The following is a 55,905-nucleotide window of genomic DNA, read 5'->3' as shown; positions in this document are numbered from 1 at the left end:
GCCAGCAGGGAACCGCTGACATGTATGAGGACTTCACCAATTCCCCATGCGATCTGTCCTTCCGAGAACAAAGTGAAAGTTTCCGCGGAAAACGTGGAGAATGTCGTCAGCCCGCCGCAGAAACCGGTCATCAAGAACAGTCTGGCTTGTGGCGGCAGGCCGAGTTCAAGGCTCACGGCGCCGACGGCAAGTCCGATGATGTATCCTCCGATCAGATTGGAGGCGAGAGTTCCCAACGGTAATGTCGGAAAAACGGGATTCAGCAGCATTCCCAGCCACCAGCGCAACCACGCGCCGAGCATTGCCCCGGCGCCGACGGCGATGATGCTAACCATGCTCATGCATCGCGCTCCGGTAATATCGGGTACTGTCCGTAGTTTTCCCGGGCAAAAGAATCTATGGCCGCGGCAGTGAATCCGCGGCTGTTTCCGGAGCGTGCCGCGATGGCTTCCGCGGTCAAAGACGTGGTGTTTGCGAAAATCTTTGTGCCTGTCACGCAGTTTTTCCTGCTTAAAGCGAGACACAAAGGAGACAATAATGCCGCCTGCTTTGCACCTCAGTGGGTACTCAAGCAGGCATCATCAGCCGTGTGGCGGTTGTTATCGGGAGGAATGCCATCTCCCGTGACTCAAAGAATAATGGAATTGGCCCGCAGGCGCAAGATTCTCAGATGGTCACGAATTGGAAGTTCCGCAACGAATTTGGCCGTTCGCGATCGCGTTTGATTGGAAGCCGCGTTACACTAGCAAAAATTTATTGATGGCCATTCGTCAAGCCGGGCTGTTCTCCTGTCCGGTGGACGGCGTCGAAAAACATGCTGGATCCACAACTGTTACGCAGCCATATTGAAGATGTCCGCGTGGCGCTGGCGCGTCGCGGGCTCATCCTCGACGTTGTCTCCATCAAAGCGCTTGAAGACGAGCGCAAAGACCTGCAAGTCCGCACCCAGGAGCTGCAGGCGGCGCGCAACAGCAAGTCCAAGGCCATCGGCGCAGCCAGGAAGCGGGGCGAGGACACGGCGGCGATGATGGCCGAGGTCACTGGTCTGGGCGAACAATTGGCGGCCTCCGAGAACAAACTGGCCGACGTGCAGGCACGCATTCATGAATTTGCGCTGCATCTGCCCAACATGCCGCATGCCGGCGTGCCAGATGGCAAGGGTCCGGAGGACAATGTGGAACAGCGGCGCTGGGGCGCGCCGCCCAAGTTCGATTTTGCCCCCAAGGATCATGTCGAACTGGGCGCGGCGCTCGAAGGCATGGATTTCGACGTTGCCGCCAAAATCGCGAGCAGCCGCTTCGTCGTACTTTCCGGACCGCTGGCGCGCATGCAGCGGGCACTCATCCAGTTCATGCTGGACCTGCACATCCGCGAGCACGGCTACACCGAAGTGTATGTGCCGTTTCTCGTCAACGCGGATTCCATGCGCGGTACCGGTCAGTTGCCGAAGTTCAAGACCGATCTATTCCATGTGCCGCAACAGGATTTTTATTTGATTCCGACGGCCGAAGTGCCGGTCACCAACATTGCGCGCGATGCCATACTGGACGTAAAAACCCTGCCGCGCAAATACGCCTGCCACAGCCCTTGTTTTCGCAGCGAGGCGGGTTCCTATGGCAAGGACACCCGTGGCATGATTCGACAGCACCAATTCGAAAAAGTCGAACTGGTGCAGCTCGTTGAGCCTACAAAATCCTACGATGCGCTGGAGGCGTTGACCGGACACGCCGAAGAGGTGTTGAAACGGCTGGCGCTGCCTTACCGCGTGGTGGCTCTGTGCGCCGGCGACATGGGTTTCGCCGCCGCCAAGACCTACGATTTGGAAGTCTGGCTGCCGGGCCAGAACGCCTATCGCGAGATTTCCTCCTGCAGCAACTTCGAAAATTTTCAAAGCCGGCGTATGATGGCGCGCTTTCGCAGCCCCGAAACGGGCAAAACGGAACTACTGCACACCCTCAACGGTTCCGGCGTGGCCGCGGGCCGGGCGTTGATCGCCGTGATGGAAAATTATCAGAGCGCGGATGGCAGCATCCGCGTCCCGGAAGTGTTGCGGCCTTACATGGGCGGTGTTTCGTTGATTACACGACAGTCATAAACGAGGGATGACATGAAAATAGGCATACCCAAGGAGATTTACCCGGAAGAAAAACGCGTCGCCACGACGCCGGAGGTCGCGGAAAAGCTCATCAAGCTGGGATTCACCGTTGCTGTGGAATCGGGCGCCGGCCACCACGCCAACTATTCCGACGAGGTGTATCGCGGTGTGGGCGTCGAAGTGGTGGCCGATGCCGGGGCATTATGGTCCACCGCCGACATTATTTTCAAAGTGCGCGCACCGATGCTGGAGGAAGTGGAGTTGATGCCGGAGGGCGCCACGCTGGTGAGTTTCATCTGGCCGGCCCAGAATCCCGAATTGATGAAGAAACTGGCAGCGAAAAAGGCCACGGTGCTGGCGATGGATTGCGTGCCGCGCATTTCGCGTGCGCAGAAACTGGATGCCCTGAGTTCCATGGCCAATATTGCCGGGTATCGCGCAGTCATCGAGGCCGCGCACCATTTTGGACGTTTTTTCACCGGTCAGATCACCGCCGCCGGCAAGGTACCGCCGGCCAAGGTCTTCGTGATCGGCGCCGGTGTCGCCGGCCTCGCCGCCATCGGCGCGGCCACAGGGCTTGGCGCCATGGTGCGCGCCAACGATACCCGTCCCGAGGTGAAGGACCAGGTCAAGTCCATGGGCGGGGAATTTGTCGAGGTGAGCTATCAGGAGGAGGGCAGCGGTGTCGGCGGTTATGCCAAGGTGATGAGCGAGGGTTATCAGAAGGCCCAGCGCGAAACCTTCGCCCGCCAGGCCATCGATGTGGACATCATCATCACCACGGCGCTGATCCCCGGCAAGCCGGCGCCGAAGCTGATCACCGCCGGCATGGTCGAGTCCATGAAACCCGGCAGCGTCATTGTGGACCTGGCTGCGGAGCAGGGCGGCAATTGTGAGCTGACCGAGCCGGGCAAAGTGGTTGTCCGCCGGGGCGTGACGATCATCGGCTACACCGATTTGCCCAGCCGGCTGGCCAAACAGGCCAGCAGCCTGTATGCCACCAATCTGCTGCATCTGACGGAAGAGATGTGCCCGAACAAGGATGGCATTCTCAGCGTTAACATGGACGATGAGATGATCCGCGGCACTACCGCCATCCAGGCCGGCGAAATCACGTGGCCGCCGCCGGCGCTTAAAGTTCCTCAGGCTCCGGTGCCCGGCATGGCGACCGCGGCGGCGCCACATATGGCCGCGGCGGCCGGTCCCATGGCCAGGGCGCACGGCAAGAAGGCCATGCCCGCCGCGCTCAGGACCGCGCTCGCGCTGGGAGCGGGGGCGCTGGTGTTTTTCTGGATCGGCGCCTACGCACCGGCGGCGTTCATGGCGCATTTCACCGTGTTCGTGCTGGCGTGTTTCATAGGCTATATGGTGATCTGGAACGTCACTCCCGCCTTGCACACGCCACTGATGAGCGTGACCAACGCCATCAGCAGTATCATCGCCATCGGTGCGTTGATCCAGGTCTCCTCCCCCGGCTTTTTCATCACTGTACTGGCGGGGCTGGCGATCGCGCTCACGGCGGTCAACATGTTCGGAGGATTTTGGGTGACCCAGCGCATGCTGTCGATGTTCAGAAAATAATCAGGGAAAAACAAAAATGTCAGAAGGACTGGTAACCGTCTCGTATATCGGCGCGACCATACTATTCATCCAGAGCCTTGGCGGCTTGAGCAACCCGGAAACCGCGCGCCGCGGCAATCTCTACGGCATCATTGGCATGGCCATCGCCATTATGGCGACCCTGCTGAGTCCACGGGTCACACAGGGTGGCGCCGGTGCTCTGAGCGGGATCATCATCGCCATGCTGGCCGGCGGCAGCGCGGGAGTCTATGCAGCGCGCGTGGTCAAGATGACGCAGATGCCGGAACTGGTGGCGTTGATGCACAGTCTGGTCGGCCTGGCGGCAGTGTTCGTAGGCTACGCCAACTACGTCGATCCGACGGCGCACTTTGCCGGTGCCGAAAAGACCATACATGTGCTGGAGATCTATATCGGCATCCTGATTGGCGCGGTGACGTTCTCCGGCTCGGTGATCGCCTTCGGCAAACTCTCCGCCAAGATCAGCGGCAAACCCGTGCTGTTGCCAGGACGGCACTGGATCAATCTCACCGGTCTCATTGCCGTCATTATTTTCGGCAAGATCTTCCTCCACGCCGAAGGCGCAGGAGGATTGCTGCCGCTCATTTTGATGACGGCCATCGCGCTGGCCTTTGGCGTACACATGGTGATGGCGATTGGCGGCGCCGACATGCCGGTCGTGGTGTCCATGCTCAACAGCTATTCCGGATGGGCGGCCTCCGCCACCGGTTTCATGCTGTCGAATGACTTGCTGATCGTGGTGGGCGCCCTGGTCGGCTCAAGCGGCGCCATCCTCTCCTACATCATGTGCAAGGCCATGAACCGGCACTTCCTGAGCGTCATTGCCGGTGGTTTCGGCACGGAGGGAGGTACGCCGGCACTGGCTGGAGGCGCAAAACCAGCCGGCGAGGTGTCTCCGATCAGCGCCGCGGACACGGCCGCGCTGCTGCGCGAGGCGAAGAACGTCATCATCGTCCCCGGCTATGGCATGGCGGTGGCGCAGGCCCAGCATACGGTCTATGAGATTACCAAGCTGCTGCGCGACAGGGGCATCAACGTCCGCTTTGCGATTCATCCGGTGGCCGGCCGCATGCCGGGCCACATGAACGTGCTGCTGGCCGAGGCCAAGGTGCCTTATGACATCGTGCTGGAGATGGACGAAATCAACGAGGATTTCCCGGATACCGACGTGGCGATGGTGATCGGCGCCAACGACATCGTCAACCCGGCGGCGCAGGAGGATCCGCGCAGTCCCATCGCCGGCATGCCGGTGTTGGAGGTGTGGAAGGCCAGGACTTCCATCGTCATGAAGCGCAGCATGGCCTCAGGCTACGCCGGCGTGGACAATCCGCTGTTCTACAAGGAGAACAACCGCATGTTGTTCGGCGATGCGAAAAAAATGCTGGGAGAGGTGCTTGCCGCAGTAAAAACCTGAGCCGTTGCCACGGTTCAAGACGCCCCCCTGGAACTGTAATTTTTGCCTTTGGGCGCCTCCGGCGCGAGCAGAAAGCGTTCTTCTTTTTATTTTCATCAGTTGTCATTATAGTCAGTGTCAAATAACCGGTACGAGGCTACAAATATGATTAATTCCACTGGATACGCTGCGCATGCCGCAAAAGCGCCACTGGGGCCCTTCAACTTCACGCGGCGCGAACCGGGTCCGCATGATGTGCAGATCGAGATTCTCTATTGTGGCGTCTGCCACTCGGACCTGCATCAGGTGCGCGATGAGTGGGGTGGCGCGATCTTTCCTATGGTGCCGGGGCACGAAATCATCGGCCGGGTGGCGAAGACCGGCAAACGGGTCAAGAAATTCAAACCCGACGACCTCGTCGGCGTGGGCTGCATGGTGGATTCATGCCGGAAGTGCGCGGCTTGTGACGAGGGCATGGAGCAGTATTGCGAGAACGGCATGACGCTGACCTACAATGATCGATACAAGGATACCGGCGAGCCGACTTTCGGCGGTTATTCAAATAATATCGTTGTCACGGAAAAGTTCGTACTTAAAATTCCGAAGACCCTTGATCCCTGGGGGGCCGCTCCGCTGCTGTGCGCGGGCATCACCACCTATTCCCCGCTGCGTCACTGGAAGGTGAAGAAGGGCCGCAAGGTTGGTGTCGTGGGTTTGGGCGGCTTGGGCCACATGGGCATCAAGTTCGCCCATGCCTTTGGGGCAAGGACAGTGTTGTTTACCACCTCGCCAGGCAAGGCGCGGGACGCCAGGCGCCTGGGCGCGAAAGAGGTCGTCATCTCGAAAAATCCCGACGAGATGAAAAAGCACGCCAACAGTTTTGATTTCATTTTGAACACGGTGGCGGCGCCGCACAATCTCGACGCCTATCTCGAGCTGCTAAAGCGCGACGGCACGATGTGCCTGGTGGGCGTGCCTGACCAGCCGCATCCCTCGCCCAGCGTATCCAATCTGATCTTCAAACGGCGACAACTTGGCGGTTCACTGATCGGGGGGATCAAGGAAACCCAGGAGATGCTCAATTTCTGCGGCAAACACAATATCACCTCGGATGTGGAGGTCATCCCCATCCAGAAGATCAACGAGGCTTACGAACGACTGCTGAAGAGCGACGTCAAGTATCGCTTTGTCATCGATCTGGCGTCGCTGAAGCAAAAATAAAAAAAGCCGGCAGCGGCTTGTCCACTGCCGGCCGGGTGTCGAGTGACTAATCAGGCGCTGGTGCCGGCGACACCGCGTTGACGCAAGTGTTCAAGCAGTTGCGTACTCGGCTGGCCGTTTACGGCCAGGCCATTTTGCTGCTGATAAGAGCGGATGGCATTTTGGGTCCGTGGTCCGGCAACGCCGTCCACCTGGCCGTCATAGAGCCCCAGACGTTTGAGTGCCGATTGAATCTGCCGTACCGTGCCCGAGTCCACCGGCGCATAGGCATAATTTGAATACTGCGAGGAGCCTTGTTGCGCCGTCGGCGAGGCCGGTGGCGGATTGCTGGACTGACTCCACGCCGGCCTGCCAAGATTGACCTGATCAGGTTTCGTCAACGCCCCGGTCAAGCCGCCGGCGACCGCGCCCAGCACCGCAGCCTCGGGAACCGACAGGCTGGTCACCGCGCCCACGATGGCGCCCGCACCGGCACCGATCCCGGCGCCGCTTACGGTGCGGTCCGCGGTCGTGGTGCCGCAACCGGCCAGCGCCAGACCCGATGCTGCTACTGCCAGTAAGGTCTTTTTCATGGTGCTCTCCTGTCTCGTTGGGAGGACACCCTTATAGACAATAATCAATGCGCGCTGCAGCAATCGGCAGCCATATTTGTGAAGGCGCTCACATAATTTTTACGGCCGGAAAAATGTAGTTGAGGAAAAGAATGTTGACTCAGAAGCGATACAGCAAACCCGCCAGTATTCTTGTATCACTGTATCGCTGATTGCCGTCACCGTCGGCATGTAAATAGCGCGCCGACAGATCGAACGCCAGACTGGTGGTGAGTGCATAATTTAAACCCGCTTCGCCGCTGACGACATCGGCATCGATTCGGTAGGCGATCCGCGGAGGCAGATTCGTCGGGCTGAGCGCGCGATCGGGCGAGGCCGCGGTCGAAACGGCGAGAATAACCGGATTCTGACTCGCAGTGGAAACGACATCCCCCGTTTGCCAGGCCAGGGTGCCGTACAATGTGCCGCGGTCGGCGGGCTGCCAATCGAAATGGGCATAAAGCCGATGATCGTCATTGTCGAATATGTTGTCATTCCATGACCGCCGCACGCTGTATTGATAGCCGACGCGCACCACCAGTCGATCGGTGAGTTTCCTGCCCGTGGCGGCATCGATGAATGCCAGCCCGCCATCGCGCAAACTACTGCGCTCAAATTGAAGGAGCGTCGCACTCGCCGTCAGTTCGAACCATTCCGCATCGTAAGCCGCGCCGGGCTTTACACGATAGACGACTTTGCCGCCGAACGCCCAATGACTGAGATAATCCCACTGTGTGTAGCGTCGATAATTCACGCTGCCGGAAAATAGCAGGCCGCTATATTGCGTGACCGGATATGGCTGGCTGGCAGTGATGCCAAAGATGAGAATATTGTCGTCCAGTTTGTCCACGCGGTGCTCGGCGTTGCCGATATTGCTGTCGTGATCAACCGAAAGCTCGGCGTCATAATACGGCTGCGCCGCATTGACAGAGGCACAGACCGGCAGCCAGGCGCCGAGGGTGACGAACAGCGCAAACACCCCTGTTCTGGAGTCCCGCATTTGCGTATATTCTACTTCACAAACAGTCCATAACATCACTTCGCATAAAGGATGGCCGTGCTCATGAAGGGCAACACAGAGGATGTTGATCCTGTTCGTCGTTCACTGCTTGTGAAAATGCTTGCCGCCGGCGCGTTCACGACCGGCTGGGCGCGGAAGGCAATGACGGAAGCGCTGGGAAAGACACCGGGGATGCTGCCCCAAGGCAAGTCCATTTACAGCCTTGACGGTCGTGTGCTCGTGAATAATCAGCCGGCCACGCCCGATACCCTGATTACGGCCACCGACACGATAGAAACCGCGGAGGAAAGTCGCATCATCTTCGTGGTGGGTCAGGACGCCTTCATCCTTCGCGAGCGCAGCCGGCTTGAATTGGGGTCCGCTGGCGGAAGATTGGTGATCAACACCTTGCGGGTGCTGTCCGGCAAGCTTCTGTCCGTCTTCGGGAAGTCCGAACACACCGTGCATGCCGTGACCGCGACGATCGGCATCCGGGGCACGGGCCTGTACGTCGAATCGGAACCGGATCAAAGCTATGTATGCACGTGTTACGGCACGACCGAGCTGCAGGCCATCGACGACCCTTCCCAGCACGAGACCATCCAGTCCCACCATCACGACGCTCCGCGCTACATCCTTGCAAGCGGGGCGGCCGGCGCACGCATCCGCCCGGCACCGTTCAAAAATCACACCGACCAGGAACTCGAACTTATCGAGGCCTTGGTGGGCCGCGTCCCGCCGTTTGTGCTGCCCGGGGACTCCTACGCCACGCCACGTCGCACGGAGTACTAGAAGATCGAAGTGGCGCAGGGCGGCGTCATACGGGTTTCTTGACCCATCGAATTCATGTATATCGTATAATTCCGCTGAACTCATTCAGGAGAGGTGGCAGAGCGGTTGAATGCACCGGTCTTGAAAACCGGCGCGGGCGCAAGCCCGCCGTGGGTTCGAATCCCACCCTCTCCGCCATCAATTTCCATATCTGCACGCTGTGGATGCCGGTATGGCTGAAGAAATCTTCGCGGTGGTGAACGAACGGGACGAGGTGGTTGATTACCGCCCGCGCTCGGAAATTCACCGGTTGCGTCTGCGTCATCGCGCGGTCCATGTCTGGGTTTTGAATCGACGTGGCGAAGTGCTTCTGCAGAAACGCTCTCTGCGCAAGGACTGCTTTCCGGGTTTATGGGACTCCTCGGCGGCCGGGCATGTGGATCGCGACGAGGATTACGATGCCTGTGCGCGGCGAGAACTCGCCGAGGAGCTGGGCATCCATCCGCATCCATCCGTACTCAAGAGGTGGTTCAAAATAAACGCCTGCCCCGATACCGGATGGGAGTTTGTCTGGTGCTACGCCTGCCGTTCTGAAGGGCCGTTCAAGCCCAATGCGGATGAAATCGACACCTTGAAATGGCTGACACTGGAGCAACTGTTGCAGGCATTGAAACAGCAGCCTGATTTTTACGCCGGGACGGTGCCGCTGATCCTCGAGCGGCTGTTGCGCGAACCTATTTTTCTGGATTCCCTTTGATGACGACCACCGGTTTTGACGGCAGGACGTTTTGCCGGACGCTCACCTCGCGTCCCGGCGTTTACCGTATGCTGGATGCGGACAATCATCTGCTCTATGTCGGCAAGGCGCGCAATTTAAAAAAGCGAGTGAGCAGTTATTTCACGCGCGTCGCACGCTTGAGCCCGAAGGTCCGGACCATGCTGGCCAGAACAGCGACCATCGAAGTCACGATGACGCACACGGAGACTGAGGCGCTGCTGCTGGAAAACAACCTCATCAAGGAGCAACGGCCGCGCTACAACGTGACACTGCGGGACGACAAGAGTTTCCCGTGGATTTATTTGAGCAGCGATCGGGAATTCCCGCGGCTGTCTTTCCATCGCGGCCGCCGTTCCGGCCCCGGGCGCTATTTCGGACCTTATCCGAACGCCGGCGCGGTGCGCGCCAGCATCAACCAGTTGCAGAAATTATTTCGCATCCGCAATTGCGCCGACAGTTTTTTCCGTCATCGCACCCGGCCCTGTCTGCAATACCAGATCAGGCGATGCACGGCGCCCTGCGTGGGCCTGATCGCCGCCGACGCCTACCGCGAAGATGTGGCGCATGCGGAATTGTTTCTGCAGGGGCGCGGCAACGAAGTCATCGACATTCTGGTTCCGCGCATGGAGGACGCCGCGCAACGGCTGGACTACGAACTCGCCGCCCGCTATCGCGATCAGATTGCCGATCTCAAGCAGATACGGCTCAAGCAGCACATCAGCGGCGAACGCGGCGATTGCGATGTCGTCGCAGCGGCGGCGAATGATCAGGGCGGCTGCGTACAGATTTTCTTCGTACGGGGGGGGCTGCATCTGGGCAACCGGACGTTTTTCTTCAACAACAGCGAGGGCGCCGGTGCGGAGGAAATTCTGAGCGCCTTTTTGACGCAGTATTATCTCGGCGGCGAGGGCAAACAGGCGTTGCCCGCCGGCATTCTAATCAATTATCCATTGCCCGAAATCACCGCACTGGCGGCGGCGTTGTCCACGGTGGCGGGACATAAAGTGCGCATACAGCATGAAGCGCGCGGTGAAAATGCACGCTGGCTCGCCATGGCCGAGGAAAACGCCCGCCACGCTCTGACGCAGAGAGAGTTGATGAGTGGAGGGGAGCGTGGGCACCGGGAGGCGTTGCGGAAGGCGCTGGGATTGCCGGAATTGCCGGAGCGCATCGAGTGTTTCGATATCAGCCATACCCGTGGCGAGGCCACGGTGGGCGCCTGCGTGGTTTCCGGCCCCACGGGTCCCATCAAGTCCGATTATCGCCGCTACAACATTGAAGGCATCATGGCCGGCGATGATTATGCCGCCATGCGCCAGGTCGTGGAGCGGCGGTATGGGCGCGTGCAGCGCGAAGACGGGAAATTGCCCGACCTCGTGCTGATCGATGGCGGTCCGGGCCAGGTGGCGCAGGCGCTGTCGGTCTTGCAGGAACTGGGTATTGCGGATGCCGTCGTCGTCGGCGTGGCCAAGGGTCCGGCCCGCAAGCCGGGGCAGGAGACGCTGGTGCTGGCGCAGGGTGGCAAAACCCTGACCCTGCCGCCGGACTCCGCGGCGCTGCATCTCATCCAGCGCATTCGTGATGAGGCCCACCGCTTCGCCATTACCGGCCATCGCCAGCGGCGCGCCCGTCGGCGCAATACCTCAAGTCTGGAGGAGATTGACGGCATCGGCTCACACCGACGGCGTACCCTGATCCAGCACTTCGGCGGCCTGCGGGGTGTGGCCAGAGCGGGCGTTGAGGATCTTTGCCAGGTGCCCGGGATCAGCCGCGAACTCGCACAACGTATCTACGAGCGATTTCACGCGGTATGATGCCCGTGCCGCGATAAGCCGCGCACCACATGAACCTCCCCAATACGCTGACGCTGCTGCGGCTGTTTTTGATCCCGGTGTTCGTGGTGGTGTTTTATCTGCCCTTTCGCGGCTCGCACGCCGCTGCCGCGTTGATTTTCTTCTTCGCAGCGATCACCGACTGGCTGGATGGTTATCTGGCGCGCCGGCTGAAACAAACCTCACTGCTGGGCGAATTCCTCGACCCGGTCGCCGACAAGATCATGGTCGCGGTCGTGCTGGTGCTTTTGTTGCAACAGGATCCGACCGTGCTGCTGGCACTGCTGACCGCGGTTATCATCGGCCGCGAGATTGCGGTCTCGGCACTGCGGGAATGGATGGCGGAACTGGGTGCGCGGCGGCGCGTGGCGGTTTCGGTGCTCGGCAAGGTCAAGACCACCCTGCAAATGCTGGCGCTGATCCTGATGCTCTACCGGGTCCCGGTTGGCGGGATCGATACCTATGCACTCGGTCTGCGATTGCTTTATCTTGCCGCGTTGCTCACGCTCTGGTCGATGTTCGTCTATTTAGTGGCCGCCTGGCCGCAATTACGCGCTGGCGGGAAAAATGAAAAAACAAAGTTAAAAGCGAATTGAGCGGCAGGAGGTTGTTTTATATGCCTTGCACTGGATCCGCCCTTGACACCTCCGCCGGGGCTGTGAACAATACGACCTGACGCACGCGGGAATAGCTCAGTTGGTAGAGCACAACCTTGCCAAGGTTGGGGTCGCGAGTTCGAGTCTCGTTTCCCGCTCCAGATTGACCCAAGAAAACCCCGGCATCGGGGTTTTCTTTTTTAATCGGTGTGCTTCGGGGGTGCGCCTGGCGGGCACCCGACATTTATCAAGGCTGGATGGCAGAGTGGTCATGCAGCGGACTGCAAATCCGTGTACGCCGGTTCGATTCCGACTCCAGCCTCCACTTTCTGCATCAACGATCACCTATAATTTGCCAGTACGTGTCAGCCCGGGTGGCGGAACAGGTAGACGCAAGGGACTTAAAATCCCTTGGGGGAAACCCCGTGCCGGTTCGAGTCCGGCCCTGGGCACCAACTGGAGCGATGGTGGTGACTGTATCCGTGCGGTTGTTCGTCTCTTCCCCGAGACGGACCCGTGCGGGGCTTGCGCGCCGTTTCGTTCCGGACGAAGCGGTCGAGTCCGGCCTCGAGCGCCATAATGCGACACTCCTGAGGTGATGCCGCGACCTGTGAAAATATTCCTATGTGAATTCATCACGGGAGGGGGGCTTGCGGGCCAATCCCTGCCGCCCGCACTTGCCAGCGAAGGCGACGCGATATTGCGCGCGGCACTCGGCGATTTTTGCGCGTTGAACGACTGCAGAATCACGGTGACCCGCGACCCAAGAATGCCGGCGTTGGATCAGAAGGTGGAGATTCTCAACGTGCGGGTCGAACCCTGGGATTTGTGGCGGCGATGCATATCAGCGGCGGACGCGGCATTGATCATCGCACCCGAAACCGGCGGCGTGCTGGAGCGGTTCAATCGCATGGTCGAAGATGCGGGCAGGCTGTTGTTGGGGTGTACATCGGCGGCGGTGGCCGTGGCGGCAAGCAAGATCGCCACCATACGGGCGCTGGCGTCCCACGGCGTGGCGGTGCCGGAGACCGTGTATCTTGGACAGCGTCTTCCGGAAAGCGGGCGGGGATACGTGGTAAAGCCGGACGATGGGGCCGGCAGCGAAGATACATTTTTCTTTGAAGACGCCGAGGCGCTTTCGGAGTGGCGGCCGGCGGACGAGGGACGCGCATGGGTGATGCAACCTTACGTGCAGGGCAGGGCGATGAGTCTGGCACTGCTCTGCAGTCGTGGACACGCCGGGGTGCTGGCGGTCAATGAGCAAATACAGATTCACGAAGGGATGGAGTTGAGACAAACCGGCACGTTGGTCAACGCCCGTCCGCAGCAGAGGCCGATCATGCAGGGACTCGCCGATTTGCTGATGAACCTCATTCCGGGTTTGCGCGGTTTCGTAGGCGTCGATTACATTGAGACTGTTGCGGGCCCGGTCGTGCTGGAAATCAATCCCCGCCTGACCACCAGTTATGTGGCCATGAGCGATTCCCTTGGCATCAATACCGCACAATTGATCCTGGACGCATGCCTGGAACGGAAGGCGACGACGACCCGTACGCTGGGGGCCCGTACGGTGAGGGTGGAGGTGCCCCATCATGCATGAATCTGTAACCTGCTTCGCAGGTTGGGACATCGGCGGGGCGCATTTGAAGCTTGCGGTCGCGGACACGCAGGGCCGATTGCTTCATGTCGGGCAATATCCCTGTCGTTTATGGCGGGGGCTGCATGAACTCGACAGTCTGCTGTCGCGGCTTTGCCAGCGCTGGCGATTGAGGGGGGGCCTGCATGGCCTCACCATGACCGGCGAGCTGGCCGATGTGTTTGCCGATCGCGGAGAGGGCGTGCAAACTCTGCTGCGGATGGTCGTCCAGCACATTGATGCAAAGCGCATGCAGGTGTATTCATTGCACCGGGGTTTGTGCGATGCGAGGAACGCGCGGCGCGCCCATGCTGAAGTCGCATCGGCGAACTGGCATGCGACGGCGGCATCGGTGGCGAAGATTATGCCGCAGGCACTGCTGGTCGATATAGGCAGCACCACCACCGACATCATTCCCATCCGCAACGGCCGGGTGGCGGCGCGGGGGTTGACGGACGCCGGCCGTTTGCGCACCGGTGAACTGGTATACACCGGCGTGGCCCGCACACCGATCATGGCGGTGGCGCGGCGGGTGCGATTTCATGGTGCATGGCAGGGTCTGGCGGCTGAACACTTTGCCGGTATGGCTGATGTCTACCGGCTGACCGGCGATCTGCGTTATGACGGAGATGAAACCGCGGATCGCCGCGGCAAAAACCCGCGCGACTGCGCCCGTCGCCTGGCGCGCATGCTGGGATGCGACCTGCGCAATGCTTCAATGAAAGACTGGCGGCGGGTGGCGCGCCACATCGCCGGAATCCAGCAGGATGACATCGCGCGTGAAATGAAACGGGTGATGTCACAGTCTTCCAGACTTTCCAAGCTGCCGGTGGTCGGCGCCGGTGTGGGTCGCTTCATTGCCAAACGACTGGCGCGCCGGATGGGTCATACCTATATCGATTACGCTGAATTGATGGACATACCGCGCCGGTGGCGCGTTCATGCGGCCGTTTGCGCACCCGCCGTGGCACTGGCCATGCTGAGACAGGCATCGTGCTGAATGTCCCGCGCATAGTGGAGCTGTCCTACCATGAGGACAGCGCCGCCCGCTTTGACGCCTTCGCTGGCCGGCCGTGGTGCGTACTGTTGGACAGCGACCGCCTGTGTCAGAGGCAGGGCAGATTCGATATTTTTGCGGCCGAGCCCCGCCTTACGCTGATCACGCGCGGCCATGAGACTGAAATCTGTTCCGATGGAAAGACGAAGGTTTCCGACGCGGATCCCTTTGCACTTCTGAAACAGCATCTGGGCGAAACGCTGCCGGGCCATCCGGAACTGCCGTTCACCGGCGGTGCGATGGGGTATTTCGCCTACGACCTGGGGCGGCGCGTGGAGCATCTGCCTGACATCGCCATTCACGACATAGACTTGCCGGACATGGCGATTGGTTTTTATGAGCGTTGTGTGGTGATCGATCATCTCGGTAAACGCGCGTATTTCATCAGCCGTGCCGAAGACAACAGGCTGGATGACGAATGGCTGCGCCTGCTGGAGGTGGCCGAGCCACCCCCGACGCCCGTGGCGTTTCGTCCCCAGTTCCGCGTATTGTCGGCGGTCAAGCCGAATCTCAGCCATGCGCAATATGCGGAGCGCTTCGAACGCATCAAGCGTTATCTGCGCGACGGTGATTGTTACCAGGTGAACCTCGCCATGCGTTTCAGCGCGCGTGCCCAGGGTGATCCATGGGATGCCTACCGGTATCTCCGGCAGTTGAATCCGGCGCCGTATTCTGCATTTTTACGCGTGCCCGGCGGTGAGGTGTTGAGCTCGTCTCCGGAGCGTTTTCTTAATGTGAGAAACGGCGTGGTCGAAACCAAGCCGATCAAGGGCACTAGGCCGCGATCCGCCGATCCCTTGCGCGATCAACAAATGATGGAGGAGTTGCGCAACAGCCTCAAGGACCGCGCCGAGAACGTCATGATTGTGGATCTGCTGCGCAATGATCTCGGCAAGAACTGCCGCACCGGTTCAGTCAGCGTGCCGAACCTGTTCGCAGTCGAGAGTTTCGCCACCGTGCACCATCTGGTCAGCACTGTGCGGGGCGAGCTGGCAGAAGGACGACATCCAGTCGATCTGCTGCGGGGCTGTTTTCCCGGCGGTTCCATCACCGGTGCGCCCAAGCTCCGCGCCATGGAAATCATCGAGGAACTGGAGCCGCATCGCCGCAGCGTCTATTGCGGCGCCATCGGATACATTGGCTTCGACGGTGGCATGGACACCAATATCGCCATCCGCACGCTGGTCTGCCACGATGGTTTCATGCATGCCTGGGCGGGTGGCGGCATCGTCATGGATTCGCTGATGGAAGCGGAATACCAGGAAAGTCTGGATAAAGCGGCGGGCATGATCAGGCTGTTCATGAACACCGAGACCCAGGATGCCGTTTGATCTGTGGGTGGTGAAGGTCGGCGGCAGCCTGCATGATGCGCCGGAATTAAGGCGCTGGCTGCATGCGTTGGCACTGACGGGCGGCGGACGCCTGGTCGTCGTGCCCGGCGGCGGGCCGTTCGCCGATAAGGTGCGCGCGGCGCAAAAGCAGACGGGATTCGACGATGCCACCGCGCATGGCATGGCGCTGCTGGCCATGGAGCAATACGGCCGCGAGCTCGTCCGCCTGCAACCCGGTCTGCAGCCTGCGTCCCAGGACAAGGAATTGCGCAATATCCTCGACCAGCGCGAAGTGCCCGTATGGATGCCCGCGTCGATGGCGAATGATGCAACAGACATACATTGTGATTGGGGAACCAGTTCCGACAGTCTTGCCGCGTGGCTTGCGGCGCGCCTCGGCGCGACACAGCTGGCTTTGATCAAATCCGTGGCGCCTCGTGTCGGGCGCTGGGCGGCGTCGCAATTGGCGGGCGACGGCCTGGTCGATCGCCGCTTTCAGGAATACATGAGACTGGGCCGCTTCCGTGTTTGGTGGCTGGGCCGCGACGATTACCGCCGTTTCGCCGATTACATCAACGCGGAGCAGCGGCCTCCCGCTGAAATCTCATCTTCCTGAGCTAGGCCCGCTCAGGAACGGGCGCGCGGCCGAGACTCCAAATACGCTCCACGTGGCTGCCGATGTACCAAAGGCTTGCGGCCAGCAAGGCAAAAAATACCGCCTTGTGCAAGCTGTTCCAGAAATACTCAAAAAACCGCGTGTAGAGATTGATGAACAGAAACACAAGGCCAAAACCGCGGGTCATGCCGTCGTCATACTTCAACCCATGCCAGATCGCGGCGCCGCTTGCGATCGCAAAGAGCAGCGACCAGTGAAATAATTCGATCTGCTTGACGTGGTACCAGACATTGATGTCGCCGTAATTTCCGAAAATGGACATGATCCAGAGCGCAATGAACAGGTATAGCAGGCCCATCGCGCGGGTCGGGCGCAAAAATGCGCGCCGCGCCGGCCAGCCGCCGAAGGCGGTGCCGGCGGCGATGAGGGCGATGCCGAAGGCCACGAAGCGCAGCGGGTAATTCATGCCCAGATAATAGGCGCCCCAGCCTGACATATAGCCGGTTTCGGCGCCGAACCAGCTGCCCAGCGACAGCAGTGCGAAGACCCACACCAGACCGGAAGGAAACCATAGTCCCAGCACGCCATACACGACGGCGGCAAGTGCCAGCAGCAGTGAGTAGTGTCCACTGCCGGTATCCAGCGCACGGCCCAGGAAGGCCACGGCGGCCGCGGTGGAGACGATGCCGAGAAAAAACACCGCTTCATTGGAATAGCGTTTTCCGGGCATGCGCTGGCGGCGCTGTGATCCCCAGGAATAAAACATGGCCGCCAGCACCGTGAAAAACAGCGCCTTTACGGATTCCGGTGCATTGAAAAGCTGGGCCAGCAGTTCCATGAGCAGGCGATCGCTGAATACCGACCCCACGGCGATGAGTGTGCATGCCAACGCCGCCCAGAAGGCGTATTTGGCCAACCGTCCCCAATCAAACGGCACCGCCTGGTAACTGGCCTTGAGCCGCGCGGCGGTTTCCGTCTCCAGCAGTCCCTCCGCCTGCCACCGTTCAATGGCGGCATCGATCAGGCTGGCATGCTTCCGGTTGTATTGATAAGGCATGGGTCCCCCCTGGTTCACTCGGCCGTTTCTGGCTATTTGAAGAGAAGTTTATAGGGTAAACCGGCAATTTCGCGTACCAGCCGCGGCACGAGATAACCGGGAAGCCGGGCGCGCATGGCATCGAGCAGCCTGTGGGCAGCCGCATCGTCGATATTGAAATGGGCGGAGCCCTGTACGGGATCGAGCAGATGCAGATAATAGGGCAGCACATCAGCCTCAAACAGCGCCTCGTTCAAATCGCACAACGCCTCAACGCTATCGTTGATGTTCTTGAGCAGCACGGACTGATTCAAAAGGGGTACTCTGGCGTCACGCAACAGCCGCAGTCCGGCACGGACGGCATCATCGATTTCATTGGCGTGATTGGCATGTATGACCATGACCGGGTGCAAGCGTGTGCCGACAAGCCACGCCAGCAATGAATCGACGACACGTTCAGGCAGCACCACCGGCAGGCGGGTGTGCACGCGCAGCCGTTTCAGGTGGGGAATCTCGGCCAGTGCCTGCGCCAGGTCCGCGAGTCGGGCATCGGGCAGCGACAACGGGTCACCACCGCTCAGAATCACCTCGGTAATGGAGCCATCGCCGCGCAGATACTCCAGTACGCGCCGCCAGTGATCAGCGGAAGGGTTGGAGTCCCCGTAGGGAAAGTGTCTGCGGAAGCAATAGCGGCAATGGATGGCGCAGGCGCCGGTGATGACGATGAGCGCGCGGCCGTGGTATTTGTGCAGCATCCCGGGCACGGTCTCGGCCTTGAGATCACCCACCGGATCGACAAGGAATCCGGGAATTTCCGCATCCTCCTCGGCCAGGGGCAATACCTGGAGCAGCAGGGGATCAAGCGGGTCACCTTTGCGCATGCGCGCGGCGAAACCACGCGGCACGCGTTGTCTGAATCGGATATCCGCGGACAATCTGAACCCTGCGACCGCGGGATCGATTTCCAGCAGTTGCAGCAGCTCCAAGGGGCTGGAAATGGCTTCGGCAAGCGCTTTTTGCCACGCGGACTGAGATGGAGGCTGAAACGAAACGGCGGCTTGGGTTATCATGCGCGTCTTTTTAACCCATTTTCACCTGGAAGACGACATGACCACCTACAGCACCAACGAATTCAAGGCCGGATTGAAGCTGATGATCGACGGCGATCCCTATAACGTCCTGGAAAACGAATACGTCAAACCCGGCAAGGGACAGGCGTTCAATCGCGTCAAACTGCGCAATCTCAAGACCGGCCGCATGCTGGAGCGCACCTTCAAATCAGGAGACACCTGCGAGGGCGCCGATGTCGTGGACGTGGAATTGCAGTATCTTTACAGTGACGGCGAATTCTGGCACTTCATGAACCCACAGAACTTCGAGCAGATTGCCGCCAGCCGCACGGCGATGACTGACGCGGCGCAGTGGTTGAAGGGCGAGGAGACTTGTATCGTCACGTTGTGGAACGGCGTACCGCTGACCATACAGCCGCCGGCGTTCGTGAACCTGAAGATCGTGGAAACGGATCCAGGCGTGCGTGGCGACACGGTGACCGGCGGTTCCAAGCCCGCCAAACTGGAGACCGGCGCCATGGTCAAGGTGCCGCTCTTCATCAATAACAACGAAATAATCCGTATTGATACCCGCACCGGTCAATATTCCTCACGCGTCAAGGAATAGCCGCGCGGCGGCTTGCGTGGGCCCGGCAACCCCATCCGATTGGCGGCCCGGCGCGTCGCTGGACGTGCTCAAGTTGCGCGCTGGATTGTTGGAACGCGTCCGTGCCTTTTTCTCCGACCGGCAGGTGATGGAGGTGGAAACACCACTGCTTGCAGCGGCCGGAGTCACAGATCCGCATCTGGAAAACCTGCGCGCGGAATGCGTGCTGCCGGGGCAATCCACGCCCACGGGGCTTTGTCTGCAAACTTCACCGGAATATGCCATGAAGCGATTACTGGCGGCGGGCGCCGGCCCCATCTATCAAATTACGAAGGCCTTCCGCAACGGCGAATCGGGCGGATTGCACAATCCGGAATTTACGTTGCTTGAATGGTACCGGCCGGGCTTTGACATGCACGACCTTATGGGGGAAATCGAAGACCTGCTGACATGGTTGCTGCGAACGGACTACTGCGATCGCACGACCTACGCCACCGCCTTCAAGGAACATGCGGGATTCGACCCGCTGGCCGTTCATGACGACGAGTTGCGAAGGACAGTGCAGCGTTTGGGGTCAGGCACGGCAATCGTTGATGAGTGGGGACGCGATGATTGCCTGGACTGGGTATTGAGCTGGGTGGTTGGACCGAAATTGGGCAAGGACCGGCCGTTGTTTCTTTGCCACTTCCCCGCGAGCCAGGCGGCGCTCGCTCGCATCATTCCCGACGAAGACCCGCCCGTGGCGGCGCGGTTTGAACTCTTCATCAACGGTATCGAAATAGCCAGCGGCTTCGAAGAATTGCGCGATGCCGGAGAGCAGCGCCGACGTTTCGAAGACGATAACAACGCGCGCCAGGCACGGCGTCTTGCCGTGATGCCCGTTGATGAACGTCTGCTGGCGGCATTGGAACATGGATTACCTGCCTGTTCCGGTGTGGCCCTGGGTTTTGACAGACTGGTCATGATCGCCGCCCACCGCCATCGCCTGGACGAAGTCATGGCATTCGATACGCTACGTGCCTGAGATTGTTTCTAAATTAGAATATAAATATATTCATAAATTAATCAGTTAATGATCATCATTAAAGCTATTTAGCGTGCAAGACTCTCCCGCCAGCCTGCTGGGTCCACAAGGGCCGTTCGCACGTTTGTTGCCCGGATTCCACCCGCGTCCGGTGCAGCAGCAGTTGGCGGAGGAAGTGGCGGCGGCCATCGCCGATGCCGGTACGCTGGTCTGCGAGGCGGGTACGGGCACCGGCAAGACCTTCGCTTATCTCGTGCCCGCGCTTTTATCCGGCAAGCGGATCATCATTTCCACCGGCACGAAGAATCTTCAGGATCAGCTGTTCCATCGAGATCTGCCCGTGGTGAGAGAGGCGCTGTGCGCCCCAGTACAGGCGGCCCTGCTCAAGGGGCGCGCAAACTATCTCTGCCTGCACCGTCTGCACCAGGTAATCGCCGCCGGCGTGGGAACCACCGGGCGGCAGGCGGAATTGCAAACGATCCAGACATGGGCCGGGCGCACGGAGAGCGGTGACATTGCAGAATTGGCCGAGGTGCCGGAAGACGCGGCCATCTGGCCGCTGGTGACCTCCACTGTGGAGAATTGTCTGCGCCAGGAGTGTCCGCTCTATGAAGATTGCCACGTCGTCAAGGCGCGGCGCGAGGCGCAGGCGGCGGAAGTGGTGGTGGTCAACCACCACCTGTTTCTGGCCGATCTGGCATTGAGGGAACAAGGCTTTGGCGAGGTATTGCCAGGGGCCGAGGCGGTCATTTTCGATGAGGCGCATCAGCTCCCGGAAATTGCATCTCAATTTTTTGGCACCGTCTTCAGCAGCCGGCAATTGAGCGAACTGGGCAGGGATACGTTGCGGTCGCAGATCGGCGAAGCCGCGGATACCCCGGCGTTGCGCGATATCGCCTCTCATCTGGAGAGGGCGGTGCGCGATCTGCGGCTGGCAATGGATGGCAGGGAGCGCGGTTACTGGCAGGAGCAAACCCTCAAGCCGGCGGTGACAGGGGCCTTGCAGCAGTTGCAGGCGGCATTGCTCGGACTGGTCGAAGGGCTCGCCCGTGTCGCGGAGCGTGGTCCTTCGCTCGCCAATTGCCATCGCCGTGCGGGCGCGCTACGGGAGCAGCTCGAAACATACGCCACACAAGAGGCCCCCGGAATAATTCGCTGGTACGAGACACATCGGCGCGGCTTCGTGCTCTATCAGACGCCGCTGGAGGTGGCGGAATTATTCAACGAACGCATGAGCCGGCACCGTGGCGCGCGTATCTATACGTCGGCGACGCTGGCGGTCGGCGAGGATTTCAGCTATTTCACCCGTCAGTTGGGACTTGCAGGGGCCGAGGAGCGGCGTTTCGACAGCCCTTTCGATTACGCGCATCAGGGCCTGATCTATCTGCCTTCTATCGAGGTCGATCCCCGCAGCGCGAATTACACCCGGGCCGTCGTGGAGACGGCGATGCCGGTATTGCAGGCGAGCGGCGGACGGGCGTTTCTGCTGTTTACAAGTCATCGGGCGCTGAATACGGCCAGCGAATTATTAAGGGGGAAAGACGCGGGTTTTTCATTATGGGTGCAGGGGCAGGCGCCGCGCGCGCAATTGCTGGAGCAATTCCGCCACGCCGAACGCGCCGTGTTGCTGGGTACCAGCAGTTTCTGGGAGGGGGTCGATGTGCGCGGCGATGCGCTGTCCTGCGTGGTCATCGATAAATTGCCGTTCGCCGCACTGGACGATCCGGTCATGCGGGCGCGTATGCGCGCCATGGAAGAGCGCGGCGGCAACCCATTCGTGGAATATCAAATCCCGGAGGCGGTGATCGCGCTCAAACAGGGCGTCGGGCGTCTCATCCGCGACGTCAGGGATTGGGGCGTGGTGGTGCTGTGCGACCCCAGGCTTACGGAAAAATCCTACGGCAAAAAGTTCATGGCCGCCCTGCCGCCGATGCCGCTTACCCATGAATTGAGTGATGTGCAGGCGTTCTTCGCTAATCCAAAAATCTCCGGGTGAGACCGCCATAGGCGTCGATGCGGCGATCGCGCAGGAACGGCCAGTGCGTGCGGGAGAAGTCCAGCCGCGTCAGATCCAGCGACTGGACGATGACCGCTTCTTTGTCGGCGGGCGCGCGCGTCAATATCGAACCGTCCGGGGCCGCGATGAAACTTTGGCCCCAAAACTCGATGCCCTGGCCGGCGTGCGCGGGATCGGGTTCAAAGCCGATGCGGTTGACGGCTGCCACAAAGCAACCGTTGGCAATGGCATGCGCGCGCTGGATGACTTCCCAGCTGTCATGCTGGGCCCGGCCGTACTCGGCCTTTTCCGCGGGCTGCCAGCCGATGGCGGTCGGGTAGAACAGGATTTGCGCGCCCTGCAGCGCGGTCAGCCGCGCCGCCTCCGGATACCATTGATCCCAGCAGATCAGCACGCCGACATCGGCATGGCGGGTGGGAAATTTTTTGAAGCCGAGATCACCCGGCGTGAAATAGAATTTCTCGTAGAAGCGCGGATCGTCGGGGATGTGCATCTTGCGATACATGCCGATCTCACCGCGCCCGCCGTCGATCACCAGCGCGGAATTATGATAAAGACCGGCCGCGCGCTTCTCGAAGATCGGCACGATGATCGCGAGGTCGAGCTCCGCCGCCAGCCTGCCGAAGGCATCGCTGGAAGGGCCGGGCACGGGCTCGGCCAGTTCAAAATGAGCGTGGTCTTCGATCTGGCAGAAGTAGCGCGAGCGATACATCTCCGGCAGGCAGACAATCTGCGCGCCTTTTGTCGCCGCCTGCCGGGCGAGGCGCAGCGCTTTGTCCAGATTGCCTGCCGGGTCGGGGTCGCAGGCCATCTGCACCAGACCCACGCGAACGCTGCGCGACGCGGTCATGCGGAATTGCCGTTGTTCGGCGGGGTTTCCCGGGTGGCGGGTTCGTAGTAGGTGCTTTGCGCGAAACACTGCATGTATTGATCCAGCAAATCCACGCCGGCCTTGGGACGGATGCGACCCTCGTCTATTTTTTGCTTGATAAGGTCGTTCATGCGCCGCTGCAGGTCGTTGGGGAAATACTGCACCAGCGCCAGCATTTCCTGCACGGAGGTGCCGGGGATGATCTTTTCGATGTAATAGCCACCCGGCTCGGCGGCATCGGCATAAATGTGCGCCTCGGAGACGCGGCCGAACAGGTTGTGCGCGTCACCCATGATGTCCTGGTAGGCGCCCATCAAAAAGAAGCCCAGGTCGTAAGGGTCGTCATTTTTAAAGTCGTGCAGTTCCAGAAAGTCCTTGTCCGTATTCGAGGAGACGTAATGTGAAACCTTGCCGTCCGAATCGCAGGTCAGGTCGACCAGCACGGCGCGACGGGTGGGGCGGCAGTCGAGGCCACGGATGGGAAGGATGGGAAAACGCTGGCCGATGGCCCAGTGGTCAAGGATGGATTGGAACACGGAAAAATCGCACAGAAATTGATCGACCAAGTGATCATCCAGTGCGCGCAGCTCGACCGGCACCAATTCCGGTTTGGGCGCCTTCTTGACCTGCCTGTCGATATCCCGGCAGATGGTCCAGTACAGCCGTTCGGCAACCGCCTTCTCCTCCATGGGCAGATAGCCGAGGTTGAAAAGAGTGTCGGCCTCCTGGCGTTTCTCGACGGCGTCGTGATAGTTCTCCATCAACTCGGCCAGCGGCGGATTCTTGCGGCGCTTGTTGGCGGCGAGCTGGCGCACGCGGGCGAGGGTGTCAAACAATTGCCGGACCACGATGTTGTGTTCCGGCGCCGGCATGAAGTTGTCCTCCACCGTGTCCTTGCGGTAGGCGCCCAGGGCCTCGACGATCAACACGGAATGATGCGCGGTGATGGCGCGTCCGCTCTCCGAGATCAGGATCGGATGCGGGCTCTGCTCCTCGTCGCAGACCTCCTTCATCGAATACACCACGGCGTTGGCGTATTCGCGCAGACTGTAATTGATGCTGTTTTCCTCGCCGCCGTAGCCCGCCTCGTAGTTGACGCCCAGGCCGCCGCCGACGTCGACGTATTTCAGCGGCATGCCGCGTTTCAGCAGTTGCACGTATATTTGCGCGATTTCCTTGACTGCCTTTTTCAGGATTTGCACGTCGGCGATCTGGCTGCCGAGGTGGAAATGCAGCAGCACCAGCGACTCGTTCAGTCCATCCGCCTTGAGATGGCTGACGAGATTGACCAGCTCCGGTATGGAGATGCCGAATTTGGACTGATCCCCGCCGGACTCCGCCCATTTGCCGGCGCCGCTGGTGCCCAGGCGCACGCGCACGCCGAAACGCGGCGTGACATTCAGATCGCGGGCCAGCCGCAGCAAGTGCTCGAATTCGCCGTATTTCTCCATGACCGGAATGACGTTCTTGCCGATCTGCTGTGCGGCCAGAATCAAACGCAGCATGACGGCGTCCTTGTAGCCGTTGCAGATCAACAGCGCCTCGTCGTCCATCATGTGCGGCAGCGCAGCGATGAGTTCCGCCTTGGAGCCGCATTCCAAACCCATCTTGAACGGCTTGCCGGCCTCCACGACTTCTTCGACCACTTCGTGCAGCTGGTTGACCTTGATGGGATAGACGCCTTGATAATGGTTCTGGTAGCCCGCCCCCTCGATGGCTTCGCGAAAGGCGGTGTTGAGACGCACGACGCGCGCCTGCAGCACGTCCTGGAATCGCAGCAGGATTGGAAACTTCACCTTGCGGTTGCGCAGGTCCTGCACCACGTCGGCGATGTCTATGCTCAGCTCCTGATCGCTCAGCGGGTGCACGGCCACGTGCCCGCGCTCATTGACGAAGAAGAAACCGTCGCCCCATTGGCGCATGCGGTACAAATCCTCCGCGTCCTGGGCGGTCCAGCCCGGCGATTCGGCAGCCGCTGGCGAGGGCAGGGGTTGCGGCGTGCTCATTAAATCTTCCGGCCCGGGGGAGACAGCACGCAGGCAAAAATGAGCGGAGCCACAATGGTGGCGTCCGACTCGATGATGTATTTGGGCGTTTTCACCGACAATTTACCCCAGGTGATCTTCTCATTTGGCACGGCGCCGGAATAGGAGCCGTAACTGGTGGTCGAGTCGCTGATCTGGCAGAAGTAGCTCCAGCGCGGGATGTCCCGGATCTGCAAATCCTGCTCCAGCATCGGGACTACGCAAATCGGGAAGTCGCCGGCGATGCCGCCGCCGATCTGGAAGAAGCCGATGGGATGCTCGCGACAGGTCGCCTGATACCACCGTGCCAGCGACACCATGTATTCGATGCCGGACCGCACCGTGTGAACATTTTTGATGGTGCCGCTGACGCAGTGGCTGGCGTAGATGTTGCCGAGCGTGGAGTCTTCCCAGCCAGGGACGAATAGCGGCAGATCGGCCTCGCAGGCGGCCACCAGCCAGCTGTCGTGGGGGTCGATTTGATAATGCTTTTCCAATGCGCCGCTTTTGATGACGCGGTACAGGAATTCGTGGGGAAAGTAACTTCCGCCTTTTTTGTCGGCGGCAGTCCACTCCTTTAAAACGGCCTTTTCAAGGCGCCGGATGGCTTCATCCTCGGGGATGCAGGTATCCGTGACCCGGTTTAAATGGCGCTGCAGCAGCTTCTCCTCGTCTTCGGGAGTGAGATCGCGGTATCGGGGGAGGCGGACGTAGTGATCGTGCGCCACGAGGTTGAAGAGGTCCTCCTCAAGGTTGGCGCCCGTGCAGGTTATGGCATGGACTTTGTCCTGCCGGATCATCTCCGCCAGCGACAAGCCAAGTTCAGCGGTGCTCATGGCGCCGGCCAGGGTCATGAACATCTTGCCGTTGTCTTCAAGCAGGTCGATGTAGCCGTTGGCGGCGTCGATCAGGGCGGCGGCGTTGAAATGACGGTAGTGATGGCGGATGAATTCAGCGACCGCTGCCGTATTTTTCATTCCCGTTCCTGTGGTTGGCCATATTTTTTGTGTGATGAGGAAATTTTGCGCGAAATGTAGGGTAAATAGCCGTCAACAGCAAGTGTTTTTTGTGTGAATCTGATGCCGAGCAGTTGAGATTCGTTAACAGGCAGATGTAAATCGTCATGAGGAAGCACGGCTGCCAGGCGCCGAGAGCGAGAAAGCGGGAGAGTACAAAGGCAGTACGGCGAGCTTTCGAGCGAGCAGCAACAACGCAGACGGGCTCCGTAATAGATTTTCAGCGGCCTGTGGCGGGGACTTGTTGGGTCAGGCAATGGAAAGCCCCCAACCCCCACACCAAATCGGTGCAATCAATACCCACGACGCGCCGCCCGGGGAAGCATTGTTCAAGTATAGACAGCGCCCGCGCATCCTGCGCGCAGTTGAACACCGGCGTCAGCACCACGGTGTTGCCGGTGTAGAAATTGGCGTAGCTCGCCGGCAGGCGCTGGCCGTCGTAAATCACCGGTTCCGGCATCGGGAGATTGATGATGTTTAGCGAGCGTCCACCTGGCAGTCGCATGGTCTTTAGACGCCGCAGATTGTCCTGCAATACGGCGTAATTGGCGTCCGTCGGGTCATCTTCGACGACCGTGACCACAGTATCTTCCGCCACGAAGCGGGTGAGATCGTCGATATGGCCATCGGTGTCGTCGCCGACGATGCCTTCGCCCAGCCAGAGAATGGTCTGCACGCCCAGAAAATCGCGCAGCCGCTGCTCTATCTCCGCGCGGCTCATCCCCGGATTGCGGTTGGAGTTGAGCAGGCATTGTTCGGTCGTCAGCAGGGTACCGGCGCCGTTGGTTTCGATGGAGCCGCCTTCCAGCACCATGCCGCCCTCAAACCGGGGCACAGCCAGCGCCTCGGCCATACGTCGTGGAATCTCCTGATCGCGATCGAAGGGTGGATATTTATCTCCCCAGGCGTTGTAGTCCCAGTGCGTTGCCGCCAGTTCGCGGCGTCCGGCCTGCTCGCGCACGACGAAAATTGCGCCATGATCCCGGCACCAGGCGTCATTGGTGGGGAAGTGGTGGAAGAGGAGGTTGTTCGTGCTGACACGATGTGCTGCCAGTACACCACGCACATGAGCTTCATGCGCGGCGTCGAGCACGTTGATGCGCACGGTCTCGCTCTGCTGGATCGCCGCCACCGCCTGAGTCATCACCGGCTCGACGGTCTCGAACTTGCCGGGCCATGACTCGCGATTGTGCGGCCAGGAGAACCACACTGCTTGATGCGGCTCCCATTCCGCCGGCAGGCGGTAGCCCATTCGCGCCGGCGTGGAATTAGAGGTTGCGCTCATAATGGGGGCGCAGCTTCGTTCGCTCACATAAACGAAGCAAACCCAGCATCTTTAATGCCTCAATCCTCGAAAACAATAGTGGTACGTCCCTTAATGTTCCCCTCACATAAACGAAGCAAACCCAACATCTTTAATGCCTCAATCCTCGAAAACAATGGTGGTACGTCCCTTAATGTTACCGCCCTTTGTCTATGAAATCGAAGCGGTAAAGGCAAACCGGCTCGAGATGAACTGGGAATTTAGTCTGGATTTCGGATAACTGTATTTCTTGTATATTTGCTGTGTCAGTATATGAACTTTCAACATAAGGATGAGTGTTGATAATTTTTATATAGTCTCCCGTGTGGCCTGTATTAATGTCGCGTAGTTGATCGTACATTTTCGTCAGATCTTCAGTAACAATAAAGAAACGAAGGTCAGTTGGTTCGTGCCCTTCTTTCTTTCCACGAATTGGATAGCAGCGCCATACTGGATCAGGGCTGTTTGGATCATTATGGTTGATGCCAAATTGCACAATATTAAATGCGATCGGGCGTGGAGGCGGCGATGTACCTACACCGGAAGTGCCCATAAAAGTTGGATACCCTTTCAGTTGCAATTTGGCTCGCCGGAATACAGCAACACCTTTTTTTACTTCCTCACTCCAGCGCTTCACGCCCCCGCCTGAAGGCGGGAAAGTAGCGGCAACTACTGCATTAAACAGATCTGGATACCGTGCTGGATCCAGGTTCTCCCACGCTACATCATGGATTTTCTTCTTCAAATGTGGCGCTATAGGTCTATCGCAGGACATGGGTATATTTTGTTTTGCGAAATATCGCAGATTCTCCAGATAAAGCTCACAAACACCGGAGTCGGTCGGCTTTTCGTATGGAGTCTCAACATGCGCCGTGCCTTGGTAATACACAGGCGCTGGATCAAGTAAATAATCATCTGCGTAAACCGCCATAGAAACTAAAAGGGGGGAAACGAAAGCAAGCAACGGAACCCGAGATAAATTATTTTTCATTTCGGTGATCCTTATCGACCTGAAGTTCCTTCATTTCGGTGATGGCATCAGTGGATACTTTGATGAGCCGGCCGGTGAGGGTGCCATATTTGGTATACGGGAAGGTCTCTACCTTGATTTCAGTGTTCTGGCCGTCATGGACAAAGCCGATGTCCTTGTTCTCGACCCAGGCCTCGATTTGGATACTGTCCTCTTCAGGAACGATGCGCATGAGTTCCTGGGCAGGGGTGACTACGCCACCGATCGTGTGGAGGGCCAGTTGCTGGACGGTGCCGGCTACGGGGGCGGCCAGTTGTTGCAAGGTGTAGCGGTTCTGGGCCTTGATGAGGTCCTGGTTCAAGTCCGCGAGTTTGGTCTCGGTGTCCGTCAATTCGGTGAGCCACTTGCCTTGGGTTTCTGCCTCCAGGGCCTGCCGGCGCTGGCTCAGGTTTTCGATCTCGGCGTCGAGCATGGGGAGTTGAGAGAGCCGGAATTTAAAGGGACGTACCATGATTGCTTAATCATGGGCGATAAGAAAGTGTGATGCAAAAAACGACGGCCCGGAAATCCGGGCCGTATCGGTGTTGCTTCTGGATCAAACTGCTTCGGTTCAACGCTGGAGGACGAACACCGCGGGTTTTTGCTGCGAGAAATACACGGCGGCGTTCTCGACTTCCTGTTCCGTGAGCGGGGCGGCCATCGGGCCCATGATCGGATTTTTGCGCTCGCCCGACTTGTATTCCTTCAGGGCCTGAACGATGTAGCTTTCCCACTGGCCGGCCAGCTTGGGATACATCGCGTTGGTGCTGTTGCCGTCGGCGTTGTGGCAGGCGGCACAGATTTCCTTGGCCTTCTGCTGCCCCGCCGCGTAATCGCCCTCCGCCCGGGCAGTCAATGACAGCAGGCACAGCATCATGGCGCTCGTGATCATTAACAACGTTTTCATGTGTACTCTCTCCATGGATTCTGTGGGGCCAATGCCTACTTGCCGCCCTGCGCGGCGAAGAAAGCGGCGATATCCTGCATGTCCTGATCGCTTAAATTGGAGGCGTTGGCATGCATGGTCTGGTGGGCGCGGTCCCCTGACTTGTAGGCCTTGAGCGCGGAAACGATGTATTCCGGGTGCTGCCCCCCAAGTTTGGGCACGTTGTAGGTGGGGTAGACGTTCTTGTAGGTGGCCACGGCATGACAGCCCATGCAGGTTTCGGCCTTAAGCTTGCCCGCCGCCGCGTCACCAGCGGCCGGCGCCGCGTTCATGCCAATACAACCCATGCCCAAGCCTGTCAGCATGAGCCAATGCTTTTTCATCATGATGCGGTTCCTCCAGGGGCTGGATATTCCCCGATGGCCATCTCTCGCGGGGCCCCTGTCATCCCCTGGGTGGCACGTTTCACCTGATTTTTTTCGCTTTGACCCGCCCCGCGTGAAAGCGGGCCGAAAAAACACGCGCAATGCTACCATGAATTCTTAAAAACGGAATGCCCGAGGCGGGTCACAGGCCTGAGAGTGGCCGTCGCTTTACGGCGTTCCCGTTTTCTTGTAGTTTGTGCAGCCAATAATCAATAACGTCCCCGGGGAAAGGGACGATATACGAGGGGGTCATTGTGAAGTGGAGTATTCGCAGCCTGCTTGCTGCGCTGCTGGTCCTGCTGGCGCCCATGAGCGCGCACGCGGTCGACGGCTTCGCCATCGAGGGCGGATATACGGACGAGGACAATCCCAACCGTGATGCCTGGCGGGGCGGTGGTGCGCTGGTGTGGGATTGGGGCGTGAAATGGCTGCCGTTTCACGACTGGTATCTGGGCGGCCAGTGGGAATTGAGTGCAAGCTACTGGGACGCCCGCCACGGCGGCAAAAGCGGCAACACTTCCCTCGTTGATTTCGGTATCACGCCGGTATTCCGCATACAAACCGACGACAGCTGGCTCGGTATGCGGCCGTTCCTTGAGGGCGCCATCGGCGCCCACCTGTTCAGCGAGACGGCCTTGGGCAGCGCCGGGTTCGGCATCAACTATTCCTTCGGCGATTCCCTGGGCGGCGGCATCCGCTTCGGCGATCGGGGCCAGTACGAGATCAATTACCGCTATCAGCATCTCTCCAACGCCGGTCTTGGTAACCCCAACAACGGCATCAATTTCCAGCTGGTTCGCTTCGGCTACCGCTGGTAAAGCTGTTCTGCCGCAGGCAGCGGATTTTCGCCCGGCAGCAAGCAGAACCCCCAAATGGCCGTGGTCCGGCGGGTGATTTATCCTGAATTCCCTCAAGAGCCGTGAATAAATCGCGACGCATGGCATTGGCGCTGCTCTGGTTGATGCCGGCGCTGGCGGTCGCGGATGTCACCGCCGCCAGGGCGGCGCTGGCGAACAAGGACTACGCCGCCGCACTCCGGGAATTCCGTGAGGCCGCCGCGCAAGGTGACCATGTGGCCGAGAATAATCTTGGCGTCATGCACTACCAGGGCTTGGGGGTGGAGAAGGACTATGGTCAGGCCGCGCGCTGGTTCAAGCTTGCGGCGGACCATGGACTGGCAGGCGCCCAATATAATCTCGGCATGGCTTATCTGCGCGGCAATGGCGTGGATAAAAGCGCACACGAGGCGGTTCGGTGGTTTGAAAAAGCCGCCATGCAAGGCGATCGCGAGGCCCAGTTTCAACTCGGCGTGCGCTATTTCACCGGAGAAGGCGTGGCGCAGGACTACCCGCAGTCGCGTGAGTGGTTTGCCAGGGCCGCGGCACAGAACCTGAGCAGCGCCCAGTACAATCTCGGGATTCTTTATGCCAAAGGGCTCGGGGTGAAGGCCGACTCCGTGGAGGCGAACACCTGGTTTTTGCGCGCCGCCGATCAGGGCAACGCCGACGCCCAGTACACCGTCGGTGTGTACTACATGGAAGGCCGTGAGTTGAAGCAGGATGACGTCATGGCCTTCGAATGGCTCAAGAAATCCGCGGCGCAGGGCGTCAGGCGCGCGCAACTCAATCTCGGCATGCTCTACGTGGCTGGACGCGGTGTTGCCGCAGATCCCGCGGAGGGATCGGAATGGATACGCCGCGCCGCCGAGCAGGGATTCAACGCCGCACAATACAATCTTGCCCTTTTGTATCTGGAGGGGGTTGGCGTCGGCAAGGATCCCATGCAGGCCTATGCCTGGTTTGACGCCAGCGTGGCCGGCGGCATGAACGTCGCCCGCGAGAAGCGCGACGCCCTGGCCAAACAGCTGCCGCCCGACCAGCTGGCGGAAGCCCAGCGTTTGTCCCAGCAATATCTCGAGAAATACGGCTCCAGCGGCGATTAATGTCCTCGCTGCAACTCCGGTAATCGTTTGCCGTCTATACGCTGGAGTTGTTCCGATCTCAGCCCGGATACATTATTTGTATTTTTTGTGTACGGGCATAATCGCAATTAATCTTTTCGAGGGGGGGGTATGTCAATCAATATTGAATTACTGAAGAGCATTCCATTATTTGCCACCATGGACGACGATGAATTGGCCGCGCTGGCCGGCATATTCACCGAGGAATCATTCCGGGCGGGGCAGACAATTTTCCGGGAGGGTCAGACGGGCGACAGGCTTTATGTCATAGACAGCGGGCAGGTGGCCGTCAGCCTGCTCAACGAAAACGGGGACAAAATCACCATCGACATCATGGGCCCCGGGGATTATTTCGGTGAAATGTCGCTTTTTGACGGGGGCCCGCGTTCAGCGACTGTTACGAGCACGGAGCCGACCAAGGCATTCACCCTGGGGCATGATCAGATCCTTGAACTCCTGATGCGGCGGCCGCACATGGCCCAGGACGTCATCAAAGGGATGGTGCGGCGTTTCCGGCGAACCGGCGATTTCCTCAGGCGCTGGACCACGCCCAATCCAAATGAGGTCATCGAGGAAAAGGAGACTTTTGGCAATCGCATCGCCGACAGGGTGGCGCAATTCGGCGGCAGTTGGACGTTTATCGGACTGTTCGCGGCATTTCTGTTTGTCTGGACATTGATTAATTCATTTCTTCTGGAGCAGAAGGCCTTTGATCCTTATCCTTATATTCTGCTCAATCTTTTTCTCTCAATGCTGGCGGCGATACAGGCGCCCGTGATCATGATGAGTCAGAACCGCACGGACGCCAAGGACCGTATCCGCAGCGAACTTGATTACAAGGTCAATCTCAAGGCGGAACTGGAGATTACCGAATTGCTGAAAAAGGTGGATAATTTGGAAATCGCCATCGATCAGCTTGCCGGCAAACTGCCCGTCAAGTAGGTCAGTCAAGGATCACGGGGGGCGGCGTGAACGAGGCTGTCAATCATTACAACGACACGGCGGGTATTTTGCGTCTGATCGCCGAGACCACGGCGCATACCACCGGCGAGGAATTCCTGCGTGAATTGGTGCGCTCGGTATCGCAAGCGCTCAATGTCCGCATCGCCTTTGTGGCTGAATTCATCGAGAGCGGCACTGTTGCGCGTATTCTTGCCTGGTGGGATGGTGAGAATTCCCACAATCCCGGCCAGTACGCGCTTGCCGGGACACCCTGTGAGGCCGTCCTTGACGGCGAAATACACTGCTTCCCGGATCAGGTCGGCAAATTGTTCCCCCGGGATCAGGCACTGGAGGAGATGAAACTTCGCAGCTTTCTTGCCATCCCCCTGCTCAGCAGCGCCAGGGAGGTGATGGGCCATCTCGCCATATTCGACGACAAGCCCATGAAGGCCGAACCGCGCGACATCGACATGTTCAAGATTTTCGGCGCGCGAGCATGCGCCGAATTGCAACGCAAGCGTTTCGAAGATGCCCTGAAACAGAGCGAGGAAAAGCTTTCGCGCATCCTGGCCTCGGCGATGGACGCCATTATTGCCATCGATCATGACCGTCGGATTGTATTGTTCAATCAGGCGGCCGAGCGCATATTTACGTGTTCCGCGGGCTGGGCGCTGGGGCAGCCGTTTGACCGGTTTCTGTCCAGGCCCTTCCGCGGTTTGCTGGAGGATTATTTCCGGGACGAAAAGGTGCGTCAGCAGCTGTGGACGCCGGCTGGTCTCACGGCGGTGCGGGCCAATCGCGAGGAATTTCCCATCGAGGCCAGCATTTCGCCGCTCGAAGCCGGCGGCCAGCCGCTGTACACCATCATCCTGCGCGACGTCAACGAGCGCATGAAGACGCAGGCCGAACTCAGCCGCCTGCAGCAACAGAACATCTATTTGCAGTCCGAGATCCACGGCGAGCACAAATTCGAGGACATGGTGGGGGAGGCGCCTGCCATGAAGGAACTGTTTGCCGCCGTGCGCAACGTGGCGCAGGTGGACGCCACCGTTTTGATCAACGGCGAGACCGGCACCGGCAAGGAACTCATCGCCCATGCCCTGCACAATCTCAGCAGCCGCAAGGACAAACTCTTCGTCAAAATGAACTGCGCGGCGCTGCCCTCCGAATTGATTGAAAGCGAGCTCTTCGGGCACGAGAAGGGGGCGTTTACCGGGGCCACGGCGCAGCGCAAGGGGCGTTTTGAAGTGGCCGACGGTGGCACCCTGTTTCTGGACGAAGTGGGGGAATTATCGGCGCCGGCCCAGGCCAAGCTGCTGCGCGTCTTGCAGGAACAGGAATTCGAACGGGTGGGTGGCACCCGCACCATCCGGGTGGACGTGCGCATCATCGCCGCCACCAACCGCAACCTGGCCGACATGGTGGAGGCCGGCACCTTCCGCTCCGACCTGTATTACCGTCTCAACGTATTTCCCCTGCAACTGCCGCCGCTGCGCGAGCGGGTGGAGGACATCGCCCTGCTGGCCGGTCATTTCCTGGAGAAATGCACGCGCAAGCTTGGCAAATCCTTCAAGGGCGTGGATGCGGAATCCCTGAACCGCCTGCGGCGGTATCACTGGCCCGGCAACATCCGTGAGCTGCAGAACATCATCGAGCGCGCGGCGATCCTGGGTGCGGGTGAACGGCTGGTCATACAGGAATCCCTGACGCCGCCGGCAGGCACGACGGCAGTTGCCACAGCAACGGATATGCGCACGCTGGAGCAGATTGAGGAGGCCCACATACGCCAGATCCTGCAGCAATCGGACTGGGTCATTGAAGGCAAGCGTGGCGCGGCGACCATACTGGGGCTGGAGCCGAGTACGCTGCGGTATCGCATGCAAAAGCTGGCAATAAAGCGCCCGGGTGCGGGCGGTTGAGGTTCAGAGGGCCCTAAATCCGGGGCTTCTTTAGGTTCGTCGTTCCACGAAATCCTGAGGTTCCACGAAATCCTGTGGCTGACCACAGCCGCTTACTTCCGCTTGATTTCAATTAACCTTATGAAATATATGGATTAAATTAACGTAAATCCTATTGGCATGCCGCCTGCAATATCAGGGTGACGGGTGCAGCAACCCATTATTCCTAGCCAAGAAAGGGAACCTCATGAAACCGGCAGACCAAGTTATTCCGATGCAACGGAACCAGTCTCTGGCGCTTTTTACCGGCCGCATTCGCGCCGACAAATATAACCTCCTCATCTCCACGGCCCCTCAGGGTACGGCCAAAGAGCGATCACAGGACGTTTTGAGTGCGTGGAAGGGCAATCGGGTGACCACTTTCCGGCGCCTGAATGTTGCCCCAGGAAGCTACATGCCCGGGGAGACGTGAGATGAATTTGTCGGTATGCATGAAGGCAGGATCGGCCCCATCTAGGGTGCTGGTCGGCCAGCGAGCCTTGGTGACGGGCGCCAACTTTGGCATCGGTGCCGCCATCGCCGAAGCCCTGGCCGCTGCCGGCGCCCGAGTGGTGATCAATTACGAGCGCGGGCCGGAAGAAGCGCAATATCTGGTCAAAAAAATCAAGGATGACGGCGGCGAGGCCATCGCCGTCCAGGCCGATGTCAGCCAGGAGCATCAGCTGCAGACCCTGTTCGGTCAGGTGCTGGAATCGTACGGCGGCATCGATATCCTCGTGAACGGCACTGAATTGCAGAAGAAGGCCGCGCTGGTGGACATGACCCTGCAGGATTGGGATCAGATCCTGCGCGTCAACCTGACCGGTCAGTTTCTATGTGCACGCATGGCAGCGCGCGAGTACATCAAGCAGGGCGTGATACCGGAGTTATCCCGTTCGGCCGGCAAAATTCTATGTTTATCCTCCGTGCATGATGTCATTCCATGGCCGGGCCACGCGTGCTTCGCCGCCTCCAAGGGTGGCGTTCAAATGATGATGAAGACGTTGGCCCAGGAACTGGCGCCACACAAGATCCGTGTCAACAGCATTTCTCCGGGCGCAGTCAAAACGCCGGGCAGCGGCGCGTTGCCCACGCCGGAAAAGGAAGCGGAGTTGCTGCAACTGATTCCTTATGGCCGTCTCGGCGCCACCATTGATGTCGCCAGGGCCGCGGTATGGCTGGTCTCCGATGAGGCCGACTATGTCACCGGCACCACGCTCTACGTCGATGGCGGCATGACCCTTTATCCGGGGTTCGAAAACATCGGCTGATTTAACGCGCCGTCAGGCGGCATCGGAGGTATAAAGGATCTTCATGAAGTGCTGATTCGAATGCCCGTTGGGATAGTCCGTGATTACCGCCACCAAGTGATAACCCATCTTTTCATAGAAGCCGGGCGCTTGAAAGCTATGGCTCGAAAGCAGGACCTGGCTGCATTTGGCCTTTCGCGCTTCTGCTTCCGCTTCTTTTATGAGTGCGGTGCCGAGGCCACTCTTTCTATGTTCTTGATGGACCCATAGATGATTGATGTGGCACGTTCCGCCCCATCTGTGCCCGCTTATTCCTGCAATGACCTCCTGCGATTTGTCTCTGACTACGAGGGCGAACTCTTTGGCGTCTGGGAGTTGCGTCGCCTCGACATTGAATTCATAGATCCTATCGGCCAGATAGGAATCGACGGCCGGAAATGCCGCGGTTTCTACTTCGAAACTCCGCGAGGTCTTTTCCATGCGGCCTAAGGTTATCAGCCAGCCGTCGGTCAGCTCTCGGCCGGTCGGCTGCATTCAAGGGGTTGGGCGACTCCTCCGCCTTCATCCGGGAGGCTGAGAATCCCTAGCGTCCCCGTCAGTCCTCCGATTTCGGAGAGGAGCCCGCCGAGAGTGCCCAGGCCGTGGTGCTACCGGGCTGGCACCAGTCCCAAGCGGGGGCCGAATATCGCATCGAGGCTGGCTTTGCCGGGACCGGCCATCGCAAGCCAGAAGAAAATCAGGATGTAAGTGAATTCATCCAACTCGACGAAGTCGTCGAAGCTACCGACATTCTTGATGACCACCAGGGCAATGGCGACGACCATGTTGATGAGCAGCGCGATTGAGGAGAATCGCGTGAGCAAACCCACCATAAGCAGTCCGCCGAAGACGAATTCCGCGCCGGCCGAGAACGGTGCGTTGAAGGATGGGAACGGAATCCCCCAGTCGACGAAGCGGGCGGTGGCTGCGTCAAGGTTGTGCAGCTTGGCCCAACCGGTTTCCAGCCAGAAATAACCGAAAAACAGCCGCACCATGAGCGGCGCCAGCCAGTCCAATGATTGGGTGAGGCTCAGAAGTGATCTAATGAGGTTACGCATGATGATTGCTCCAGGTTGAATGTTGGTTCGTGATTTTTTTAATTCTGCAGGGTACTCACGAAATGGCCCTGATCGTTGGTTTTATTTCCGATGCCGGCGCCGACCGTGTCTTTGCCTTGCGGCCGTTGGTCGGATTGGGTTGTGACTTTTGATGGTGCTCGTCCACGATTCCACCGGAGTGCAGGCCCAGGTATTCGGCCCTGAGATCGACAGTGGATTGTTTGCCGAGGTGTTGATAATTTTTATCAAGCCATTCGGCCGCGGTCTCGCGGCCCTTGTCGCGCAGACTGGTCAGGAAATCCCAGTCGCAGTTGAATTTGCTGGATACATTCAGGTCACTCAACGCCATGTCCGCCCGTATGGAATGCACCAGCACGTGTTTCAGTCGTGCACGGTATTCCTCCTTGACCCAGTCTTCGTCGATCAGCTTGTTGACAAAAGCGACCGCGCGCAATTCCTTCAGCAATGAGGAATTGAACGAGATCTCATTGATGCGATCGGCGATATCCACCGAGGTCTTCGGAATATCCGCGCGGTGGATGGGATTGAGATGCAGGATGATCACGTCCTTGGATCCGGTGTGATAAAAAAGCGGGAACAGGGCCGGGTTGCCCATGTAGCCGCCGTCCCAATAATGCTCGCCGCCGATCTCCACGGCCTTGAACAGATAGGGCAGGCAGGCGGAGGCCATCACCACGTCCAGGGACATTTCCTCATTCTTGAATACACGCACCTTGCCGGTGCGGACGTTGGTCGCGCTGATGAACAGGTTGGTGCATTGGCACATCACCAGTTTTTCGAAATCTACCGAGGCGGTCAGCACATCACGGAGTGGATTGATGTCAAATGGATTCAATTGATACGGCGAAAACATGCGGGTGACGCTGTCGAACAGCCAGTATCCCAGCGAATTGTCGCTGTTTCCGCCCATGCTCCAGAATTCCCAGGGCATACGTTTGGCGGGGCTGTAGAGACTGCCCGCCGCGCTGATCCTGGACCAGAAGTCATGCAGGGCCTGGCGCGCGCCATCAGTGCCGCCGGTCATCTTGCCAAAGGCGTACACCGAGGCATTCATCGCGCCGGCGCTGGCCGCGCTCAAGCCCTCGATGTCGACGCGGCCGTCCTCAAGCAGCTTATCAAGCACTCCCCAGGCGAAGGCTCCGTGCGCCCCTCCACCCTGCAGTGCCAGATTTACCATTTTGGGATTCGTTGCCATGTTGTTCTCCTTGTGTTTCCAGGTTCAGGCCCGTGATGAGCCGGGAGCCGCGTTGATAGGTGAGATACGCCCACAACCAGTTCAGGGCCACCATGACCCGGCTGCGGAAATCGATCAAGAAATAAATGTGCACCGCGCCCCACAGCAGCCAGCCGATGAACCCGCTGAAGCGCATGCTGCGCAAACTGGCGATCCCGCTGTTCCTGCCGATGGTGGCCATGGTGCCGAAATCAAGATAATGGAAAGGGCGTGGCGCTTTTCTGCCGGTCACGCGCGAGGCGATCAGACGCCCGACGAATTCGCCCTCCTGTTTGGCCACAGGCGCAAGACCCGGCAACGGCCTTTCAGCGCCCGCTGGCGTACAGGCTGCGGTGTCACCGATCACGAAGATATCCTCATGACCAGGTACGGAAAGATCCGCGTTGACGATCACGCGGCTGGAACGGTCGGCGGTGACCTTCAACCACTGGCTGGCCGGTGAGGCCTGGACGCCGGCGGCCCAGATCACCGTCTCGGCCGCCAGTCGGGCCCCGTTCAGCACCACGTGACCAGGTTCGATCTGTTCCACTCGCGTTTTGACGCGCACGTCCACATCCATGCGTTTGAGATCCCGTTGGGCGCGTTGTGAAAGTGACGGCGGGAATTGCGGCAGGACGCGGTCGCCGGCCTCCACCAGTATGACGTGGGCGCAACGCGTGGAGACATTGCGGAAATCATGGGCGATGGAGTGAGCCAGTTCGGCGATGGCACCGGCCATCTCCACTCCCGTGGGGCCGGCACCAACGATTACGAAGGTAAGGTGTGCACGCCTGCGCTCCCGGTCGATGGTCTCCATCTCGGCGCGCTCGAAGGCGATCAGAATACGCTGCCGCACCTCCATCGCGTCATCCAGCGTCTTGAGCCCCGGCGCATGAGCTGCCCACTGATCGTTGCCGAAATAGCTGTGGCGCGCACCCGTGGCGAGAATCAAATAGTCATAGGCGAAATCGCGTCCACTCTGCGTACGGACGCGTCGCTGTGTTTTATCGACGTCCACCACGGTATCCATGTATACCGTCGCGTTTTTCTGGTCGCGCAGGATGCCTCGCACCGGAGAGGCGATCTCTGCGGGCGTCAATGCAGAGGTGGCTACCTGATAGAGCAGCGGCTGAAACAAGTGATAATTGTGGCGCTCGATCAGGGTGATCCGCACCGGCGCCCTGGCCATGGCCCTAGCCGCCGACAAGCCGGCGAATCCACCGCCGACGATGACGACGTGTGCCCGGGAGGCCGAAACCGCGTTATTTCGCACGGGAAATCTCCAGTGTATTTCCCACTTCCATGGCGGACACCCCCTGAATTTTTGCCGGCAACAGGTAATCGTGCAGCACACGGCCATAGGGCAGGGTCAGATCGGCGATCAAATGCGTCCCTCCCAACACCCGTCTGACCGGCAGATCGGCCACCGGAGCGTTGACGTGCGGCACCAGATGCAATCTTGCCGGACCGCCCCAACCGCCCTTGATTTGCACATCAGACAGGTTGTAGGCGATCAGTTGCGCGATGGCGGGTTTGCCGTCGACGTCTGGAATAATCTTGAGATTGATTTGTGTTTTGCCCATCTTCTCCGCCAGGGCTTGTTCATGGCCGTCCAGCAGGTTTTCGTGCTTGTACCCCATGGTGGCCATTGCCACCATCTGGCCGGCGTATTCGAGCGTGCCGGTCAGGGTGTCGCTTGCCACCGTGAGTTTCGGCTGGGCGTGTTTTTTCGGAAACCCCCAGATTTCGCGTCCCCCTGCGATCGGCGGTTCGCAGTCCAGGTACATCTGCGCGGTGAAGTTCACCGGCATGCCCTTGAAGGTGCAGGGGATGACGATGCCGGATTCCGTGTAATCGCCGAACCCTGAACTGTCCGGCATGCGGATGAACTCATAAAGCACGGTCTGACTGCCATCCGGCGCCAGGGGTTCGGGCACCGCCGCGCGGATCGCCTCTGGATCGGATTGATAAGCCACGATCAGGTATTCCCGGTTGATGAAGCGGTAGGGGCCGGCGGGATAACTGGGGCTGGCCGCCGGCATGGAGGGGGTTTTCAGTATTTGTTCGCGGTTCATGATGGGTCTCCTGAAATTAATGGGCGGTCCAGCCGCCGTCGACAGGTAACGCGGTCCCGGTAATCTGGGCCGCGGAATCCGTGCACAGAAACACGGCAAACGCCGCCAGCTGTTCCACGGTTACGAATTGTTTGGTCGACTGCGCCGCCAGAAGCACATCGCGTACGACCTGTTCTTCGGTCAGGCCGCGTGCCTTGGCGGTGTCCTTGATCTGACCTTCCACCAGTGGCGTGAAGACGTAGCCCGGACAGATGGCGTTGCAGGTGATGCCTGCTTCCGCGGCTTCAAGTGCCACGGTCTTGGTCAGCCCGATGACACCGTGCTTGGCGGCGACATAGGCCGATTTGAAGGGTGAGGCCACCAGCGCGTGGGCCGAGGCGATATTGATGATGCGCCCCCAGCGTTTCGCTTTCATGAACGGCAGGGCGGTGCGAATGGTGTGAAAGGCCGACGAAAGGTTGATGGCGATGATCGCGTCCCATTTGTCCACTGGAAAATCCTCGATCGGCGCCACTTTCTGTATACCGGCGTTATTCACGACGATATCCACGCCGCCCCAGGCCTTGTGAGTATCGTTGATCATGGCGGTAATCTGTGCCGGCTTGCTCATGTCCGCCGCGTTGTAGAGCACCTGCACGCCGGTTTTGGAACGCAGCTCTTTTTGGATTTTGTCGATTTCGTTCTGATCGCCAAACCCATTGAGCACGATATTGGCGCCGGCCTCCGCCAGTCCCCGGGCGATGCCGAGACCTATACCGCTGGTCGAACCGGTGATGACGGCGGTTTTACCTTTAAGTGAATTGCCGTTGGCCATGATGCTGTCTCCCATCTCGTAATTTCTCGTAAGTTAGAACTTCCTTGTGGTCAACATAGCGACAGTCGTGCCAACTCGATTTTGTTTTAATTAATACATCATTAATCAATGAGTTAATTATGAACTCGTTATGGAGCATCACTATCGAGTCAGGTTTCTCCACAACAATTTGAGGGCCGCCCACGGATAGTTGCGAGCGCGGAAGAGCGCTGCGAAAGGGAAGAATTTTGCTTTTACAACCCGCTGGCATGTTCCAAATGACACAGACGTTCGATGGTGTGGCGTACATCGGCGGCGCAGTTACTGGCCGATTCCATGGAATTTTCATTTAGTCGGGGGGTTCTGCTATTTTAGCCCGGACCATTTCCACGGAGCGCCCATGTTCAAAAAGCCCATTGATGCCGCACAACCCATTCATGAGTTGCTTGCCAGCCGCTGGAGCGGCCGCGCCTTTGATCCGTATCGGCCCGTGGAACGCGTGAAAATCACCGCCTTGCTGGAGGCGGCGCGCTGGGCGCCATCCTGCTACGGCGATCAGCCGTGGCGGTTTATTGTTTGGGACAAAATGAGCGACGTCGCCGCCTGGCAGCGGGCCCGGGATTGTCTTGTCGAAGGCAACAAGGCCTGGGCACGACACGCACCGGTGCTGATGCTGGCATGCGCCGACAGCGTGCTGACCCGTGACGGTTCACCGAACCGCTGGGGGCAATATGACACCGGTGCGGCGGCGATCAGCCTGGCCCTGCAGGCCACCGCACTGGGCCTGACAGTGCATCAGATGGGTGGTTTTGACAGTGGCCGGGCGCGGCGCGAATTCAAGATTCCGGATCGATACACGCCGATGGCGATGATCGCCGTGGGTTATCAGCTTGCGGAACCGGCGATCCCCGCCGAGTTGAAGGAGCGCGAATACGCGCGGCGTGAACGCCGTCCATTGCAGGAATCTTTCTTTGAGTCTGACTGGGGCGCGGGCATCCGCGCATGATGAAACCGTGGGCGGGCTTGTATTACCATGACGGCGGGAGATGATATGGAACGGCAATTCACGCCAGTCGGTATTGCGGTGTTGACAGTATCGGATACCCGCACGGAGGAAACCGACAAATCCGGCGGGCTGCTGGTGGAGCGCCTGCAACGCACGGGCCATCAATTGCGTGACAAGCGCATTGTTCCGGACGATGTCCACCGCATCCGCGCGGCGGTGTCGGAATGGATCGCGCGCAAGGAAATTGACGTCGTGCTGATTACCGGCGGCACCGGGCTCACCGGCCGCGACGGCACGCCGGAAGCGGTGCGACCGTTGCTGGACAAGATCATCGAAGGTTTCGGTGAATTATTCCGCGTCCTGTCGTTTGCGGAGATCAAGACCTCGGCCTTGCAATCCCGCGCCCTGGCAGGGGTGGCCAATGGCACTTATGTCTTTAGCCTGCCAGGGTCGCCGGGCGCCTGCGCGCTGGCTTGGGACAAGCTCATAGGCGAACAGCTGGATTACCGCAACCGCCCATGCAATCTGGTGGAACTCATGCCCCGCCTGCAGGAAAAAAAATGAGGGAATAACGTGTTTGTATTGCTGAAAACATCGGGGCTGCTGATCCTGTCAAACATATTCATGACCTTTGCCTGGTATGCCCACCTGCGCAATCTGGCCGATCGGCCTTGGTATCTGGCCGCGCTGGCAAGCTGGGGGCTGGCCTTGTTTGAATATCTTTTCCAGGTGCCCGCCAATCGCATCGGCTATACGGCATTGTCCCTGTCCCAGCTCAAGATTTTGCAGGAGATCATCACGCTCACCGTGTTTGTTCCCTTCGCGCTGTTGTACATGCAGCAGCCGCTGAAACTGGATTATGTGTGGGCGGCGTTGTGCATGGTGGGTGCGGCCTATTTCATTTTCCGCTGACCGGCGGGTCGTCGATCTCGAAGTAGAGCAGCAGGGTTCGCTGTATGGCGCTGTTGTTGTCGTCGCTCACCATGAAATACCGGTTGCCCTGGTGATGGGCAAGTCCCTCAAAGTTGTCGATCTGGAATCCGTCGGTGTTGCTGAAGCGGGCAACGTCCTCCACCGTCAGGAGGCCGCCCTCCGGGTGTTCCTCCAGACGAACGCGGCGTACGGCGAATATGATGGGCATGAAGAAATTCTTGTAACGGCGCTCCAGAATCAGCACTTCGTTTTTCGGTGTGACGGCCATGCCAACGATATCGCTGTCTTCGGCGTCAATGGGCTCGAATTGCCACTGGCGCCCGGATTGCGCATACAAACTCATCAGGCCCGGCGAATCAATCTTCAGGGGCTTTTGTGGCGCCGTCAGCAGGCCAAAGGTGGGATGCAAGGCCACTGCCTCCAGTTCCGCATTCTTGCCCTCATAATTGCGTCCATCGCTCAGCACCTCGGGCAGCGATTCCCCGCCCAGCCAGGTACCATCGGGACGGTAACGCTCCAGGCGCGGGACGCCTTCAAACGAAATCACCAGTTCGCTGTCGCCGCGCTTGCCGTTTTGCGCATTGCGTATGGCCAGATCCTCCGCGTCCGCCATGCCGCGCTTGAGTTTGTGACCGCGCCCGTCAAGCAGCGGATAGGCGTGCAGGAACTCCGCGCCGACGAGCACGCCGTCCTTGAACTGCGGGCGTAAATGCACAAGATGACCCTTGTCGGAAACGGCATAAAGCAATTGCTCGTCCTCATCCCAGGCCAGTCCGGATAATTCATTGGCGGGCAGGCCATCCACCGGCGTATTGGACAAACGCAACATACCCATCGGACGAACGTGCATGTAATGGCCGCCGGTTTTTATTTTTTGCGAAAATTCCACTGGCGTGCCAATGGGCTCGGCGGTGCAGGGTGTCGCGAAACACATTCCAGTCAGCAGGCAGGCGGCCAGTCGAAGCCGTGGTAGCACGGGAGGCATGGGCATGAATTGGCGGATTAACGTAGGCGGGCGGCTGTGCTAGGCTTGAAACAATGCGAAGCCCATTATACGTGTTCGGTGCCGCGATGCTGCTCGGCGCGGTGAATGCGCAGGCGGAATTCTACGTCTGGCGCGATGCGCATGGAGTCAAGCAAATCAGTAATGTCCCGCCACGATGCTTCCGCGGTCAGACCATAGCCCCGCATTGCAGTTCCATTTCCCAGCCGCTGGCCGACCCCGAACAGGTGGCCGCACTGAATCAAAACCAGCTCCGTCACGATCTGGTGCGGCGTGACGCCGATCACGCCCGGTCGGTACAGGAGGCGCGTGAAGCCGCGGCCGAGGAAGCCCGCGCCAGGCTGATGACGCAGCAAGCTGAAGTAGACCGGCAAAACCGCATCAAGGAATTACACCGGGAGCTTGACGATATCAAGGATGCAGCTTCCGTGGCCGCCCTGCGCGGCGATCAAATCACCGTGGAAATGTTGCGTCGTATCGATACCCTGCTTGACGAGTTGCACGCGCTGGAAGGCACGGCCGCCCCGTTGCCACCGAGACGGGCCTATTGATGTGACGGGCAGGGTCTGGCTGGGCGTGGGCGCCGCCGCGGCGCTGACGGCGATCCTGTTCGACGCTTACGCTGAACATATTCTTCGACAGCGCATGGCAGCGGAAATACTGGCACACTTGGAGTTGGCCGCGCATTACCAGTTTATGCATGCCCTGGCTCTCGTTGCCGTGGGGACCAGGCGGGCGGTGAACGGTCGATGGTATACCGCGGCGTGCGGTTGCTGGGGGACGGGCATGCTGCTCTTCGGCGGCGGGCTGTATGTTTCATACTTACTGGCGGTGAATTTGCGTCCGATCATTCCGCTGGGTGGGGTGGCATACATGGCAGGCTGGCTGTGCCTGATGATTGCCGCATGGCGCGCTGAATAGTTGAGAATCATTCCTGAAGTTTACAGTCCAATGGAAATGACGAGGTTCTGGGGCTCCCGCATGCCGGTAACTGAGCATATTGGAGAAAACGTCGCTGCCATGCTGTTGGGTATGGCACTGGCCACGACGGCGCACGCCGAAACTTTCCGGTTGCCGCGCAACGGCGACAACGTGGTGGGCAGCACCAACCTCACCACATTGTCCGCCAATGATTCGGTCATTGATCTGTACATGCTCTACGATCAAGGTTACGACGAGATGCGCATGGCCAATCCGAAGGTCAACCCGTTCGCCATGATCAAGGACGGTACGGAACTCCTGATCCCGAGCCAGTACGTATTGCCGGACACGCCACACGAAGGCATCGTCATCAATGTCGCCGAGATGCGGCTGTACTACTATCCCAAACCCAAAAAAAACGAACCGCAGGTGGTCATTACTCATCCCATCAGCATCGGCCGTGAAAACTGGACCACCCCATATGGGGTAACCAAGGTCATCGCCAAGATTAAAGATCCGGCATGGGTGCCGCCGAAATCCATACGTGAGGAGCATCTGCGTGAGTACGACGAGGTGCTGCCGGCGGTGGTCAAGCCCGGTCCCGACAATCCCATGGGGCAATTCGCGCTAAAGCTGGGGATCCCCGGCTATTACATTCACGGTACCGATGAGGAAAAGGAAGAGGGTATAGGCATGCGGGTGACGCACGGTTGCATCCGTCTATACCCCAAGGACATCGCCACCCTGTTTGCACAGGTCGATAAAGGCACGCCGGTGCGAATCGTCAATCAACCCTACAAGGTGGGGTGGCTGGAGGGTGGTCTCTATCTGGAAGCCCACCCGCGCCTGGAAGAAGACCCGGCCGCCCGCGCCGATCAGTATGAACAGGCGGTGGATACCCTCACCGCCACAGTGCGCAAACGTCGGGTGGAGATCAATTGGATACAGGTCCGCAGTGCCATTGATACCAGGAATGGCGTACCCGTGATGATTGGAAGGTCGGTTGCCAGCGAGCCCGATCCTTCACTCAAGGCGGATGTGCAGAAGACACCGCCGTCATCAAATCAGGCCGTTCAGACCGGCGCTGTCTGGTGATTATTACAAATCGTTCGAGATGGGCGGTTACAAAACAAAAATCCCCGGTGCCTTGCGGCTACCGGGGATCGAATTATGAACAAGTAAGACTGTAACGGCTGCTTACTTGTGCATCTTCTTTTTGAACATCTCCTCATCACGTGCCGTGTTGGCGTCGCAGCAGGCTTGCGCTGCATTCGCCGCCGCTTTGGCTGAATCAGCGGCAAGTTGCGCGGCACTGGCGGCAGAGGCGGCGGCATCAGCCGTCGACTTGGCTGCACGGGCCTCGCTCAGCGCGCTGTTGGCGGTGTTCTTGACGGCATCGAACTCTTCCCTCGTGATGTTCGCGCAGCCGGAAGCCATCGCCATGATGAAAGCCAGAGCAGAGATTTTCACCACTTTCTTCATGAGTAGTCTCCTAATTTCCGTAGTTTAAGGGCCCTTAAGGTCAGTCCGACCTTAGAAGTGCATGATGACCCATTTCGCCGGAATTCGCAACGATTTTTTTAATTGTCATACAGGGTTACAAACTTGGTGGCGCGATGCCATCGACTGCACAGCTCTGACAACATGGCCGCGGTGGCGCCCCAGATCCTATGTTGCCGATATTGCAAGGCGAGGGTGGGGTGCGAGCGTCCGTGACAACTGGCGGCGGACTGAACTTGATAATGATCAGAATCCATGAGATAGGCCAGCGGCACCGGAAAAATCTCGGCCACCTCATCGGGATTGGGGGTGAATGCGGTGCCGGCGGGCAGGAGGCCGACAATGGGGGTCACTGCGTAGCCAGTAGTGATGCTGCGCGTGGTCAGCCGGCCTACCGGCGACACCCGGCTGGGATCGAGTCCGATTTCCTCGCGTGCTTCGCGCAGGGCGGCGGCCAGCGGACTATTGTCGTGGGCTTCGATTTGGCCGCCCGGAAAACTGATCTGGCCGCCGTGACGGATCAAGTGTTCAGCGCGCCGTGTGAATAAAATTTGCGGTTCCTTATCCGTAATGATCGGGATCAGCACGGCAGCGGGAACCTCCGCTTCCAAAACGCCATCGCCGTAATGACCATGGCCCAACACCAGCGGCTCCAGACAGGTCAGCAGACGGGCCTTCAAAACACCGGGTTCCATGATCAGCCGTTCATGGCCAGCGCGGCCGCTCACGCGGACTGATCTTGGCGCGCTTTTCGACATGCTCTTGAACAAAGTGATGCAACGCGCTTTCCAGACTTTCAACCTGCTTGATGTCGCAATAATCATCCAGGCTGCTGATTACCGTGTCGATCTTGGCCCCACCGGCAATATCATAGGTGTCGGGCGTGAAGGCGTTGTAGGCGGTCAGGTAGCCGGTGACATATGATTTTATTTTCTCCAGTTCCGGACCGGTGGCGGCACGCGCCTTGTTGTAGTTGTGACAGGAAAGATTGCCGTCACCCCAGACGGCATAGGCTTCCTTGGAGTCCGCGGCCATGACAGGTTCGAAAATCAGAACCGCGAGTGCGAACAACGCCATTTTCATTCTTGCCTTTATCACTGTATTTTCCTCCAACGAAAATATTATTGCGCAGTATCTCAGAGCCACGGCCGGATGGGAAAGTTTCGGCCACACTGTCAAATCAGCGCGCGTATCCCTTGCGCCAGCCGGCGTATACCGGCGACGGCGGCTTCCGGCCGCAACGCGCCATAAGAAACGCGCAGATAACATCCGGTGGAAAAACCGAAGGCGTGCCCCGGCAACACCGCCACTTTATGTTCATGAATCAATTTTTCCACCATGGTCATGGGTGGCATCTCCGTCTCCAGGCGCAAAAAAAGGTAAAAGGCCCCGGGAGAATCCGAGATGCGGCAACCCGGCGACAACGTTTGCAGTTCCTGCCGCACGGCTTTGCGCACGCTGGAGAGCGTGGCAAGATGCCGTTCTCGATATGCCGGCGATGTTTCCAACGCCGCGACTGCGGCATGCTGCGCGATTCGGGTGGCGCAAATGAGATTGGTGTCCTGTGTTTTCAACACGGCGTCAAAGAGGTGTTCGGGGATCACCATGTAGCCGATGCGCCAGCCGGCAAAACCATAACTTTTCGATAACGAGTACAGCGAAATGGTATGAGAGGTGGAATCCGGGATCGCGCCTGCAGAAATATGCCGGACGCCGTCATAGGTGAAATGCTCATAAGCTTCGTCGCTGATGTGATAAAGCGCATGTTCAGCGCACAGGCGGTTGACCGCTTCCAGCGTCGCCTGTGAATACACGGCGCCGGTCGGATTGTTGGGAGAGATGGTAACAATGGCGCGAGTACGCGAACCGATGGCCGCGCGCAGGGCATCCAGTCGTGGCTGATAGTTTTCATCCGTCGCGACCGAAACCGGCACGCAGTTCAGCATGCGCACCGCCATTTCATGATTGAAGTAATACGGCGACGGCAGGATGATCTCGTCGCCCGGATCGGTCACGGCGAAGAGTGCGTTGAGAAAGCCCATGTTGGCGCCAGCCGTGACGACGACACACCGCCTGGAGTCCGGCGTTATTTGAATGCCATTTTCACGCCGCAACTTTTCACTGATGGCATTCAGCAATTGCTCTTCACCCTGCACCGGGCCGTACTGGTGCCGCCCGCCCGCTTCCATGAATGTCTGTACCGCGCGCAGGGCCTCGTCGGGAGGATCGTAATACACCACACCCTGGGCCAGCGAGATGGTGTCCGCCGTCCGCCGCACCATCTCGCCGACCACGGCAACGATGGGTGCCTGCACCGCGTGCAGACGGCGGCTGGCTTGAAGGCGTGCTGCATCATTCATGCGCCGGCGTTTGGGACAGATCGGGATAGTGAATGGCGGTGATCTCCAGTTCAACGTTGCCCAGCGGACGTTCCCACAGCACAACGTCGCCCGCCTTGCGCCCCAAAAGTGATCGCGCCAGAGGCGAAACCCAGCTGATGCATCCCCTTGGCGCGCAGGTTTCCTCCTCGCCCACGATGGTGAAGGTGTGGGAGCGGTTTTCTTCATCGATCACGGTTACCGCCGCGCCGAAGCGCACGTCGTCATGCGCCTGTAGGTGTGTGTCGATTACAATGGCGCTTTGCAGGGCATGTTCCAGATAACGCAATTCGCGTTCGAGTTGCTTCAATTCATTCGCCGCCGTCATATCGGCATCCTTGGTTTTGACCAACTGATCACGACGGTCCCGCAAATTCTGGACTTTCTCGGCGAGCCGGCGGGCGCCGCCGGGCGTCATGTAATTGGGATGCGGGCTCGGCGCGCGCTCCGGCAATTCGTCGCCTGCGGCATCGCCGTCCGGTTCCTTGACAAAGGCGCGGCTCATGGGGTGAAAATCAACGGGAAAGACTGGGCCTGCCGCGCGGCAGGCTATTGGAAACTCAACAGCCGATGCTTCTGTTTGAACTGCGCCTTGAGAAATTCCATCTGGTCGGCCAGGATGCGCCGGTTGCTGAGTGCGAGAAACTCGGCCCAATTGGGCACGTAAGGCACGGCGAGCAATGTGGTCTTGGACTCCTCCGGCAGACGGTTGCCCTTGCGGGCGTTGCAACTTTTGCAGGCAGCCACCACGTTTGACCAGCAATCGCGCCCGCCGCGCGACAGCGGAATGACGTGGTCGCGGGTCAAATGGCCTTCGGGGAATTCATCGCCGCAGTACATGCACAGATGGCCGTCGCGCAGGAACAATTCCTTGTTGCTGAGCGGGGGAATTCCGCGCCGCACGTAGTGCGTCGTGTCCGAACGTTTAATGGCGATGATGGAATTGATCGAGACCACGGAGCGCTGGCCGGTGAGTCGGGAGACGCCGCCGCGGTAGGTGAAAACGCTTTCACCCGTGGACCATGCGATCATGTCCCGGCTGTAGAGGCAGACCGCGTCCTGCCACGGCACCCAGGTGATGGGAATTCCGGAGACATCCAGCCGCAATATCAAGGGTGAGGACATATTCTTTCGCGTTTTTTCACCGGTTTTGACCGTAACAAGCCGGTTCACGTTCATTTTGTATGCGATTAACCCGCTAAAATCAAGTCGTAAGCCGGTGATGGAGGGGGAATTATGGAATCGATGAAGCGGTTGCTGGGAATCATGGCGCGCTTGCGCGATCCGGAGAAGGGCTGTCCCTGGGACCGGGCGCAGGACTTCAAAAGCATCGTGCCGCACACCCTCGAGGAGGCCTATGAGGTGGCGGATGTCATTGAACAGGAACGCTTTGACGCCTTGCGCGGTGAACTCGGGGATCTCCTGTTCCAGGTGGTGTTTTACGCCCAGCTGGCCGCCGAGCGCGGCTGGTTCGACTTTGAAGACGTGGCTCGGGCCATCGCCGACAAGCTGACCACGCGCCACCCGCATGTCTTCGGAGAAACGCCGGCCGGCACGGCTGCCGAGTTGTCCCGGCAGTGGGAGCAGCACAAGGAACAGGAACGCCGGCAGTCGCAACAAAATACCGGTGTCCTTGATGGCATCGCCGCGGCATTGCCGGCCATGAGCCGCGCGGTCAAGCTGCAAAAACGCGCCGCGCGCGTCGGTTTCGACTGGAACGAACCCGCGCCCGTGCTGGCCAAGGTTCGCGAGGAATTGGGGGAAGTCGAGCATGCACTGAACGATGCGCCTGAGCGAAAAACCGCTGAAATCGGCGATCTGCTTTTCGCCTGCGTCAATCTTGCGCGTCACACCGGCGTGGAACCGGAGCAGGCACTGCGCGGCGCGAACGCCCGCTTTGAGCGGCGATTCCGCTACCTCGAGGAAAAATTACGCGAACAGGGCAAAGTGCCCGCGGATGCCAGTCTGTCTGAAATGGACGCCCTCTGGGAACAAGCCAAACAGCAGGAGCGGCCGTAACGAGGCGCCGTTCTTATTTCCTGGCGTCCTTGTCGCACTCGATCATGGCGTAGGCGGAGTGGTTGTGAATCGATTCGAAATTCTCCGATTCCACGGTGTAGGCCGCAATGCGATCATCGGCATTCAATTGCACGGCCACGTCGCGGACCATGTCCTCCACGAATCTGGGATTGTCATAGGCGCGTTCCGTGACATATTTTTCGTCCGGCCGCTTGAGCAGGCCGTACAGTTCGCAGGAGGCGGCCTTCTCGACAATATCGATTAATTCCTCAATCCAGACAAAATCGCGGATGCGCACGTTGACGGTAACGTGCGAACGTTGATTGTGCGCGCCGTAGTCGGAAATGCTTTTTGAACACGGGCACAGGGAGGTCACGGGCACGACAACCTTGACGCCCGTGCTCATCACCCCGTTGTTGATTTCACCGGAAAAGGTGACTTCGTAATCCAGCAGGCTCTTGACGCCGGAGACCGGCGCGGCCTTGGTGACGAAGTAGGGGAAGACCATCTCCACGTGCCCCTTGCGGGCCTCCAGCACGTCGGCGGTCTCCTTTACCATGCGCATGAAGGACTCCACGGAGATTTCGTACTCGTGCTTGTTGAGAATCTCCACAAAGCGCGACATGTGGGTACCCTTGAATTTTTCGCACAGGCCGACATACATGTTGAACCGGGCGACGGTGTGCTGTTCGCGCCCGGCGCGATCCTTGACCACCACCGGATGGCGTATGTCCTTGATGCCGACGCGATCGATCGGGAGATGGCGGGTGTCCGCGCTGGCCTGCGTGTCGGGTAATTCCTTGTAGATGGTCGTCGGCTTGTTCATGAAGAGCTCCTTGGGTGCATTGAGTGGCGCTGCAGGCTCCGGGCCGATGTCAGCGCCGATGGATTAGTCCTGATTTTAGGCAGTTTGGTTCTGTAAGGCCAGCAATTTGTGCGCGCCCCGGGCGATGCTATTTTTCGCGCCGCACGATGTAGTCCGCCAGTTCCCGCAACAGCTTTCCGGCTTCCCCAAACTCATTCATGGCTTGCACGGCCTGTTGATGAAATTGTTCGGCGGTTCGTTTCGCGCCTTCCAGACCCAGCAGATTGGGATAGGTCGGTTTGTTGCGCGCGGAATCGGAGCCTTGCGGCTTGCCGATGGTTTCAGTCGCGCCTTCGACGTCGAGGACGTCGTCCCGCACCTGGAACGCCAGACCGATGGCGCGGGCATAGACATCCAATTGTTGCAATTGATCCGTGCTCACCCCGGCACAGCTCAGCGCGCCCAGGCGCACGCTGGCGCGGATGAGCGCGCCGGTCTTGTGCAGGTGCATATTTTCCAATTCGTTCAAGGTCAACTGGTGACCGACTGCATCGAGATCCAAGGCCTGGCCGCCGCACATGCCGAGCGAGCCGCTGGCCTCGGCGAGCGTTTCGAGCATGGCCAGCCGCTGCGTCGCGCTTGGATTTTGTTGGCCGCCGCGCGAGAGGATGTGAAAGGCCAGCGTCTGCAGGGCGTCGCCGACGAGTATGGCCATGGCATCGCCATAAACCCTGTGGCAGGTGGGGCGGCCGCGGCGCAGATCGTCGTTGTCCATCGCCGGCAGGTCGTCATGAACCAACGAATAGGCGTGAATCAATTCAACGGCGGCGGCGGGCGCGTCCAGTATTTCCGGCGCGACGCCCAGCGCCGTGCCGGTGAGGTAGACCAGCAATGGGCGCACGCGCTTGCCGCCGCCCAGGACGGAATATCGCATGGCTTCATGCAATCGTTGCGGGGGGACGCTGGCGGCCGGCAGCCAGGATTCCAGCGCCGCCTCACTGCGGGCCTGAAAGATCCGCATGGCTTCTTGCAGATCGGTCATTGCCTACTCGGCTTCCGGCTCGAAGGGCTGCAATTCCTCCTGGCCGTTTTTCTGGGTAAGAATTTTGACCTTTTGTTCGGCCTCCGCCAGCGCCTTCTGGCAGGTCCGGGTCAAGGCGATACCGCGTTCGAAGTCCTTAAGCGATTGTTCCAATGATGATTCCCCGGCCTCCAGCCGCGCCACCACTTCCTCCAGTTCCTTAAGCGATTTTTCAAAGTCGATGTTTTCACGTTTTTTGTTCATGGGCGTGGCACGATAATTAAAGAAGTGGCAAACGTTAGCCTAGAGCGGGTGGCAGGGTCAATTTCATCTTGAATTTATTGACAGTTCCAAAACGGCGCACTAGACTGCCATGAGGATTAGACATAGTCTAATTAACGGATTTTGGCACCACATAAATATGTTTGGAGGAAAGTACCATGGCAAATCTGAAGGGCAGCAAAACAGAGGGCAATTTGAAGGCGGCATTTGCAGGCGAATCCCAGGCTAACCGCCGTTATTTGTATTTCGCGCAAAAAGCGGATGTCGAAGGGTACAACGATGTCTCCGCCGTATTCCGCTCCACCGCGGAAGGCGAGACCGGCCACGCGCACGGCCATCTGGAATATCTGGAACAGGTGGGCGATCCGGCCACCGGTCTTCCCATTGGCTCCACTTCCAACAATCTCAAGGCTGCGATTGCCGGTGAGACGCATGAATACACCGACATGTATCCGGGCATGGCCAAGACCGCGCGCACCGAGGGTTTTGGCGAAATCGCCGATTGGTTCGAAACGCTGGCCAAGGCCGAGCGCTCCCACGCCAACCGTTTTCAGAAAGCGCTGGACAGCATCGGTTAAGCTGCAACCGATGTTGATTTCAATGACAGAGCCGGGTACATCCCGGCTCTGTAGTTTTATGCGAATGCATAACGGGAAAATTCTGCATGACCGGTGAGGGTTCACGCGAAGGAAGCCTCTCGGCGCCCATCCGCCATACCGTGCCGTGGAAAACGCCGGAGTTCTACAACGAACCCGCGCTGGTCAAGGAACTGGAACGCGTCTACGACATCTGCCACGGTTGTCGTCGTTGCGTCAGTCTGTGCCAGGCCTTCCCGACGCTGTTCGATCTGGTGGACAACTCGTCCACCATGGAGGTCGACGGCGTCGCCAAATCAGATTACGGCAAGGTCGTGGAGCACTGTTATCTCTGCGACCTCTGCTACATGACCAAGTGTCCTTACGTACCGCCGCACGAATGGAACGTGGATTTCCCTCAACTCATGTTGCGCGCCAAGGCGCAGAACTTCAAAAAAGGCAAGAGCCGCTTTCGCGATCGCCTGCTGACTTCAACGGATCTGGTGGGCAATCTTGCCGGCATTCCCGTCGTGGCAGAAATCGTCAACGCAGCGAACAGGGCCAAACCGGTACGCAAGTTGCTGGACAAGGCGCTGGGCATTCATCCTGATGCCTCCATTCCGAAATATCACAGCAAGAGCGCGCGCAAGCGCTGGCGGCAAGGCCCACCAATTCAGGCCGGGCCGGCGGGACAGACGCGCGGCAAGGTCGCGGTCTTCGTCACTTGTTATGGCAATCGCAATCTCCCGCAGATGGTGGAGGACATGACCACCGTGTTCCGGCATAACGACCTGACGGTGGACTTGGTGCCGCAGGAAAAATGTTGCGGGATGCCCAAGCTGGAATTGGGCGATCTGGAAACCGTGGAGCAACTCAAGAATGCCAACATCCCGGTTCTGGCGCGCATGGTGGAGCAGGGCTGCGACATCATCGCACCGGTGCCGTCCTGCGTGCTCATGTTCAAGAAGGAACTGCCACTTTTGTTTCCGGACGAACCGGCGGTGCGCAAGGTCAGCGAAGCAATGTACGATCCGTTCGAATATCTGGTTTTGCGTCACAAGGCGGGAAAATTCAAGACTGGCTTCAAACAGTCATTAGGCAAGGTGGTGTACCACGTGCCCTGTCATCAGCGCGTGCAGAACATCGGCCTCAAGACGCGCGATGTGCTAAAACTGGTGCCCGGCACGGAGATCGAAGTGGTGGAGCGTTGCTCCGGCCACGACGGCACCTACGCGGTCAAGAGCGAATGCCATGAATACGCCGTGAAAATTTGCCGGCCCATCGTCGGCAAAGTCCAACAGTCGGAGTGCGATCACTATTTCAGCGACTGTCCCATGGCGGGCGTGCAGATTGAAAGCGGTCTCAAAAACGGCAAATCCGCCGAAACCCCCTTTGCATTACTCCGGCTGGCTTACGGGATTTGAATCCGTATGAATAAACTCACGCGCGCGGACTTGTGGTCGCTGGAGGAATACAGCACGCGCCGGCCGGCCTTCCGCCAGCAGGTGATCACGCACAAGAAAGATCGGCAAGTAGCGCTGAGCGATCACGTCAGGTTGTATTTTGAAGATCGCCTGACCATCCAGTATCAAATTCAGGAAATGCTGCGCATCGAGCGCATCTTCGAGGCCACTGAGATCCAGGCCGAACTGGATGCCTACAACCCGTTGGTCCCGGACGGTGGCAATCTCAAGGCCACCTTCATGATCGAATACGAGGATGAAAATGAGCGCAAGCAGGCGCTGGCCAAACTCATTAGCATCGAGCACAAGGTATGGGCGCAGGTTGAAGGTCATGACAAAGTCTGGGCCATCGCCGATGAAGACATGGACCGCACGCGCGGCGAGGAGAAGACCTCCTCGGTGCATTTCCTGCGCTTCGAATTCACGCCCGCGATGATTGCTGCCGCGAAACAGGGTGCAACGCTTAGTTTCGGCTCGGATCACCCGCAAGCCAGTTTAACTACTCAAGCGTCAGAAGCCGTGCGCGCCTCGCTCGTCCGAGACTTCGCCTGATGTTCTCCAAAGTCAGAACCGTAGGCGGCAATCTCGAGGGTTGGCTGTAAACCACGCCCAAACTCTACAGTGGATCGAGTAGTGAGCAAACAACCAAAGGAGTAAACCATGACAACCGAAACAAAGTGCCCATTCAACCACATCGCTGGCGTCGGCCGGACGAACCGCGATTGGTGGCCAAACCAGCTGCGGCTGGAGTTGCTGCACCAGCATTCCTCGAAGTCCGACCCGATGGGCGGGGGCTTCGACTACGCGAAGGAATTCAAGAGCCTCGACTACAAGGCGCTGAAGAAGGATCTGGTCAAGCTGATGACCGACTCGCAGGACTGGTGGCCGGCGGACTTCGGCCATTACGGGCCGCAGTTCATCCGCATGGC

Annotated in this window: 60 protein-coding genes, 4 tRNA genes and 1 riboswitch (1 of these 65 only partly in view); of the genes, 35 read left to right on the top strand and 29 right to left on the bottom strand. The window is 59.1% G+C overall.

Going from position 1 to position 55,905, the window contains the following annotated elements; translation table 11 throughout:
• A protein-coding gene (crcB, locus tag VMH34_06900) for a fluoride efflux transporter CrcB (GenBank protein HTT08500.1) crosses the window boundary here: on the bottom strand, positions 1 to 341 show its 5' portion. The gene continues 61 nt to the left of window position 1, outside the view; 341 of the gene's 402 nt are visible here — the first part of the coding sequence; it begins with the start codon at positions 339 to 341; its stop codon lies off the left edge, out of view.
• Positions 342 to 565: 224 nt separating this feature from the next.
• A riboswitch (Fluoride riboswitch) is annotated at positions 566 to 631 on the bottom strand.
• Positions 632 to 814: 183 nt separating this feature from the next.
• Between crcB and serS the strand changes: the two genes are divergently transcribed.
• From serS to VMH34_06880, 4 genes are all read left to right on the top strand, one after another.
• Complete coding sequence (gene serS / locus VMH34_06895; protein ID HTT08499.1) at positions 815 to 2,095, top strand: serine--tRNA ligase; 1,281 nt, start codon at positions 815 to 817, stop codon at positions 2,093 to 2,095.
• Between the two features lie 12 nt (positions 2,096 to 2,107).
• Complete coding sequence (locus tag VMH34_06890; GenBank protein ID HTT08498.1) at positions 2,108 to 3,676, top strand: Re/Si-specific NAD(P)(+) transhydrogenase subunit alpha; 1,569 nt, start codon at positions 2,108 to 2,110, stop codon at positions 3,674 to 3,676.
• Positions 3,677 to 3,692: 16 nt separating this feature from the next.
• Positions 3,693 to 5,108, top strand: a complete 1,416-nt coding sequence (gene pntB / locus VMH34_06885; GenBank protein HTT08497.1) for a Re/Si-specific NAD(P)(+) transhydrogenase subunit beta — start codon at positions 3,693 to 3,695, stop codon at positions 5,106 to 5,108.
• 144 nt (positions 5,109 to 5,252) lie between these two features.
• On the top strand, positions 5,253 to 6,308 hold the full coding sequence (locus VMH34_06880) for an NAD(P)-dependent alcohol dehydrogenase (protein HTT08496.1): 1,056 nt from the start codon (positions 5,253 to 5,255) through the stop codon (positions 6,306 to 6,308).
• A 50-nt stretch (positions 6,309 to 6,358) separates the two neighbouring features.
• Here VMH34_06880 and VMH34_06875 read toward each other — a convergent pair whose 3' ends face one another.
• Both VMH34_06875 and VMH34_06870 read right to left on the bottom strand, forming a co-directional pair.
• Positions 6,359 to 6,880 carry a peptidoglycan-binding domain-containing protein gene (locus VMH34_06875; protein ID HTT08495.1) on the bottom strand — a complete coding sequence of 174 codons (522 nt, stop codon included), beginning with the start codon at positions 6,878 to 6,880 and terminating at the stop codon, positions 6,359 to 6,361.
• Positions 6,881 to 7,019: 139 nt separating this feature from the next.
• On the bottom strand, positions 7,020 to 7,898 hold the full coding sequence (locus VMH34_06870; GenBank protein HTT08494.1) for a hypothetical protein: 879 nt from the start codon (positions 7,896 to 7,898) through the stop codon (positions 7,020 to 7,022).
• 63 nt (positions 7,899 to 7,961) lie between these two features.
• Here VMH34_06870 and VMH34_06865 point away from each other — a divergent pair, with 63 nt between their 5' ends.
• The 12 genes from VMH34_06865 to VMH34_06810 all read left to right on the top strand — a co-directional run bounded on the left by VMH34_06865 (position 7,962) and on the right by VMH34_06810 (position 16,515).
• On the top strand, positions 7,962 to 8,690 hold the full coding sequence (locus VMH34_06865; GenBank protein ID HTT08493.1) for a hypothetical protein: 729 nt from the start codon (positions 7,962 to 7,964) through the stop codon (positions 8,688 to 8,690).
• An 87-nt stretch (positions 8,691 to 8,777) separates the two neighbouring features.
• Positions 8,778 to 8,867: transfer RNA gene (locus VMH34_06860), tRNA-Ser, on the top strand.
• 34 nt (positions 8,868 to 8,901) lie between these two features.
• Entirely contained in the window at positions 8,902 to 9,426 is a 525-nt protein-coding gene (locus VMH34_06855) for an NUDIX domain-containing protein (protein HTT08492.1), read from the top strand.
• Positions 9,426 to 11,261 carry an excinuclease ABC subunit UvrC gene (uvrC, locus tag VMH34_06850; GenBank protein HTT08491.1) on the top strand — a complete coding sequence of 612 codons (1,836 nt, stop codon included), beginning with the start codon at positions 9,426 to 9,428 and terminating at the stop codon, positions 11,259 to 11,261. The genes VMH34_06855 and uvrC overlap by 1 nt, the downstream gene beginning before the upstream one ends.
• Positions 11,262 to 11,290: 29 nt before the next feature.
• Positions 11,291 to 11,875, top strand: a complete 585-nt coding sequence (gene pgsA, locus VMH34_06845; protein HTT08490.1) for a CDP-diacylglycerol--glycerol-3-phosphate 3-phosphatidyltransferase — start codon at positions 11,291 to 11,293, stop codon at positions 11,873 to 11,875.
• Positions 11,876 to 11,960: 85 nt separating this feature from the next.
• Positions 11,961 to 12,036: transfer RNA gene (locus tag VMH34_06840), tRNA-Gly, on the top strand.
• Between the two features lie 90 nt (positions 12,037 to 12,126).
• A tRNA-Cys gene (locus tag VMH34_06835) sits at positions 12,127 to 12,200 on the top strand.
• A gap of 43 nt (positions 12,201 to 12,243) precedes the next feature.
• Positions 12,244 to 12,330: transfer RNA gene (locus VMH34_06830), tRNA-Leu, on the top strand.
• 143 nt (positions 12,331 to 12,473) lie between these two features.
• Positions 12,474 to 13,475, top strand: a complete 1,002-nt coding sequence (locus VMH34_06825; protein ID HTT08489.1) for an ATP-grasp domain-containing protein — start codon at positions 12,474 to 12,476, stop codon at positions 13,473 to 13,475.
• The gene (locus VMH34_06820; GenBank protein ID HTT08488.1) at positions 13,468 to 14,511 is read left to right on the top strand and encodes a hydantoinase/oxoprolinase family protein; all 1,044 of its coding nucleotides are present in this window, start codon (positions 13,468 to 13,470) and stop codon (positions 14,509 to 14,511) included. Before VMH34_06825 ends, VMH34_06820 begins: the two co-directional genes overlap by 8 nt.
• The gene (gene pabB, locus VMH34_06815) at positions 14,505 to 15,899 is read left to right on the top strand and encodes an aminodeoxychorismate synthase component I (protein ID HTT08487.1); all 1,395 of its coding nucleotides are present in this window, start codon (positions 14,505 to 14,507) and stop codon (positions 15,897 to 15,899) included. Before VMH34_06820 ends, pabB begins: the two co-directional genes overlap by 7 nt.
• A complete protein-coding gene (locus VMH34_06810; GenBank protein HTT08486.1) occupies positions 15,889 to 16,515 on the top strand; it encodes a hypothetical protein in 627 nt (208 codons plus the stop codon). Before pabB ends, VMH34_06810 begins: the two co-directional genes overlap by 11 nt.
• Position 16,516: 1 nt before the next feature.
• On the opposite strand, the gene VMH34_06805 is transcribed toward VMH34_06810, so the two are convergent.
• Complete coding sequence (locus tag VMH34_06805; GenBank protein HTT08485.1) at positions 16,517 to 17,572, bottom strand: DUF2157 domain-containing protein; 1,056 nt, start codon at positions 17,570 to 17,572, stop codon at positions 16,517 to 16,519.
• A 32-nt stretch (positions 17,573 to 17,604) separates the two neighbouring features.
• Positions 17,605 to 18,621: an EF-P beta-lysylation protein EpmB gene (epmB, locus tag VMH34_06800; GenBank protein ID HTT08484.1), complete on the bottom strand. Its 1,017-nt coding sequence runs from the start codon at positions 18,619 to 18,621 to the stop codon at positions 17,605 to 17,607.
• 37 nt (positions 18,622 to 18,658) lie between these two features.
• On the opposite strand from epmB, the gene efp reads away from it, so the two are divergent.
• From efp to VMH34_06785, 3 genes are all read left to right on the top strand, one after another.
• Positions 18,659 to 19,228: an elongation factor P gene (gene efp / locus VMH34_06795; protein HTT08483.1), complete on the top strand. Its 570-nt coding sequence runs from the start codon at positions 18,659 to 18,661 to the stop codon at positions 19,226 to 19,228.
• A 16-nt stretch (positions 19,229 to 19,244) separates the two neighbouring features.
• Positions 19,245 to 20,231, top strand: coding sequence for an EF-P lysine aminoacylase EpmA (epmA, locus tag VMH34_06790; GenBank protein HTT08482.1), 987 nt, complete (start codon positions 19,245 to 19,247; stop codon positions 20,229 to 20,231).
• Positions 20,232 to 20,304: 73 nt separating this feature from the next.
• Positions 20,305 to 22,227 (top strand): ATP-dependent DNA helicase, encoded by a 1,923-nt coding sequence (locus VMH34_06785; GenBank protein ID HTT08481.1) that lies wholly within the window; start codon positions 20,305 to 20,307, stop codon positions 22,225 to 22,227.
• Here VMH34_06785 and VMH34_06780 read toward each other — a convergent pair.
• The 8 genes from VMH34_06780 to VMH34_06745 all read right to left on the bottom strand — a co-directional run bounded on the left by VMH34_06780 (position 22,205) and on the right by VMH34_06745 (position 29,743).
• Positions 22,205 to 23,098, bottom strand: a complete 894-nt coding sequence (locus VMH34_06780) for a carbon-nitrogen hydrolase (GenBank protein HTT08480.1) — start codon at positions 23,096 to 23,098, stop codon at positions 22,205 to 22,207. The two genes, VMH34_06785 and VMH34_06780, sit on opposite strands and share 23 nt — an antisense overlap.
• Complete coding sequence (gene speA / locus VMH34_06775; protein HTT08479.1) at positions 23,095 to 25,125, bottom strand: biosynthetic arginine decarboxylase; 2,031 nt, start codon at positions 25,123 to 25,125, stop codon at positions 23,095 to 23,097. The genes VMH34_06780 and speA overlap by 4 nt, the downstream gene beginning before the upstream one ends.
• Positions 25,125 to 26,120: a deoxyhypusine synthase family protein gene (locus tag VMH34_06770; GenBank protein HTT08478.1), complete on the bottom strand. Its 996-nt coding sequence runs from the start codon at positions 26,118 to 26,120 to the stop codon at positions 25,125 to 25,127. The genes speA and VMH34_06770 overlap by 1 nt, the downstream gene beginning before the upstream one ends.
• Positions 26,121 to 26,379: 259 nt before the next feature.
• Positions 26,380 to 27,444 (bottom strand): agmatine deiminase family protein, encoded by a 1,065-nt coding sequence (locus VMH34_06765; protein HTT08477.1) that lies wholly within the window; start codon positions 27,442 to 27,444, stop codon positions 26,380 to 26,382.
• Positions 27,445 to 27,619: 175 nt separating this feature from the next.
• Entirely contained in the window at positions 27,620 to 28,453 is an 834-nt protein-coding gene (locus VMH34_06760) for a hypothetical protein (GenBank protein HTT08476.1), read from the bottom strand.
• Positions 28,443 to 28,943, bottom strand: coding sequence for an HlyD family efflux transporter periplasmic adaptor subunit (locus tag VMH34_06755; GenBank protein ID HTT08475.1), 501 nt, complete (start codon positions 28,941 to 28,943; stop codon positions 28,443 to 28,445). The genes VMH34_06760 and VMH34_06755 overlap by 11 nt, the downstream gene beginning before the upstream one ends.
• 99 nt (positions 28,944 to 29,042) lie before the next feature.
• Complete coding sequence (locus VMH34_06750) at positions 29,043 to 29,378, bottom strand: cytochrome c (GenBank protein HTT08474.1); 336 nt, start codon at positions 29,376 to 29,378, stop codon at positions 29,043 to 29,045.
• 35 nt (positions 29,379 to 29,413) lie between these two features.
• Positions 29,414 to 29,743: a cytochrome c gene (locus tag VMH34_06745; protein HTT08473.1), complete on the bottom strand. Its 330-nt coding sequence runs from the start codon at positions 29,741 to 29,743 to the stop codon at positions 29,414 to 29,416.
• 293 nt (positions 29,744 to 30,036) lie between these two features.
• Between VMH34_06745 and VMH34_06740 the strand changes: the two genes are divergently transcribed.
• From VMH34_06740 to VMH34_06720, 5 genes are all read left to right on the top strand, one after another.
• On the top strand, positions 30,037 to 30,600 hold the full coding sequence (locus tag VMH34_06740; GenBank protein HTT08472.1) for an acyloxyacyl hydrolase: 564 nt from the start codon (positions 30,037 to 30,039) through the stop codon (positions 30,598 to 30,600).
• Positions 30,601 to 30,701: 101 nt separating this feature from the next.
• Entirely contained in the window at positions 30,702 to 31,724 is a 1,023-nt protein-coding gene (locus VMH34_06735) for a hypothetical protein (protein HTT08471.1), read from the top strand.
• Positions 31,725 to 31,901: 177 nt separating this feature from the next.
• Positions 31,902 to 32,684 (top strand): DUF1003 domain-containing protein, encoded by a 783-nt coding sequence (locus VMH34_06730; protein HTT08470.1) that lies wholly within the window; start codon positions 31,902 to 31,904, stop codon positions 32,682 to 32,684.
• A 26-nt stretch (positions 32,685 to 32,710) separates the two neighbouring features.
• Positions 32,711 to 34,603, top strand: a complete 1,893-nt coding sequence (locus VMH34_06725; GenBank protein HTT08469.1) for a sigma 54-interacting transcriptional regulator — start codon at positions 32,711 to 32,713, stop codon at positions 34,601 to 34,603.
• A gap of 452 nt (positions 34,604 to 35,055) precedes the next feature.
• Positions 35,056 to 35,892, top strand: coding sequence for a glucose 1-dehydrogenase (locus VMH34_06720; GenBank protein ID HTT08468.1), 837 nt, complete (start codon positions 35,056 to 35,058; stop codon positions 35,890 to 35,892).
• A gap of 12 nt (positions 35,893 to 35,904) precedes the next feature.
• On the opposite strand, the gene VMH34_06715 is transcribed toward VMH34_06720, so the two are convergent.
• The 6 genes from VMH34_06715 to VMH34_06690 form a co-directional block, all read right to left on the bottom strand.
• Entirely contained in the window at positions 35,905 to 36,405 is a 501-nt protein-coding gene (locus VMH34_06715) for a GNAT family N-acetyltransferase (protein ID HTT08467.1), read from the bottom strand.
• A 113-nt stretch (positions 36,406 to 36,518) separates the two neighbouring features.
• The gene (locus tag VMH34_06710) at positions 36,519 to 36,968 is read right to left on the bottom strand and encodes a DoxX family protein (GenBank protein HTT08466.1); all 450 of its coding nucleotides are present in this window, start codon (positions 36,966 to 36,968) and stop codon (positions 36,519 to 36,521) included.
• A gap of 55 nt (positions 36,969 to 37,023) precedes the next feature.
• Positions 37,024 to 38,184, bottom strand: a complete 1,161-nt coding sequence (locus VMH34_06705) for a patatin-like phospholipase family protein (protein HTT08465.1) — start codon at positions 38,182 to 38,184, stop codon at positions 37,024 to 37,026.
• A complete protein-coding gene (locus VMH34_06700) occupies positions 38,105 to 39,475 on the bottom strand; it encodes an NAD(P)/FAD-dependent oxidoreductase (GenBank protein HTT08464.1) in 1,371 nt (456 codons plus the stop codon). The genes VMH34_06705 and VMH34_06700 overlap by 80 nt, the downstream gene beginning before the upstream one ends.
• Complete coding sequence (locus VMH34_06695; GenBank protein ID HTT08463.1) at positions 39,465 to 40,277, bottom strand: acetoacetate decarboxylase; 813 nt, start codon at positions 40,275 to 40,277, stop codon at positions 39,465 to 39,467. The genes VMH34_06700 and VMH34_06695 overlap by 11 nt, the downstream gene beginning before the upstream one ends.
• Before the next feature lie 16 nt (positions 40,278 to 40,293).
• On the bottom strand, positions 40,294 to 41,106 hold the full coding sequence (locus tag VMH34_06690; GenBank protein HTT08462.1) for a 3-hydroxybutyrate dehydrogenase: 813 nt from the start codon (positions 41,104 to 41,106) through the stop codon (positions 40,294 to 40,296).
• A 364-nt stretch (positions 41,107 to 41,470) separates the two neighbouring features.
• Between VMH34_06690 and VMH34_06685 the strand changes: the two genes are divergently transcribed.
• Genes VMH34_06685 through VMH34_06675 form a run of 3 tightly spaced genes read left to right on the top strand, consistent with a single transcriptional unit; the run spans position 41,471 to position 42,988 of the window.
• Entirely contained in the window at positions 41,471 to 42,076 is a 606-nt protein-coding gene (locus VMH34_06685; GenBank protein ID HTT08461.1) for a nitroreductase family protein, read from the top strand.
• A 45-nt stretch (positions 42,077 to 42,121) separates the two neighbouring features.
• Complete coding sequence (gene moaB / locus VMH34_06680; GenBank protein ID HTT08460.1) at positions 42,122 to 42,640, top strand: molybdenum cofactor biosynthesis protein B; 519 nt, start codon at positions 42,122 to 42,124, stop codon at positions 42,638 to 42,640.
• A gap of 60 nt (positions 42,641 to 42,700) precedes the next feature.
• The gene (locus tag VMH34_06675; GenBank protein HTT08459.1) at positions 42,701 to 42,988 is read left to right on the top strand and encodes a DMT family protein; all 288 of its coding nucleotides are present in this window, start codon (positions 42,701 to 42,703) and stop codon (positions 42,986 to 42,988) included.
• Here VMH34_06675 and VMH34_06670 read toward each other — a convergent pair.
• Positions 42,975 to 44,000 (bottom strand): esterase-like activity of phytase family protein, encoded by a 1,026-nt coding sequence (locus VMH34_06670; GenBank protein HTT08458.1) that lies wholly within the window; start codon positions 43,998 to 44,000, stop codon positions 42,975 to 42,977. The two genes, VMH34_06675 and VMH34_06670, sit on opposite strands and share 14 nt — an antisense overlap.
• A 47-nt stretch (positions 44,001 to 44,047) precedes the next feature.
• On the opposite strand from VMH34_06670, the gene VMH34_06665 reads away from it, so the two are divergent.
• From VMH34_06665 to VMH34_06655, 3 genes are all read left to right on the top strand, one after another.
• The gene (locus VMH34_06665; protein ID HTT08457.1) at positions 44,048 to 44,563 is read left to right on the top strand and encodes a DUF4124 domain-containing protein; all 516 of its coding nucleotides are present in this window, start codon (positions 44,048 to 44,050) and stop codon (positions 44,561 to 44,563) included.
• 1 nt (position 44,564) lies between these two features.
• Positions 44,565 to 44,933 carry a DUF423 domain-containing protein gene (locus tag VMH34_06660; GenBank protein HTT08456.1) on the top strand — a complete coding sequence of 123 codons (369 nt, stop codon included), beginning with the start codon at positions 44,565 to 44,567 and terminating at the stop codon, positions 44,931 to 44,933.
• A gap of 99 nt (positions 44,934 to 45,032) precedes the next feature.
• Entirely contained in the window at positions 45,033 to 46,028 is a 996-nt protein-coding gene (locus tag VMH34_06655) for a L,D-transpeptidase family protein (GenBank protein ID HTT08455.1), read from the top strand.
• Positions 46,029 to 46,130: 102 nt separating this feature from the next.
• Here the strand turns inward: VMH34_06655 and VMH34_06650 are convergent, their stop codons facing one another.
• From VMH34_06650 to VMH34_06625, 6 genes are all read right to left on the bottom strand, one after another.
• Positions 46,131 to 46,415: an Lpp/OprI family alanine-zipper lipoprotein gene (locus VMH34_06650; GenBank protein HTT08454.1), complete on the bottom strand. Its 285-nt coding sequence runs from the start codon at positions 46,413 to 46,415 to the stop codon at positions 46,131 to 46,133.
• A 98-nt stretch (positions 46,416 to 46,513) separates the two neighbouring features.
• Positions 46,514 to 47,161 (bottom strand): CoA pyrophosphatase, encoded by a 648-nt coding sequence (locus VMH34_06645; protein ID HTT08453.1) that lies wholly within the window; start codon positions 47,159 to 47,161, stop codon positions 46,514 to 46,516.
• Entirely contained in the window at positions 47,139 to 47,531 is a 393-nt protein-coding gene (locus VMH34_06640; protein HTT08452.1) for a hypothetical protein, read from the bottom strand. The genes VMH34_06645 and VMH34_06640 overlap by 23 nt, the downstream gene beginning before the upstream one ends.
• Before the next feature lie 77 nt (positions 47,532 to 47,608).
• On the bottom strand, positions 47,609 to 48,793 hold the full coding sequence (locus VMH34_06635; protein HTT08451.1) for a pyridoxal phosphate-dependent aminotransferase: 1,185 nt from the start codon (positions 48,791 to 48,793) through the stop codon (positions 47,609 to 47,611).
• The gene (locus VMH34_06630) at positions 48,786 to 49,316 is read right to left on the bottom strand and encodes a GreA/GreB family elongation factor (GenBank protein HTT08450.1); all 531 of its coding nucleotides are present in this window, start codon (positions 49,314 to 49,316) and stop codon (positions 48,786 to 48,788) included. The genes VMH34_06635 and VMH34_06630 overlap by 8 nt, the downstream gene beginning before the upstream one ends.
• Positions 49,317 to 49,360: 44 nt before the next feature.
• On the bottom strand, positions 49,361 to 49,936 hold the full coding sequence (locus tag VMH34_06625; GenBank protein ID HTT08449.1) for an HNH endonuclease: 576 nt from the start codon (positions 49,934 to 49,936) through the stop codon (positions 49,361 to 49,363).
• 111 nt (positions 49,937 to 50,047) lie between these two features.
• Between VMH34_06625 and mazG the strand changes: the two genes are divergently transcribed.
• Positions 50,048 to 50,830 (top strand): nucleoside triphosphate pyrophosphohydrolase, encoded by a 783-nt coding sequence (gene mazG / locus VMH34_06620; GenBank protein ID HTT08448.1) that lies wholly within the window; start codon positions 50,048 to 50,050, stop codon positions 50,828 to 50,830.
• A 13-nt stretch (positions 50,831 to 50,843) separates the two neighbouring features.
• On the opposite strand, the gene folE2 is transcribed toward mazG, so the two are convergent.
• From folE2 to VMH34_06605, 3 genes are all read right to left on the bottom strand, one after another.
• Positions 50,844 to 51,656, bottom strand: coding sequence for a GTP cyclohydrolase FolE2 (folE2, locus tag VMH34_06615; GenBank protein ID HTT08447.1), 813 nt, complete (start codon positions 51,654 to 51,656; stop codon positions 50,844 to 50,846).
• Between the two features lie 127 nt (positions 51,657 to 51,783).
• Positions 51,784 to 52,677: a farnesyl diphosphate synthase gene (locus VMH34_06610; protein HTT08446.1), complete on the bottom strand. Its 894-nt coding sequence runs from the start codon at positions 52,675 to 52,677 to the stop codon at positions 51,784 to 51,786.
• 3 nt (positions 52,678 to 52,680) lie between these two features.
• The gene (locus VMH34_06605) at positions 52,681 to 52,920 is read right to left on the bottom strand and encodes an exodeoxyribonuclease VII small subunit (protein HTT08445.1); all 240 of its coding nucleotides are present in this window, start codon (positions 52,918 to 52,920) and stop codon (positions 52,681 to 52,683) included.
• Positions 52,921 to 53,096: 176 nt separating this feature from the next.
• On the opposite strand from VMH34_06605, the gene VMH34_06600 reads away from it, so the two are divergent.
• From VMH34_06600 to VMH34_06585, 4 genes are all read left to right on the top strand, one after another.
• On the top strand, positions 53,097 to 53,516 hold the full coding sequence (locus VMH34_06600; protein ID HTT08444.1) for a rubrerythrin family protein: 420 nt from the start codon (positions 53,097 to 53,099) through the stop codon (positions 53,514 to 53,516).
• Between the two features lie 86 nt (positions 53,517 to 53,602).
• Entirely contained in the window at positions 53,603 to 54,937 is a 1,335-nt protein-coding gene (locus VMH34_06595) for a heterodisulfide reductase-related iron-sulfur binding cluster (GenBank protein ID HTT08443.1), read from the top strand.
• A gap of 6 nt (positions 54,938 to 54,943) precedes the next feature.
• A complete protein-coding gene (locus VMH34_06590; protein HTT08442.1) occupies positions 54,944 to 55,528 on the top strand; it encodes a DUF3501 family protein in 585 nt (194 codons plus the stop codon).
• 108 nt (positions 55,529 to 55,636) lie between these two features.
• Positions 55,637 to 55,905, top strand: a 269-nt coding sequence (locus VMH34_06585) for a catalase-peroxidase (protein ID HTT08441.1), incomplete at its 3' end; no start/stop codon positions are given.

It is taken from the genome of Gammaproteobacteria bacterium, assembly GCA_035501935.1.
In the GTDB taxonomy this organism is placed as follows: Bacteria; Pseudomonadota; Gammaproteobacteria; order JAJPIJ01; family JAJPIJ01; genus JAJPIJ01.
This window is presented reverse-complemented; position numbering and strand designations above follow the sequence as displayed.

Bases quoted from the DNA above. Each gene is read 5' to 3' on its own strand.
- VMH34_06670 (HTT08458.1), bottom strand. From the start codon at position 44,000: ATGCCCATGCCTCCCGTGCTACCACGGCTTCGACTGGCCGCCTGCCTG.
- VMH34_06875 (HTT08495.1), bottom strand. From the start codon at position 6,880: ATGAAAAAGACCTTACTGGCAGTAGCAGCATCGGGTCTGGCGCTGGCC.
- VMH34_06865 (HTT08493.1), top strand. From the start codon at position 7,962: ATGAAGGGCAACACAGAGGATGTTGATCCTGTTCGTCGTTCACTGCTT.
- VMH34_06675 (HTT08459.1), top strand. From the start codon at position 42,701: ATGACCTTTGCCTGGTATGCCCACCTGCGCAATCTGGCCGATCGGCCT.
- efp (HTT08483.1), top strand. From the start codon at position 18,659: ATGACCACCTACAGCACCAACGAATTCAAGGCCGGATTGAAGCTGATG.
- VMH34_06880 (HTT08496.1), top strand. From the start codon at position 5,253: ATGATTAATTCCACTGGATACGCTGCGCATGCCGCAAAAGCGCCACTG.
- VMH34_06610 (HTT08446.1), bottom strand. From the start codon at position 52,677: ATGACCGATCTGCAAGAAGCCATGCGGATCTTTCAGGCCCGCAGTGAG.
- VMH34_06855 (HTT08492.1), top strand. From the start codon at position 8,902: ATGGCTGAAGAAATCTTCGCGGTGGTGAACGAACGGGACGAGGTGGTT.
- VMH34_06705 (HTT08465.1), bottom strand. From the start codon at position 38,184: ATGGCAACGAATCCCAAAATGGTAAATCTGGCACTGCAGGGTGGAGGG.
- VMH34_06625 (HTT08449.1), bottom strand. From the start codon at position 49,936: ATGTCCTCACCCTTGATATTGCGGCTGGATGTCTCCGGAATTCCCATC.
- VMH34_06605 (HTT08445.1), bottom strand. From the start codon at position 52,920: ATGAACAAAAAACGTGAAAACATCGACTTTGAAAAATCGCTTAAGGAA.
- VMH34_06750 (HTT08474.1), bottom strand. From the start codon at position 29,378: ATGAAAACGTTGTTAATGATCACGAGCGCCATGATGCTGTGCCTGCTG.
- VMH34_06780 (HTT08480.1), bottom strand. From the start codon at position 23,098: ATGACCGCGTCGCGCAGCGTTCGCGTGGGTCTGGTGCAGATGGCCTGC.
- VMH34_06655 (HTT08455.1), top strand. From the start codon at position 45,033: ATGCTGTTGGGTATGGCACTGGCCACGACGGCGCACGCCGAAACTTTC.
- VMH34_06765 (HTT08477.1), bottom strand. From the start codon at position 27,444: ATGAGCGCAACCTCTAATTCCACGCCGGCGCGAATGGGCTACCGCCTG.
- moaB (HTT08460.1), top strand. From the start codon at position 42,122: ATGGAACGGCAATTCACGCCAGTCGGTATTGCGGTGTTGACAGTATCG.
- VMH34_06595 (HTT08443.1), top strand. From the start codon at position 53,603: ATGACCGGTGAGGGTTCACGCGAAGGAAGCCTCTCGGCGCCCATCCGC.
- VMH34_06650 (HTT08454.1), bottom strand. From the start codon at position 46,415: ATGAAGAAAGTGGTGAAAATCTCTGCTCTGGCTTTCATCATGGCGATG.
- uvrC (HTT08491.1), top strand. From the start codon at position 9,426: ATGACGACCACCGGTTTTGACGGCAGGACGTTTTGCCGGACGCTCACC.
- VMH34_06720 (HTT08468.1), top strand. From the start codon at position 35,056: ATGAATTTGTCGGTATGCATGAAGGCAGGATCGGCCCCATCTAGGGTG.
- VMH34_06890 (HTT08498.1), top strand. From the start codon at position 2,108: ATGAAAATAGGCATACCCAAGGAGATTTACCCGGAAGAAAAACGCGTC.
- VMH34_06745 (HTT08473.1), bottom strand. From the start codon at position 29,743: ATGATGAAAAAGCATTGGCTCATGCTGACAGGCTTGGGCATGGGTTGT.
- VMH34_06590 (HTT08442.1), top strand. From the start codon at position 54,944: ATGAATAAACTCACGCGCGCGGACTTGTGGTCGCTGGAGGAATACAGC.
- VMH34_06710 (HTT08466.1), bottom strand. From the start codon at position 36,968: ATGCGTAACCTCATTAGATCACTTCTGAGCCTCACCCAATCATTGGAC.
- serS (HTT08499.1), top strand. From the start codon at position 815: ATGCTGGATCCACAACTGTTACGCAGCCATATTGAAGATGTCCGCGTG.
- mazG (HTT08448.1), top strand. From the start codon at position 50,048: ATGGAATCGATGAAGCGGTTGCTGGGAATCATGGCGCGCTTGCGCGAT.
- VMH34_06635 (HTT08451.1), bottom strand. From the start codon at position 48,793: ATGAATGATGCAGCACGCCTTCAAGCCAGCCGCCGTCTGCACGCGGTG.
- VMH34_06825 (HTT08489.1), top strand. From the start codon at position 12,474: ATGCCGCGACCTGTGAAAATATTCCTATGTGAATTCATCACGGGAGGG.
- speA (HTT08479.1), bottom strand. From the start codon at position 25,125: ATGAGCACGCCGCAACCCCTGCCCTCGCCAGCGGCTGCCGAATCGCCG.
- VMH34_06685 (HTT08461.1), top strand. From the start codon at position 41,471: ATGTTCAAAAAGCCCATTGATGCCGCACAACCCATTCATGAGTTGCTT.
- VMH34_06810 (HTT08486.1), top strand. From the start codon at position 15,889: ATGCCGTTTGATCTGTGGGTGGTGAAGGTCGGCGGCAGCCTGCATGAT.
- VMH34_06755 (HTT08475.1), bottom strand. From the start codon at position 28,943: ATGGTACGTCCCTTTAAATTCCGGCTCTCTCAACTCCCCATGCTCGAC.
- VMH34_06690 (HTT08462.1), bottom strand. From the start codon at position 41,106: ATGGGAGACAGCATCATGGCCAACGGCAATTCACTTAAAGGTAAAACC.
- pntB (HTT08497.1), top strand. From the start codon at position 3,693: ATGTCAGAAGGACTGGTAACCGTCTCGTATATCGGCGCGACCATACTA.
- VMH34_06695 (HTT08463.1), bottom strand. From the start codon at position 40,277: ATGAACCGCGAACAAATACTGAAAACCCCCTCCATGCCGGCGGCCAGC.
- VMH34_06715 (HTT08467.1), bottom strand. From the start codon at position 36,405: ATGCAGCCGACCGGCCGAGAGCTGACCGACGGCTGGCTGATAACCTTA.
- VMH34_06770 (HTT08478.1), bottom strand. From the start codon at position 26,120: ATGAAAAATACGGCAGCGGTCGCTGAATTCATCCGCCATCACTACCGT.
- VMH34_06805 (HTT08485.1), bottom strand. From the start codon at position 17,572: ATGCCTTATCAATACAACCGGAAGCATGCCAGCCTGATCGATGCCGCC.
- VMH34_06870 (HTT08494.1), bottom strand. From the start codon at position 7,898: ATGCGGGACTCCAGAACAGGGGTGTTTGCGCTGTTCGTCACCCTCGGC.
- VMH34_06820 (HTT08488.1), top strand. From the start codon at position 13,468: ATGCATGAATCTGTAACCTGCTTCGCAGGTTGGGACATCGGCGGGGCG.
- folE2 (HTT08447.1), bottom strand. From the start codon at position 51,656: ATGAACAAGCCGACGACCATCTACAAGGAATTACCCGACACGCAGGCC.
- VMH34_06630 (HTT08450.1), bottom strand. From the start codon at position 49,316: ATGAGCCGCGCCTTTGTCAAGGAACCGGACGGCGATGCCGCAGGCGAC.
- pgsA (HTT08490.1), top strand. From the start codon at position 11,291: ATGAACCTCCCCAATACGCTGACGCTGCTGCGGCTGTTTTTGATCCCG.
- VMH34_06665 (HTT08457.1), top strand. From the start codon at position 44,048: ATGCGAAGCCCATTATACGTGTTCGGTGCCGCGATGCTGCTCGGCGCG.
- VMH34_06760 (HTT08476.1), bottom strand. From the start codon at position 28,453: ATGAAAAATAATTTATCTCGGGTTCCGTTGCTTGCTTTCGTTTCCCCC.
- VMH34_06730 (HTT08470.1), top strand. From the start codon at position 31,902: ATGGACGACGATGAATTGGCCGCGCTGGCCGGCATATTCACCGAGGAA.
- VMH34_06600 (HTT08444.1), top strand. From the start codon at position 53,097: ATGGCAAATCTGAAGGGCAGCAAAACAGAGGGCAATTTGAAGGCGGCA.
- epmB (HTT08484.1), bottom strand. From the start codon at position 18,621: ATGATAACCCAAGCCGCCGTTTCGTTTCAGCCTCCATCTCAGTCCGCG.